Source organism: Pseudidiomarina aestuarii (genome assembly GCF_048263735.1).
Taxonomy (GTDB): domain Bacteria; phylum Pseudomonadota; class Gammaproteobacteria; order Enterobacterales; family Alteromonadaceae; genus Pseudidiomarina; species Pseudidiomarina aestuarii_B.
In genome coordinates, this window is sequence record NZ_JBLXDX010000003.1 from 344,450 (window position 1) to 401,699 (window position 57,250).

Sequence of the window (57,250 nt, forward strand, 5' to 3'; positions counted from 1 at the left end):
GTTAGCTGACTTGGCCTTGTATGCAGGCAAAGTGCATGGCCGTAATCAGGCTTGGGGGGTCATGGAGTTAAACATTCCGTTTGAAGAAGCCAAGCCAACGCTAGAGCGTGACCTGCCTGGCGCCATTGCGCGCAACATTATCTCGGTTACCACAATAGAAGGCCCTGAAGCTCCAGCGAGCTAACAGGGCCAGCCGATATCTTTACTGAATGTTGAAATCCAGTTGTACGGTTTGACCGATTGCTGCAACCGGTTGACCGTTTTCAAATTTCGGTGCGTAGCGCCAGTTCTCAACAGCTTCAATTGAGCTTCTAACAAACTCTGGCGGAGTATCTTCCGAATGAATAGGTTGCGCATTTGTCACAAATCCGGACTCATCAATGTCGAACTGCACGGTCACACTGCCTGATAACTTCTTCGTTGCATAACTAATTGGATAAACTGGGTTTACACGGAACAAAGGTTCAGGCCCACTATCCTCAGACCATGGTTGCGCGGCGCCAATCGCAACACAATGTGCTGTAGCTTGGTCACTCTCCCCATTTCGCTCATAGAGCTCTACCAGTGCAGCGTGAGATAACAGTTCCAGTCTTCTTCCGGCTGGATCCTCAACGTTGGCATCTGCAATAATGGACTCATACAATTCGATAGCTGAGTTACGACGATTTTTTGAGAAGTGGTTGTGTGCTAAATACAGCTGCAGCGTTAGCACATTGAGATCACTGGCGGGTAAATCCTTGTCAAATTGCTCGAGAGCTGGCTCAAGAATAGGTGCTAAACGAATATCTTCGCGATACCAATATTTAGCTCCATCGACTAAAGTCGCTGCATAAAGCTGCGGATTGGTCGCTTGCAAAGGCGCTATCAATGCCAAATACCCTTCACGCAATTGCTGCTTTCGATAATCTGAATAAGGTATCGACATGGTTGCGTCATAGGCATCTAGCCAACGCGCGTCGGTCTTGCTCAACTCCGCTTCATAGACGCTTAAAATAAGGTCGCCCATGGACTTCAATATCTCGTCATCCTTTCCGGCTGAATATGATGACTTTAAAAAGTTAATAGCCAAGTTGGCAGAATTTATTGAATCATCGCCAAAGTAATTTCGACCCGTTTGGTAGGCTTCGAAAGCAGCTTCCGATAATTCACTACGGGGTGTTTCCTGCACTTCTAACATGGCTTGGTAATCAGCGTAGGCTTGCTCAAATGCTTGCTTTGCATCTTGGGCCCAGACTCCAGAACTCAACAACAAACCGACACTGAGTGCCATTGACCCAGCTAATATCTTTCCTTTCATAACGAGGTTTTCGCTTATTTTTCTCAAATGTGATACATGAACTTAACATCTTAACGAGTCGGTTAGCAATAAAAAAGCCGCGCTTTTTAGGGCGCGGCTCTCATTTAAAACGAGCTAGTTTTACTGTTTCGGTAGCTCTTTAAAGCCCATGTTCCAGAGCGTAAAGCCATAGATGTCAGCATACTGCTCAATGGTCTTCGATACTGGCGTACCCGCACCGTGACCGGCATTGGTCTCAATACGAATCAGTTGTGGATTCTTGCCGCCATCCTTCGCTTGCAGCTCGGCTGCAAACTTAAAGGAATGTGCAGGAACTACACGGTCATCATGATCGCCTGTGGTGATTAACGTGGCAGGATAGTTCACGCCTTCCTTAACGTTATGCACAGGTGAGTAGCCTAGCAGATACTCGAACATCTCTGGGCTGTCCTCAGCGGTACCGTAGTCATACGCCCAACCTGCACCGGCAGTGAAGGTGTGGTAACGCAACATATCGAGTACACCAACCGCTGGTAACGCCACTTGAGCTAGCTCAGGACGCTGTGTCATGACTGCACCGACCAATAAACCGCCGTTAGAGCCACCATTAATAGCCAAACGCTCACTAGAGGTATACTTTTCCGCAATCAAATATTCACCTGCTGCGATAAAGTCATCAAATACATTCTGTTTCTGCATTTGCGTACCAGCAATGTGCCACTCTTTACCGTACTCGCCGCCGCCACGTAAGTTGGCAACTGCGTAGACACCACCCAGCTCAAGCCACATGGCTCGAATCATGCTGAACGAAGGCGTCAGGCTGATGTTGAAGCCACCATAACCATACAAAATAGTTGGGTTGGAGCCATCGAGCTCGAGACCTTTCTTATGCGTGATAATCATCGGTACTCGTGTGCCATCTTTCGACATATAGAACACTTGCTTCGACTCGTATGCTGAGCTATCAAAATCTGCTTTTGACGCTTCGTATACAGACGACTCACCGCTGTCTGGATCGTACGCATAAATTGTACTTGGTGTGTTGTAGTTGGCGAAGGTGTAGTAAATAGTTTCAGCTTCTTCTTTACCACTAAAGCCGCCGATGCTGCCTACACCCGGCAATTCAACATCGCGAATCTTGTCACCGTCGTAGTTGTACTGCTCAATACGAGCAATCGCATCAACCATATACTCGGCATAGATGTACCCGGCACCAGTTGACGGACTCAGCACATTCTCGGTCTCCGCAATAAAGTCGACCCAGTTTTCCGGTTGCGGAGCGCTTGCATCAACGGTCACAACACGACGATTTGGTGCGTCGAGGTCGGTCACCATGTACAGCTTGGAACCCACGTTATCCAGTACATAAGTATCTGAATTCGTGTCACCTAACACAGTCACCAATTCACTGTCTGGCTCACTCAAATCTTTCATGAACAACTTGTTGCCCGACGTCGATACTGCTGCCGAGATGAACAGGTACTGGTCATCCTCACTCACAGAACCACCAACATAGCGATGCTTCTGCTCGTCGGTACCGCCAAAGATAACCGCATCGTCAGCTTGCGCAGTGCCGAGCTTATGATAGTAGAGTTTGTGCTGGTCAGTTTTCGCTGAAAGCTCACTACCCTCAGGCTTGTCATAGCTTGAATAAAAGAAGCCATCATTGCCCCACCATGAAATACCACTGAATTTCACATCAATGAGTTCTGGCTCGAGTTGTTCTTTGGTCTCAGCGTCAATGATGATGATTTTACGCCAATCACTACCACCTTCTGAGATGGCGTAGGCTGCCAATGACCCATCGCGAGAGAAGCTCAACGTGGCCAATGACGTAGTACCGTCTTCACTGAAGGTGTTCGGGTCAAGGAACACCTCGGTGTTGCCGTCGGCATCGGTCCGATACACAACCGATTGGTTTTGTAAGCCATCATTTTTATAGAAGTAGGTGTAATCACCTTCTTTGAATGGCGCACTTACCTTCTCATAGTTCCACAGCTCGCTCAGGCGGTCTTCAATAGCCTGGCGATAAGGTATCTGCTCAAAGTAACCAAACGTCACTTCGTTTTGTGCTTTTACCCAAGCTTCAGTTTCAGTACTGCGGTCGTCCTCTAACCACCGATAGGGGTCTGGTACTTGCGTACCGAAGTAGGTATCCACAACATCACCTTGATAGGTGGTTGGGTACGTGATGGCGTGGCCGTCTGACTGCTTCACAGTGGCTTCGTCCTCTGGTTGTGGTGAGCACGCGGCCAATACGGCCACGGCGAGAACACCGATTACTCTCTTCATAATATTCCCTCTGGTTTGGTCAAGTGACCGGTGAACAGTAAACAGTGAACACAAAGTCCACCCTGCCCCTAGTCACTATTTTTTATTGTTGTATTCACTGTTCACTATTTACTGTTCACTAGCTCTCAGCTCAGTGCTGGGTGCGTGTTGGCGAACCACGCATGCCCATCTATTGCGGCTAAAAACTGTTGCAGCCGCGGATACTGCTGAATATCGATACGCTTTCGAAATACTGCCCAACTCAAATAACACGCAAGTCGTAATTGACCATCCGTGTAGGGACCTGAATCAGGCAAGTCATAACTCTCAAGCTCAGCCAGCACCGTCTCGACACGGCTCTCTTGACGCTTTAAGTAGCTGCTTTGCTCACCAGTGAGGTCGTCGAGTTCGAGCAAAAATAAATTTACGGTCGTATCTAACGCCGTATTCACTAAGCAAAACAAATCAAAGTCTAAGCTGTCGGCACAAAAAGGTTGTTCCGCTCGTTCCCGAAGATATCGCAAGATGGCAGCAGAATCGTGTAGTTTCACGTCGTCATGCTGAAAAAATGGGACACGCTGCGTGGGTGACCCTGTTGCTGCGCCTGCTCGGTCGGTCGGAATAAATTCAAACTCCTGCTGATTTAGCGCCAGCACAATGCGACAATGACGAACGAACGGTGATGTATAACTTCCGTAAAGCTTCATACCTACTCCCAAAACACGTTAAGCTAAGGCATTTGTTGCCAAAGAGATTAGCACAATGAAAAACGCCATACAGTACTTACTAAAGGGTCTTGCGATCTTATTGCCGATTGTCGTAACAATTGCGGTGGTTCACTGGCTGCTCGTTACCATCGAGACTTGGTTGCGACCACTCTGGGTGGCAATTTTGGGAGATCAATTTTACTTTCCTGGTCTCGCCTTTGTCAGCTTTCTTGTTATAGCTGCAATCATTGGTTTTAGTGCTCGTTGGACTTTTATCAATCAGTTCTGGATGTTGCCCGGCAAAATTATGGAACAAATGCCATTGCTGCGCAGTTTATACGGCACTATCACGGATATTTTTGATTTGATGGGTGGCGAGCACTTTGCGGAAGAATCCGTTGTGCTCGTGACGTTACCGGGCAGCGAACTGCGCTTGTTGGGTATAGTAACGAAAAAATCTGGCGACAAAGATGATCGACTTTCTAGTTTACTGAAAGAAGAAGAGATTGCCGTATTTCTGCCAATGGCATATAACGTCGGCGGTTACATGATTATGGTTCCGACCAGTTCTGTTGAACCTGTCGATATGTCACCAGCCGACGCAATGCAGCTAACAATCAGTGCAGGTATCGGAAAAAGTCGAAACTTCCCCAATTCAGACAAAAAAGAGAAGTAGTTATGTCTTATTTGCCTTGCGTAGAAATTGAACCGTCTAGTGGCGCTGCAAATCGCAGCGTGATTTGGCTGCATGGACTCGGAGCCGACGGCAATGATTTTGCGCCACTAGTGCCACATCTTCAGTTGCCCAGCCATGCTCATGTGCGATTTGTCTTTCCTCACGCACCGCAGCTACCAGTCACCATAAACGGTGGTATGCGCATGCCCGCATGGTACGACATCCTGGAAATGTCGATTGATCGACGCGTAGACGAGACACAGTTACGCCAGTCAGCTGCTGAAGTTATCAAATTGATCGAGCGTGAAATTGAGCGTGGTATTAAACCAGAACATATATTGCTGGCTGGTTTCTCTCAGGGTGGCGCGGTTGCCTATGAAGCTGCTTTGACTTATCCACAAAAGCTCTGCGGCTTACTGGCATTATCAACCTATCTGGCGACTCTGGCGTCAATTGAGACTTCTCCAGCGAACGCCGATCTGCCGATACTGATTCAGCATGGTTCGCAAGATCCAGTGGTGCCGGAATCCTTAGGCCAGCAAGCGCGGGACTGGTTGCAACAACGTGGTTATTCGGTGACTTATCAGACCTTTGCCATGCAGCACCAAGTTTGTGGCGAACAAGTTTTAGCCATCAACGCTTGGTTAGCTCAGCACCTGTAGTTTCTCTGCCCACAAACCGACCCAGTGTAAGGCTGTGTCACGATTCGCTGTGCGAATATTGACATGGCCCACTTTACGCCCCGGTCGCGGATCTTTGTTGTACCAATGACATTGCGTATCGGCATGATGCCAAAGGCCCGCCGGAATTCGTTCGGCACCGATGACGTTGATCATCAACGTGGGTTCAACACGTAGCTGTGGCAATGGCATACCGGTTAAAGCACGAATGTGGAGATCAAACTGACTGCAGTTGGCGCCAGTCATGGTCCAATGGCCCGAGTTGTGCACTCGTGGAGCAATTTCATTGACTAATAATTCGGCCTCATCACCCTCACCGACCACAAAAAACTCGATGGCAAGAACACCGACATAATTGAGTGCGTTAGTAATGCTTCGGAAAGCCTCTTCCGCGCGACTTTGCCAACTCGCGGGGACCACATCAATAGCACCTAAGCTATAGCTTAAAATGCCACGGTCATGAACGTTGGTAATGAGGGGGAAGCAGCACAAACTACCGTCTTTAGCTCGAGCACCGACCAGCGATACCTCCTTACTAAACGGAATCATGGCTTCCACGATGCCCGGTTGTTGTCCTGCTTCTTGTGCAACACTTGCAGGATTGTCGGTCAATTTGAAACGCCACTGACCTTTGCCATCATAGCCTCCTCGCGCCGCCTTAATTACTTGTGGCTGATCGGCGTCCGCTAGGTACTTCTCGAGTTCATCGGCGGTATTAAAACTGCGCCATGGTGACGTTGCGACGCGGCAATCATCAAATAACTTTTTCTCGGTGCGACGGTCGGTTAGCGCTTTGATGCGCGCCGGATCCATCAGGAACTTATCGTTCGCGGCAGCAATCACATCAGCGGGGATATCTTCATGTTCCCAACTTACCACGTCAGCCCAGTCAATTGCTTCCGCTAAAGTTCGACTGAGTTCAATTTGGGCACTCAATGGCTTCACTTTCTCGCTGCGTGTGCTGTACAGCAGGCACTCGTGCCCATGACTAATAGCGCTGCCACCTAACATCTGGCCGAGTTGGCCGTCACCGATAAAGAGTATTTTCATGCTTCTGGAAGTTCGAGATCTGGGCCATTCATGACTTTGTCGCGCTGAGCTTGGCGGAACGCTTGCACGCGCTCACGCACTCCAGCATCTTGATTGGCGACAATTTGAGCCGCCAACAAACCTGCGTTGGCTGCACCAGCAGATCCAATAGCTAGCGTTCCTACGGCAACACCCTTCGGCATTTGCACAATAGAGAGCAGGCTATCTAGTCCTTTCAGTTGTTTGCTAGGAACCGGCACACCCAACACAGGAATAGCGGTAAAAGCCGCGAGCATACCAGGTAAATGCGCAGCACCACCGGCACCGGCAATCACGACTGGAACGCCGTCTGCTTCCGCTTGAGTCATGGTGGTTTGTAGTAAATCAGGAGTGCGATGCGCAGAGACAACTTGCGCGCGCCACTCTACACCCAGGTCTTTTAGCATTTGGGCGGCGTGTTGCATTACGGGCCAGTCGGATTGCGAGCCCATCAAAATCAGTACGGGGGCCATCATCTGCTCCTTTTTGAAAGGTGCGAATTGTAAACAGGTGCAGGAAAAGGTGCAAATTTATCGCACAACTTTCATCCGATTACGACCACCGCTTTTCGCCTTATCCATGGCAGAATCGGCTTGCTCAAGCCATTGTCCCCAGCTTTGTCCAGCTTGCCACTGCGCTACACCTGCACTGGCAGTAATAGTCATCATCAGGGACTTAATGGCAAACGGTTCGTTGCGCATGACATCCAACATGTTGCTGGTTAATTCTGCTGCGAGCTTTAATGGTGTGTTGGGGAAAATGACCATCAAGGCCGCACCATTGCTGCGGACTAATATATCTTGCGGTCGCGCAATACGCTTGACGCGCTGAGCGGTTTCTTGCAGCACTTGGTCACCGACCATATAGCCGTATTTGTCATTCACACTTTTGAACGAATCTAAGTCCAAAATAACTAAACTCAGCGGTTGCTTTTGTTTTTGTGCAACCGCTATTTGTTGCTGCAAAATATCCGTCACTTGATCGCGTTTGTAGAAACCTGTCAAAGCATCGGTTGCTGAAATCCGCGACAAGTTCTTCTGCATTCGTGCCATAAGCACAAGGAATGTCGCACCAACGCCAATCAATACCAACATGGATATAGCAATACGCCACGCATATTCAAACGGCAGAAACTTGTAGGTAACAAAAGCGAAGGCGGCATAAATCAGCATGATCACAAGCACAAATATTGCTTTGTCGAACATGAAAAAGACCATAGCCAACACTGGGTACATCCAATACACACCCAAAATGCCACTCGATTTCATGGAAATACTGACTAAGGTGCCAAGCGCACAAATGAACAGAAAGTTAATCCACTGTGGTGCCAATTCATGCCGGTAGACCACGCCAACTAATAAGAAGGCTGCACCAACCAAAGCAAGTGCGCCACTGTTCAACCAAGCACTTTGCAGAATAGAAAAGACCGAAAAAGCGATTAAGACTAAGCCAACACCGATATAGATGATCCGCATCGCCAGCAATCGAAAGTGCTGCCAAAGGTTTAATTGCGCTGCCGATTGCGGCAGATTCGAGGCGTTGGCCCAATCCATAACGTGTCTCCGTCAGAAACAGAATGATTACACTTTAACCTGAATAATGTGCAAAAGCATAGCTCGCTTTATGCAAGATTATGCGTTGCGTCGCAGTATTGAGCTTTGCTACTGTTTCCATCATCAAATTTATTCAAAGTAGGCTTGACCATGCTCCTTCAGCTCGATCAAAGTGCCGTTGTTATTATAGACGTTCAAGAGAAACTCGCTCCGGTAATTCATCAGCGCGACCAAATTATTGCCCGTATTCGTTGGCTTGGTGAAATTGCCAATGAATTGAGTGTTCCGATTGTTGTTTCTGAGCAATATCCCAAAGGCTTGGGCATTAGCGTAGATGACTTGGCAAAAGTTATCGAGAATGCGCGGGTGGTCGAGAAAATGCATTTTAGTGCCTGGCAGGAACCTCATTTTGTGGAAGCCATCAACGACATTGAGCGCAAACAAATCTTGTTAGTAGGTATGGAAGCGCACGTCTGCGTATTGCAAACAGCTATGGATATGACCGAGCAAGGATTTGACGTTTTTGTGGTTGAAGATGCGGTAGGCTCGCGGCGTGACAGTGATAAGCAAACAGCGCTGCGGCGTTTACAGCAAGCCGGCGTGACTGTGATCACATCGGAAATGGCTGCTTATGAATGGTTGCACCGATCAGGTACGGATACGTTCCGGCATATCACGAAGAATTGGATTCGTGGCTAAGTTGTCATCAACCGTTAATTATTCTTTATTTGACAGTGCCTAAGATAAGCGTATACTTGCTCCCGCTAAATAAATTCGGCTGTCTCATTGTGGCCTGTTACGAAGTCTACTGAATGTACCTCGTTTTGTAAGACCCCAGTTATGCACGATTTTTTAGCATTACCCTAGGTTTTAACATGCACTACGAGGATTTTCAGCATGGCAACAGTTACTGGTAAAGTTAAGTTCTTCAACGAAGCTAAAGGCTTTGGTTTCATCGAGCAAGAACAAGGCGCAGACGTATTCGTACATTTCAGCGCGATTCAATCTGACGGTTTCAAAACTTTGGCTGAAGGCCAAACCGTTCAGTTCACTATCGCTCAAGGTCCTAAAGGTCCTCAAGCTGAAAACGTTGTTCCTATGTAAGGAATAGCCGAAATCGCCTCGCGATTTTAGCCAACGAATTCAAATAGAAAGGCCGCTCATTGAGCGGCCTTTTTGTTATTTCTGATCTGGTTGTCTGCGCCGCTTAGCGGCTTCCTTCTCAGCATGAATGAAATCCACATCATCCATCTCAACCTCTGGAATCTCATCGCAGACATTCCCACCCAGTTGATTTACTGCTTGGCATAAATCGGCAACTTTCTGATCCAACACGTGCACATGGTCGAGCATTCGCCCTATTGCTGTGGCTACTGGGTCTGGGTTATCGGCCGAAATAGCGTAGGCATCAAAACCATACTCTTTCGCAATTTCCTCACGACGTTTCACGACTTCTTTGTCTTCTGGCGAACTCGCAACGCGAGCAGGAATTCCCATAACCGTGGTATCCGCTGGAACGTTCTTCACTACCACCGCATTGGAGCCAATACGAGCATTCTGTCCAACTTCAATCGGTCCAAGCACTTTTGCACCCGCACCAATTACCACACCGTTTTTAAGAGTTGGGTGACGTTTACCACGGGCCCAACTGGTGCCGCCTAGCGTTACGCCATGATAAATAGTGACATCATCGCCAATCTCAGCCGTCTCACCAATCACCACGCCCATGCCATGATCGATAAAGAACCGACGCCCAATGCGCGCCCCCGGATGAATCTCAATACCCGTGAACCAGCGTGATAAATGGGAAATCATTCGCGCTAACCAATACCAACGCCAGCGCCACAAGCGATGACTTAAACGGTGCCACCAAATGGCATGCAAGCCCGGGTACGTTGTCAGTACCTCAAAGCTATTGCGAGCGGCTGGGTCGCGTTTGAAAACGCTTTGAATATCTTCGCGCATACGTGCAAACATTGATTGGCTTCGTCCGTCATCTAACTGCGTCTGTAGCGTCATAGTATATCAAGTTCAACGGCTGTGCGTTAATCAACCTGCTAGCTGGGTACTTGGTCGCAGTTGTTATTGACCGTGCCGGTAACTGGAGACTATCTTGGGAGACACCCTAAACCTCGTTTTAAGGACCTTTTATGCGTAAGTATTTAGCGTTAGCCATTGTCGCTGCATGCAGCCAGACAGCATTGGCAGACACCCTAGTGTATGCCGGCACTCTGATTGACGGCACTCAGGCAGAACCAAAATCAAATATGACTGTGGTTATTGATGCCGGAAAAATTACGGCTATTGAAAGTGGATTCCGCCGCGCTGCTGACGGCGATGTGGTAATTGATCGCCGCAATGGCACAGTCATGCCCGGCTTTATTGATATGCATACGCATTTAACGTCGCAAAGCAGCCCTAGTAGTTATATCCAAAGATTCACGAAATCCGCTCCTGACGTGACGATTGATGCTGTGAGATACGCAAACACAACGCTCATGGCAGGGTTCACAACAGTTCGCGATCTCGGCGACTCCTTCAACGCCAGTATTGCGCTACGTAACGCAGTTAATGCAGGAAAAGTGGCCGGCCCACGTATTTATACAGCAGGTAAATCTATCGCTACCACGGGTGGTCATGCCGACCCAACTAATGGTGCGAGAAAGGGATTATACGAATCACCTACACCTGCAGACGGCGTTGCGAACGGACCGTATGAAGCTCGTGAAGCGGTGCGCGCACGGTATCAAGATGGTTCAGACTTGATCAAGCTTACCGTTACCGGTGGCGTATTGAGTGTGGCTAAGAGCGGCCGTAATCCACAGTTTATGGCAGATGAGTTAGAAGCCGTAGTCGCCACAGCCAAAGACTATGACATGAAAGTTACCGTGCATGCTCACGGCAAAGAAGGCATGTTGCGCGCTATTGAGGCTGGCGTTGCGTCAATCGAACACGGCACCTACATGGACGAAGAAGTCATGGACGCAATGAAAGAGAAAGGCGTCTATTACGTACCGACCATTACTGCAGGCCGGTCTGTCGCTGATCGCGCTAAGATTGATGGCTACTTTCCCGAGGTAGTGCGTCCGAAAGCAGCTGAAATTGGCCCGTTGATTCAAGGCACCTTTGCTGAGGCCTATAAAGCTGGTGTGAAAATCGCTTTTGGTACCGATGCAGGTGTGTTTGACCATGGTGAAAACTATCGTGAGTTTGTGTACATGGTTGAAGCTGGTATGCCAGCTCTGGAGGCTATCCGCAGTGCAACTTACGAAGCAGCGCAATTACTCGGTGTCGATGATATCGGTACGATTGAAGTTGGCAAACGTGCTGACGTAGTAGCAGTGAACGGTGACCCACTAGCGGATATTAGCATCCTTGCTGATATCAACTTAGTGGTGAAAGACGGTGTTGTTTATAAGCAATAACAACACTGTCTCTTAAGCAAAATCTCTCAACAGCTGGCGGACGTCTTGAAGAATGACCTCCGCCAGTTCTTTTTCGTAACCTTCGCGTTCTTTATCTAGTTTCTTAATTTCCGTCTTCGGGTATTGCTTGCGCGCTTCGTGAGTTGGCATGTGCTTAATACGCTCGTACATATCATGCAAAGCTGGATACTTAGCAGCATAATCAAGCTTTTCTTGATCCACTCGGTGGTCCAGCAGCACAACAATTCGCAGAGAACCCTCAGACAACGGGCATTGGTCTTGCTCCATAGCTTTTGCAATGGTCACAATACTCTCGTGCAAACGCTCATTACGTTTTGCTATTAACTCTTGCTGACGCGTGTTCTGCCTGCGCAACTGACCCAGCATTCGGCCTGCGTAGAAAGCGAGCACCGCAATAATCACGATACCAACTAGGGCTAAAATCCAAGCCCACATAGGTAGATTAATCTCGCTCATCCTCATCTAACTCCCAGTCATCTTCGTCGTCTGCAAACTCGTCATCAAAGTCGTCTTCGTCTTCATCATCAATCTCGATGCCAAGCTGCTCTGCCAGTTGGTTGAACCTGTCGGTACGTAAATCAACGTACTCAAGTTCACTTGGCGTCAGCTCTTGGTCCGCTTCTAACTTTGCCAACAGCTTTTGTAAACGTGCATCGCTTTGTAATGCATTCAATTCTGCCAACGCAGCAGCCCGGTCAAATAATTTCTGCCGAGCTGGTGTTGGAGCGACTTGGTTCGGATCAACAAGTTGAATCGGCTTCTTACTGCCATGCCGAGGGTCAGCTGAAGACTTTACAGAACTAGTGGTATTGGGCTTCGCGGCCGCGACATTAAACCGACTACCTGGTTTATGCCCTTTATGTGGGCCTGTACGCGTTGCTGGTGCTTTTTTTGATTTCGGCTCAAGTGGCTTTTTACTGGGTGCCAAAGGTCCCGTTGTGCGCGTTTTTTTGCGACGAGTCATAAACTTTCCATGCTGAATAAACGACCAAAGATAATGTTGTTAGTTTAACCGATTTGGAGAATTTCTTCAGAAATAAACGTGGAATGAAAAATTGAGTTCGATATTTCGGTGGGGAAATAAAAAAGGCGATGAAAATCATCGCCTAATTTATTCTCTAATTGTCACACAGCGCACGTGCGATCTTCGAGAACGGTTGTCAACGCCTTCCATGTTATTAATTATACCGTCCATGAGCTTTTTTATTATTATTGTTATTCGTTAAGCGCATTAACCGAGCATTTTATTATTGTTTTTCGCTTGGTTAAAAGTGGCCTCCTGGCCGAGTCATTATTCCCTGGATTATTATTATTATTTGCTTCGGTAGTGCGCCATCCCAGCGTTCTACCTGATTTGCAATGGCATTCAGACTACTGAATCGAGAATTATAATCAATGATTTTTATGATCTAAGAGAATGCTTTTTTATTACTTTTTCTTTTATACGTTGGTTTTACATGGTTTTTTTTGTGTAAAGACCGGCCTCTAGAGACAAAAAAAGCAGCTCGAAAGCTGCTTTTTGTCGCGGTTTAGCGCGATTTTAGTACAATCCAGCGAGGTAGTTCGCCAAAATTTCGATATCTTGGTCGGTCAATTTAGCCGCTACATCACGCATCATTCCGTTCGGATCATTCGCGCGCTCACCGCTGCGGAACATTTCCAGTTGCTGTTGAACGTAAGCTGCATGGTTACCTGATATATCAGGAAACTTCGCTAAGCCCATACCATCGCCACGTGGACCATGACACGCTGCGCAAGCAGTCAAACCACGCGATTCGTCACCAGAGCGATACAGTTTCTGACCTGCTGCAACGACATCTTCAGGTGTTTCGCCTAGCTCGGCGTCCTGTGCGGCGAAGTAAGCCGACAAATCTGCGATATCTTCATCACTCAAGTTCATCGCCTGACCTTGCATGATGGCATTGGCACGACCTTGCTCGCCGTTAGTTTCTGCGGCTAAGCGATAATCCATCAGCTGTTTGGCTAAGTACTCGGCATGCTGACCTGCAATTTTAGGGTACATATCAGAAGGCGAGTTGCCGTTTGGTCCGTGACAAGCTGCGCAGACACCTGCTTTTTCTTGACCCGCTTCGACACTACCTTGCTGAGCCATAGCAAAGCCTGTAAGTCCTACATATAGCCCAACGAACAATGCGATTTTTTTCATGATCGATATCTCTGCTCTGGAATCTTTAACAGACGCTATTTTACACAAAACTACTAAGGATTAAATGCCTAATCATGTTACTATGCGCTTTCTTGAACGGTAACGAAAAATCATGAACGAACGCATCAACTTCCAACCGACATCTTTTCTTATCAGCGCAGCCGATATTCGCCAACTTCCAGCCGACACGGGAGTCGAAATCGCGTTTGCGGGACGTTCGAATGCCGGAAAATCTAGTGCTCTTAATACGCTGACTCGCCAGAAAAGTTTAGCGCGCACTTCAAAAACTCCCGGTCGCACGCAATTGATCAATGTCTTTGAAGTGTCTCCAGAGCGTCGTCTCATTGACTTACCGGGCTATGGTTACGCCAAAGTGCCGATTGCGGTAAAAGAAAAATGGCAGATGGCTCTGAGTGAGTACCTGCAGCGCCGCGAATCTTTGCGTGGCTTAGTGTTACTCATGGATATTCGTCATCCTTACCGCGATGTCGACCAAGAACTACTCTACTGGGCTGCCGAGTCTGGTATTCCGGTACTGATACTCCTTACCAAAGCCGACAAACTCAAGCCAGGTATCCGCAAATCAACGCTCTTAAAAGCGCGTGAAGCGGCTATGGTGTTTGGTGGCGAGGTGACCGTTGAAGTGTTCTCATCGCTGACCAAAATTGGTCTCGCTGAACTCGAAGACCACTTAACTCAATGGTTCACTCAACCGATTGCTGAGCCCGAAGTGGGCGAGCCGGAAGGCGATGACCACGAGTAACGATGCGCCGCCACTGCGTGCATGGTTGTTACTGGGTTTATTAGCCCTGATTTGGGGTGCTTCGTTTTTACTGATCAAGAAAGGGTTGCTAGCCTTTCGTCCTGACCAACTTGCGGCGATTCGAATTGCATCAGCGGGCTTTGTACTTCTTCCTTTTATTCTGCGCCGATTTCGTACAGTACAACGACAACACTGGCCGAAGCTGATTACAGTCGGCATGGTTGGTAGTTTTATCCCAGCCTTCTTGTTTGCATTCGCACAAACCCAAATCGCTAGCGGTGTTACCGGTGTACTCAACACCTTTACACCGCTGGCAACACTGATTATCGGCGTTCTGTTATTCAAACAAACATCACGACTGCAGCAATGGCTGGGAATTGTTATTGGTATGGCGGGAACTATTTTATTGGTGACTGCTTCAGCTTCTGGTGAGCTTGCTTTTAATGCATATGGTCTACTGATACTGGTCGCAACGGTCTGCTATGGACTCAACCTCAATCTCATCAAACACAAGATTTCTGACCTAGGTGCCCTCACAATAACAGGTGTCTCACTGTTTTTGGTGGCGCCGCCCGCGGCTATCTACTTGTTTTTTGGCACACCATTTCTCGATCAGACAACTGACCCACAATTCACATTCGCTTTGATTGCGGTATTAGCGCTTGGAGTTATTGGTACTGCTGGGGCGTTAATTATCTTTAATACCGTTGTCAAAATGTCCGATACGACATTCACAAGTTCCGTGACCTATCTGATACCAGTAGTTGCTTTAATACTTGGGGTTGCCGATGGTGAGCCATTCTTCTTGCAACATGCACTTGGCATGGCAGCCATACTCAGCGGTGTCTGGATTGCGAATCGGAAAAGAAAAAGCCCGGCATAAGCCGGGCGAAAATACATCTTACAATCCAGGGAGAGAGAACATCTCTTCGAAAGGTTAAACGGACAAAACACTCGTTTAATGCGCCTTTCATAAATTCAGACTGGCGCTCTTTACAAAAGTTCAGAAATCCCTGTTCTTTTTTTCGCCAACCTCATATCCCACTGATTTAATTAATTATTTAATGTGCTTCGTCCCAATTATTTCCAACGCCAGCCTCGGCAATCAGAGGAACTTTCAAGGTTACCGCCTGCTCCATGACCTCAACCAGTTTGGCTTGGAATGATTCTAAAACATCTTCACGGACTTCAAACACCAGTTCATCGTGAACCTGCATGATCATGTATACCTCACCGTCATTTGCAGCGCTCGCCAAGTAATCCGCGACGTCGATCATGGCACGCTTAATGATGTCAGCTGCGGAGCCCTGCATCGGCGCATTAATAGCGGCACGTTCAGCTGCTTTGCGGCGAGCACCGTTCTGCGCTCGAATTTCTGGCAAGTGCAGGCGGCGACCAAAAATCGTTTCGACAAAACCGTCGCGTTTCGCTTGCTGGCGAGTCTTCTCCATATACTCCAGAACCCCGGGGAAACGTTCGAAGTACTTATCCATATACTGCTGCGCTTCATGGCGTGGAATATCGAGTTGTCGCGATAAACCAAATGCGCTCATTCCGTAAATCAGACCAAAGTTGACGGCTTTCGCACGCCGCCGCTGCTCGGTCGTGACTTGCTCTAACTGAACACCAAATACCTCAGCTGCCGTAGCGGCGTGAATATCGCGACCTTTGCTGAAAGCATCGACTAACTGTGGATCGGACGACAGGTGCGCCATGATTCGCAGCTCAATTTGACTGTAATCGATGGCCATAATTTTGTATCCCTGCGGCGCCGTGAAGGCCTGCCGAACGCGGCGTCCTTCGGCGGTCCGAATCGGAATATTCTGCAAGTTCGGATCACTTGATGACAAACGCCCCGTTGCCGTTACAGCTTGATGATAAGAGGTATGCACACGATGTGTTTCCGAATTCATCATTTTGGGAAGTTTGTCGGTATAGGTGGACTTAAGCTTGCTCAAACCTCGATGCTGCATGATGACATCTGGCAATGGATAGTCGTGCGCGAGCTCTTGCAATACTTCTTCAGCGGTTGAAGGGGCTCCTTTCGGGGTCTTCTTTATAATCGGCAACTGCAATTCTTCAAATAGAATTTCTTGTAATTGCTTCGGCGAGCCCAAATTGAATTCTCGTCCGGCAATCGTAAACGCTTTGTCTTCCAATTCTTTTAGCTTTGCGGCTATTTCTTTGCTTTGTGCAGCCAATAAATTGGCATCAATTTGCACGCCATGCTGTTCCATGTCGATCAAAATGGGGACGAGTGGTAATTCAATGTAGGTAAGCACGCGCTTGAGGCTGGGTACCGCTGACACCTCTTCCCATAGCCTCTCATGCAACTGCAGCGTAACATCGGCATCTTCTGCTGCATACGGTGCCGCTTCTTCTAAAGCGATCTGATTAAAGGTGATTTGCTTTGCACCTTTACCGGCAATATCTTCGAATTTGATTGGATTATGTCCGAGGTATTGCAGACTTAACGTATCCATATCGTGGCGCGAACCCACGCTATTAAATACATACGACGCCAACATGGTGTCATTTGCAATACCCGCTAAACGGATTCCGTAGCGGCGCAAAATATGGCCATCGTATTTGAGATTCTGACCAATTTTGCCGGGTTTGTCGGACTCGAGTAGTGGTTTCAGTTGTTCGAGTACATAGTCGCGTGACAATTGGTCAGGCGCACCTGGGTAATCATGGGCAACCGGCACATAAGCCGCTTTGCCTGCTTCAATCGCAAAAGAAACACCAACCAACTCGGCTTCCATGTAATTCAAACTGGTGGTTTCGGTATCAAATGCAAATGCGTCGGCTTGTTGCAGCTGCTTAATCCACTCAGAAAACGTTTCTTTGTCATAGATAGTCACATAATCATCGTGCTTGATTGGCTGCTCAAGCAAGGAGCCTTGGCTCGGCTGACTGCTACTGGAATTCGATGACCTTGCAGTCACTGGTCCTTGCTCTGCCAACTCAGCTAGCCAACGGCGGAATTCGCATTGGGTATAAAGCTCTTGGAGTTGATCCGCATTCGGCTCTTGAATAATCAGTGCGGCAGGCTTTAGATCGAGCGGTACATCCAACTTAATGGTGGCAAGTTCCTTCGACATGCTCAAAATATCTGCATGCTCTTTGAGCTTCTCTGGCATGGTTTTTGCGCCGCGAAAGTTCAGCTCGGCAATCTTTTCCGGATTTGCCAGCATCGCATCAATAGAGCCCATACCCTGTAGCATCGCTAGCGCGGTCTTTTCACCTACTTTGGGAAGCCCGGGAATATTGTCGGAGCTGTCACCCATCAGCGACAACAGATCAATCATTTGTTCTGGCTTGATACCGTATTTATCGACAACACCATCGGCATCTAGCAACGTATCTGTCATGGTGTTAATGAGCATGACATGGTCGTTCACAAGCTGAGCCATGTCCTTATCACCCGTGCTAATAAGCGTGAACCGCCCTTCATCACCGGCTTGCTGCGCTAAGGTTCCAATTACGTCATCAGCCTCGACCCCTTCGATGCACAGTAACGGCAGGCCGAGTGCTTTCACTATCGCATGCAGAGGCTTGATCTGACTGCGCAGATCATCCGGCATAGGCGGACGATTGCCCTTGTAATCGGAGTAGATTTCATTTCGGAACGTCGGACCTTTGGCGTCAAAAACGACTGCCATGTGTGTCGGGTTGTACTTTTTAATCAGGCTCCGCAGCATATTTACGACACCGTAAATAGCTCCAGTCGGTTCGCCGGCTGAATTCGTCAGATGCGGAGGCGCGTAAAATGCGCGGAATAAATAGGACGACCCATCGACCAAAATAAATGGATTTTCGGGCACTTGTGCGACCATAAGATTCTCTTGCTACTCGTTGCTATTCGCGGGTTTAAAGTACGTGGCGCTAGCATGCCATAGGGACGAGTTTGGTGCTAGTCAGGGATTGGTTAGAAATGTGGGTAACATGTGGATAAGTCTGTGCATGAACGACTTATTGCATCAGCGAAAGATCAAAGATCTCTGATGTGAAATGCTTTAAATTGTGTTGAAAAACAAGGGGTTGCGAGTCTTTACGATAACCCCAAACAGCTTTATTTTTCTTATGTTTCAGTTGTGGAAACTGATTTACTGCACCTGACTCGGAAAGTGTACTTGCTAACAGCGAAGACTGTTCGAGTCGGTTAATAAGACTATCACAACGTGAGCTGAAAGCTAGCCCGTTTAGCAGATTTTTTAGAACAATTATTGCGCAAATATCCGATTCGATAGACGCAAAAGGAATCAACAATTGTGGTAAGTTGCTATATACTGCTTGTCATATCTATCTGGTAAAAGCGGTAATATAACCTACGCTGAAAGCAGAGAGCGGTTTACACCTATGGAATTGACGGTCATGAAGCTGACGAAAGAAGAGCTACAACAACTTGAGGATTACGAGCGACGTCGTATTGCGTTGAATCAATCCGAATGGTGGGAGCGTCTATCCATGGACCAGAAGTTTGGTGTCTATCAGCTCCAAAAGTTCGGTTATGACCTCGCCTTTATCCGTAACAATGCCGAAGTTGGCCCTATTGCTGTTGTCCGTCGTGGCCACGAATTTGCGACAGTGAATAGCGAAGGCGATGTGGATCTAAGCCCGGATATTGTCATCCGCGACTAACTATTCAGTAACTCGGCTCGCACACGTCTTAATACCTCATCGGTGTCAGGCAACTGCCCCGCATGCCAGAGTGCAAACGATAGTGCCGCTTGCTCCACCAACATACCCAATCCGTCTGCGCATGCTGTTGCGCCTGCTTTCGAAGCCTGCTGAATAAACTGTGTAGGCGTTTTCGCATACATCATGTCGTAACAGAGCCGACTCTTGCTCAGCAACCCGTTCGATAAGGGTAAAGTGACTTTTTGTAGCGATGCCGAAGTTGCATTGATGACAATATAATCGTGTGCCGACAGCCCATCGAGGTCCTGCCAACTCGCATAAGCAAGTGGCAAATCAGCATTCGATCGCACAAGTTCTTGCGCTTTTGGTAGCGTCCGATTCGCAATGACCACACGTTCTATACCGGCCTCGCATAGAGGTGCTAGCACGCCGCGAGCGGCCCCTCCAGCACCGAGAATTACCGCATGTAAGCCCGTCAAAGATGACAGTTCCAACTGACGCTTGAGATCAGCGACCAAACCGTAGCCATCCGTGTTATCACCCAAAATTTGACCATGACCGAGAGGTATCAAAGTATTGACGGCGCCAGCCCGGGCTGCACGTTCGGTTTGATGCGTGACCAACTGCGCCGCAGCTGTTTTAAAAGGGACCGTTACATTCGCACCTGCTCCACCGCAGCGAAAAAATTCGGCGACCGCAGCAGCAAACTGAGCCGGCGATGTTAAACTACACGTGTACTCTAAATCCTTCACTTGGAGCTGTTGTGCAAACAAGCCATGAATGAATGGAGATAGACTGTGTTGAACGGGATTTCCAAAAACGGTAAAGCGAGCCATGTTGTCATTTCTCAAAAAGTCGAGCGCACCGCAAGGGCCGCGTAGTTTGTACGATCAGTTGGGAGGCGAACCAGCCGTCCGAGCTATCGCTGAACGTTTCTACGATATCATGGAAACTGATCCGCGCGCGGCAGATTTACTGGCTCTACATCCCCAACCGCTCAACACGATTCGGCAAAAGTTCTTTGAATTCTTGAGCGGCTGGTTTGGCGGTCCTGCATTATTTGAGGAAAAATATGGCCACCCGCGGCTGCGCGCTCGCCACTTACCATTTCAAATTGATATCGCCATGCGTGATCAATGGTTATTGTGCATGTACCAAGTGCTTGATGAACAAGTCACCGACTCTCTATTAAAAATGCAATTGCGGCAGCAATTTACCGCATTAGCGCACCACATGATCAATAGCGACTAGCCTACAACTCGTTCAGCCAGTCGCGCGCATGCAGATAATCTGAATAAAGTTTTGCTTCCCGCGTTCCGGGCTCAGGTTGATAGCCATATTCCCAGCGCGCTAATGGTGGCATCGACATTAAAATCGATTCTGTGCGACCGCCGGTCTGAAGACCAAACAAAGTTCCGCGGTCCCAAACCAAATTGAACTCAACATAACGCCCGCGACGATAGAGTTGGAATTCTCGTTCGCGCTCGCCATACGGACTGTCCTTACGCCGTTCGATAATCGGCAGATAGGCTTCCAAATAAGCATCGCCAACCGCACGAGTGATAGCGAAGCATTCTTCAAAACTACGATCATTGAGGTCATCAAAGAAGAGCCCGCCAACACCTCTCGTTTCGCCACGATGCTTGAGATAGAAATACTCATCGCACCAAGTTTTATAGGCTGGATAAAGCTCTGGACCAAACGGATCGAGTGCTGCTTTTGCCACTTGGTGCCAGTGCTTAATATCCTCATCATTCGGATAAAATGGCGTCAGGTCGAAACCGCCACCAAACCACCACACCGGCTCTGCGCCCTCTTTCTCAGCAATAAAAAAGCGAACATTGGCATGACTGGTAGGAATATATGGATTGCGAGGATGTTGCACTAATGACACACCACAGGCGTTAAAATTACGTCCAGCGAGTTCAGGCCGGTGAGCTGTTGCAGATGCCGGCATTTGTTCACCAAATACATGCGAATAGCCAACGCCACCTTGCTCAAGCACAGCGCCATTGCGAAGTACCCGCGAGCGGCCACCGCCGCCGCCAGGACGCTGCCAACTCTCTTCGGCAAAATCTGCGCCGCCATCGGCAGCGGCTAAACCTGCACAGATACGATCTTGCAGATCCATCAGATACGCGTTTACTTGAGTGAGCATCTCGTTTTGCATGGTGGTTGGGGTTCCTCTTTCAATCGGTACAACTAGAAATTTTAGCGGAAAACGTAATCAATCCCGAATAACGGTGCCTGTTATGGGATCAACAATCTTCGATGGCTTGGTTGCGCCACCCAGCGGCGCATCCATCACCCACGCTACCCCATCACCAAACTGATCACGAATGGCTTGAGCGGACGTTAACGTCGGTTGGCCGGTAATGTTGGCACTGGTGGAGACTATTGCGCTACCGAGTGCTTTGCAGAGCTGCCGAGCCGGTTCAAACGCGGTAACTCGCACCGCAATTTGCTGATATTGACCACGCAACCATTCTGGCACGTTAGCAGCAGCAGGGAGTAATAAGGTTATGGGGCCAGGCCAGTGCGAAAAGACACTAAAGCGTTTGTCTTGAGGGATGGCTCTGTCGTCAACAAAGGCAACGGCTTGACTATAGTCAGCCGCAAGTATGATGAGACCTTTGTCTTGTGGGCGTTGCTTCAATGCTAACAACTTCTCTACTGCGGCTTGATTACGCGGATCACAACCCAGTCCGTACACCGCTTCCGTTGGATAAGCTAATATTTCACCTGCACGAAAGGCCTCGCGCGCAGCTTCCCAATTGGTATCCACAGCTCGATACTCCCTGAACTCACTTATGGAATTCGCTTATTGAATAGACGATTTATATGAGCACGATTCACTCGCACAAACCAATCGCTCGCCGGCTGCCGTTCGCTTCTTTAAAAGCAACGCAAAACCGCAATCGGGACAGGATTGTGCCACAGGCGGAAGATTAACCGAAAATTTGCAGAGTGGGTACTGATCACAGGCATAAAATGAATTACCGAAGCGGCTCGTTTTCTGTACGAGTTTGCCGTCTTCACACACAGGACAATGCACGTCCGTGCCCGGATCAAAGTCCGCGGCAGTCATGTAATCACAGTTAGGATAGCCGCTACAGCCCACAAATAGGCCGTAGCGCCCCTTTTTGAGTTGCAGTTCTTTTTGACACCGGGGGCAAGGAACGCCCAGTGGTTGTGGTTCGAAGTGTGTGTCGGTGGTCATTTAATGCAGTAGACCTTCCGGCTCCTCAAACAACAATCCCTCCATTTGATCGTAAGCATCTTCATGGCCTGGTACATTAAACAAGACCATCAAAATAACCCACTTCAAATCATCCAGAGAAAATTGCGGGGTATCTAGTTCCATAACACGGTCGACGACCATTTCACGCGTGGTGAAATCGAGGACTCCCAAATTCTCTAGATACAAGAGAAAACCGCGACTCTGTACATCCAGTCGCGCCACTTCTTCGGTCGTGTACACACGTGTAGCACTATTCGGCGAACGATTCAGATAAGGTTTCGTCTCGCTTTCTTGTAAGTCTGCAAGACGTTCTAACCACGCCAAAGCTTTATGGATCTCTTGCCGATGGAAACCGGCGCGAGTTAACTCATCCGTTAGCTCGTCGTGATTAACAACCACTTCCATATCCGAGTGAATATAGTTCTCGAACAGGTACATGAGGATATCAAACATCGTTAGCGCCTCCCCATTTTCATATAACCACCAGAAACTGAAGTCACCCACCCTTCTAATTCTAATAACACCAACTGCTCGGTAACAATTGCAGCCGGTAGTCCACTGCGAGCTACGATGGTGTCGATTGGTGTGACCTCATTTCCCACATTAGCCAACAATTCTAGGTTTGCCAAGCTACCCGTCGAGTTATTTTCGCCCATATTCAACAATGTGGGGACGCTGCGTTGGATATTCAACTCGCTCAAAATATCGTCGACGGAGGTCACCAGTGCTGCACCCTCTTGAATTACCTTAAGATTACCGCTGCAGCTCGCGTCCCAAATGGATCCTGGCAACGCCATTACACTACGATTTTGCTCTAAGCCTTGGCGTGCAGTAATTAAGGTCCCGCTGCGTAATTTCGCTTCAATAACCAGCACGCCACGACTTAATCCACTTAGTATACGGTTGCGCCGCGGAAAATGATTGCTGCGGATTTTCACTCCGGGAGCGAACTCCGACACTAATAGCCCTTGTTGAGCGATTCGCTGCTGTAATTGTCGATGCTTGGGTGGGTAGACAATATCCGGTCCACAGCCGAGTACTGCCAGAGTATTGCCGTACTCCAACGCTGACTTATGTGCGGCGCCGTCAATGCCACCAGCCAAACCACTGGAAACCAGAATGCCATTACGGGTTAGATCGGCTGCAAATAACGTCGCCGCCTGCAAGCCAGCCTCACTAGCCATGCGGCTTCCGATTACAGCGACTTGCGGTTGCTCCAGGAGCTCACAGTCACCATGCAAATACAGAACCAAAGGTGGATCGGGGATATTACGGAGTGATTCAGGATAGTTTGGTTGCCACCAGTGTAATAAATGATGGTCTTCGTGCGCCAGCCATCGCTGTGCGTGCCGTTGATAAGCTGGTGGGGGTGGCTCAACCTCGCGAACTGCGGCTTCAACCGCGGCGAGAGTACTGAGTAAGCGAAGTCTTTTTTGAAGTGCTTTCTTACTGACACTGACAGTCATCAGCAACGCTAATAAAGCTGCATCCATGCAATTTTCCGTTTCAAAGTTGGCCTCTACGGCTGGGCTGACGTCCTGTCGGCCCGACTCAATTCACTGACGTTCTTATAACTGCATCGGCAACACTTCAGCGCCAATGCTCAACCATTCATTCGAGCGCAGCACAATCGCAAAGCTCGTAGTTGCTTGGGTATTGATAATCATGAGTTCTGATGTGGTGTGTGCAGGCAATTGCATGGTGGCACGCCAGTAGCGTGACAACGCATCACTGGCTTTGGTTTCCCGAACCGCTTCTGGAGCATCGCCATCCATGAAGATTTCGGTGCCTGGGCGAATCGCTCGATACATTTGCCCAGCCTCAACGCCATCTCGCTCGCCAAAGTTCAGTACGACAATATCCCACTTGCCTTGCTGCTGCCGCTCATTAAGTGAGGCAACGATGGCACCGGTTGCTTGTCCGGATGCAGGTACTAGCATTTCCGGCATCTCGAACTGCTGCGCTTCAACCACCCGATCACCGCGACGAATCTCACGTTGAGGACGGATAATTTCCATCTCAGTCATATCGCGCTGTTGCATCAGAACACGAGCATCACCAATGTGACGGAGTAATACAACATCATCTAATCGTTTCACTGGCGTCAAAATTTGATACTTCACATCGGGTAATTGACCCGTCACGAATACTGGCATCATGCCATTGACTCGTGGTGCTGAGCGATTATCGCCTAATACTTGAGGCGCTTGTTCATATTGCGACTCACTGAAAACGCTGTGGGCAGTAATGAACGGTTCGATGAGCTCGCTTGGGAACATGCGTAGTGCATTCCCTTTCGGCTCAATAACACCTTCAGGTAAAACGGTTTTCGTTACTTTGCGAGAGAGTGTCGGACGGCCATCAACCCAACTGAGATAAAGTTTGTCACCTGGATATATGAGGTGTGGATTATCGACCGACTCATTCACGCGCCATAATTCGGTCCATAACCATGGGTCATCAAGATAAAAACCTGCGATATCCCACAATGTATCGCCTTTCTTCACCACATACTCAGCAGGCGCGTCTTCTTTCAGACGCAAGATGTCACCGCTGCTTGTCGACTGGGCGTAGGCTGACATTGCCGAGCCTGCGCTAGCAAGCAGCAAAAAACCGATAACCGCAATCGTGGATAATCGCCAACTGGCCATGATGACCTCCGTTGTAAACCCGTGTGTTCATCCTCAAATTACGTTAAAATTAGCAAAGATGAAACTAGCGAATGAAAGGTTATGCATAAATTAACAATTTTAAAATATCCTGACGAGCGGTTGCGTACCGTAGCAGAGCCCGTAACTGAAGTTGACGATGCCATGCGCAAGCAAATCGATGACATGCTGGAAACCATGTATGAGTCGAACGGCGTTGGCCTAGCGGCAACCCAAGTGAATTTTCACAAGCGCTTGTTTGTTGCTGACTGCAGTGAAGATCAGAATGAACCTCTGGTGTTTATCAATCCAGAGATTACAGAGAAAGAAGGCCTTTTCACTAATGAGGAAGGTTGCCTATCTTTCCCAGGCGTCTACGCCAAGGTAGAACGCGCTGGTACGGTTACCGTAAAAGCGTTAGATCGCAACGGTGCTGAGTTCACTCTGACCACTGATGGCCTGCTGGCAATCTGCATTCAACACGAACTCGACCATTTGAATGGCAAGCTTTTTGTCGACTATTTGTCACCGCTGAAGCGTGACCGCATTCGTAAAAAGCTTGAGAAAGAAGCACGATTAGCGGCAGCTAACTAAGATGCGGATATTGTTTGCGGGTACTCCAGAGTTTGCCGCAGAACATCTGCAAGCGCTGCTCGACGTGCCCGAGTTCGAGGTGGTTGGTGTTTACACGCAGCCGGATCGCCCTGCTGGTCGCGGCAATAAGCTGCACGCCAGCGCGGTAAAGCAACTCGCGTTGAAACACGGATTGGTGGTAGAGCAACCAGCGTCGCTGCGTAATGAAGAAGCGCAGGCACAGGTAGCTCGTTATCAAGCCGATATCATGGTAGTTGTGGCTTACGGGCTGATACTCCCGCAAGCAGTGCTAGACATTCCGCGCTGTGGCTGCATTAACGTGCATGGCTCTTTGTTACCCAAGTGGCGTGGAGCTGCGCCTATTCAACGTGCTATTTGGGCTGGTGATGCTGAATCAGGCGTCGCGGTCATGCAAATGGCTGCAGGTCTGGATACTGGTCCAGTGCTTTACGCAGTATCGACCCCAATTCAAATAGATGAAACATCCGCCACGCTTTATCAACGGTTGGCTGAATTAGGTCCACCGGCGCTTATTCACACGCTTCAGAATCTCGATTCACTTCAGGCAAGCGCGGTTCCGCAGCAAGACTCCGCGGCAAATTATGCACACAAGTTAACCAAAGAAGAAGCTCAGTTGAATTGGCAGCTCCCAGCGGTAGAGTTAGAGCGTTGGGTACGCGCATTTAATCCATGGCCGATAGCGTGGCTGACTACCGCAGCGGGTGAAGTGGTTAAAATATGGGCGTCCCACGTACTCGATGAGCAGACGAACCAAACACCTGGCACAGTCGTTCGTGCGGATAAACAAGGAATCGCGATTCAGACGAAACAGGGAATGCTGGTGCTCGAAACCTTGCAGCCAGCCGGTAAAAAGCCGATGGCAGCAGCGGACTTCCTCAATGGTCGCAGTGATTGGTTCACTGTAGGTTCCGTATTACCGCCGAGCGCAACGCATGAGTCATAAGGAAGGCGAAGGCGCAGCCAGCCGCGCCGCAGCCGCACTGGCCATCCAACAAGTTCTTGAACAAGGGCGTTCGCTCAATCAAGCACTGCCGCAAGTAACCCGCAACCTAGCACCACGTGATAAAGCCCTCTGCCAACAACTCTGCTTTGGCGTGTTGCGGCAACTTCCTGAATTGAACTTTTTAGTCAGCCAGCTGCTCGACAAACCGCTGAAGAACAAAACCAGCATCATTCAGTGGCTCATGTTAGTGGGTACTTACCAACTGGTATCGATGCGAGTGGCCGAGCATGGCGCTGTATCCGCAACCGTTGAAGCCGCCAAATTATTAAAGCACAAGTCACTAGCAGGATTAGTGAATGGCGTATTGCGTAACTTGCTACGCCGCCGCGATGAATTATTAGCCCAACTTGCGCAACGTGAAGACCTCAAGCATAACCACCCGCGTTGGTTAGCGGATGCCATCAGCCAAGCGTATCCAGATCAAGCGTCGAGCATCATGGCCGCTAACAATAACCAAGCTCCGCTATGGTTGCGCGTAAATGAAAACCAAACTACGGGTGACAGTTATCGGCAACAGCTTGATAGCGCGGCTATTCCTTATGCACCTGAGAGCCCCTTACCCACGGCAATCCAGCTCGACCAAGCGCAAGATGTCACCACACTTCCAGACTTTGCCGCTGGCGCCGTATCGGTACAAGATATTGCCGCCCAGCATGCTGCATGGCTGCTGGATGCGCAGCCTGGTGAATCCATTCTTGATTGTTGTGCCGCTCCGGGTGGCAAAACAGCACATATACTGGAACGCACCTCATCAGCACGAGTGCTGGCTATTGATAGCGATGCCCAACGTCTAACCCGTGTTCATGAGAACCTGCAGCGCCTACAATTAGCTAAACTCGATGTTCGCGTGCAACAAGGCGATGCGAGTCAGCCATCAACGTGGGCACCGGCAGAACCCTTTGATCGGATTTTGCTCGATGCACCCTGTTCAGCGACCGGTGTTATTCGTCGTCATCCGGATATCAAATGGTTACGTCGAGCGAGCGACATTGCCGAACTGGCACAGTTACAAAGTCAGATTCTTGATGCGCTATGGCCACATTTACGTGGCGGCGGCACTCTTTTATACGCGACCTGTTCTATACTGCCGCAAGAAAACGCGGAACAAATCAAAGCTTTCTGTGCGCGTCATCCCGATGCAGTTCGACTTGCGACCCATCCCGATGGCAGCGTAGACTGGCAATGGTTGCCCGGTGAGCATGCCGGCGATGGCTTCTATTACGCAAAATTGGAAAAGCGTGCATGAAAATAATCATTCTCGGTGGTGGTCAGGTTGGTGCAACACTCGCAGAAAATCTTTCGGGTGAAGACAACGACATTACCGTAGTAGATAACGACCCTGATCGTATCGACTATATTTCCGATCGCAATGACGTCCGCACTATTCTCGGACATGCTTCCCACCCTCGTATTCTGCGCGACGCTGGTTGCGAAAATGCCGATATGTTGATTGCGGTTACGCCGAGCGATGAAACCAATATGTTGGCCTGTCAGATTGCATACACATTGTTTCGTACGCCCAAGCGAATTGCCCGAATTCGCTCGGAAGAGTACACCAGTTATGGCGACAAACTGTTCCATAAAGATGATATGCCGGTCGACCACGTTATCTCTCCAGAACAACAAGTCACTGACTACATAGCGCGATTAGTACGTTATCCCGGCGCGCTGCAGGTGATGGAATTTGCGGGCGGTCGTGCCAGTTTGGTCGCTGTAAAAGCATACTACGGTGGTAAATTGGTCGGGCATGCTATCTCGACCCTGAAAGATCATATGCCGAATGTTGATACGCGGGTTGCTGCCATATTCCGACAAGGCCAAGCAATTAAGCCAATGGGCACAACTATTATCGAAGCCGGCGACGAAGTGTTTTTTATTGCCGATACTCGCTATGTCAGTATGGTCATGGAAGAGATGCAGAAGCTTGAGCATCATTATCGCCGCGTGATGATTGCAGGTGGCGGTAACATCGGTGCTGGCTTAGCCCGAATTCTTGAAGAGAATCATCGTGTGAAGCTCATAGAGCGTAATCGGAAGCGCGCTGAAGAACTCAATGCCTCTATTCGTCATGCGACCATTCTCGAGGGCGACGCGTCCGAGCAAAATTTGCTAATTGAAGAGCATATTGAAGATGTGGATTTGTTCATTGCGGTCACCAATGACGATGAAGCCAATATCATGTCTGCCATGCTGGCGAAGAAGCTTGGCGCAAAAAAGACCATGGTATTGATTCAGCGCCAAGCCTATGTCGATTTGGTGCAAGATGGGCCGATCGATATTGCGATTTCGCCACAACGGGCTACCGTATCAGCACTACTCTCTTTGATTCGACGCGGCGACATTGTCAATGCGTACTCGCTGCGCAAAGGTGCGGCAGAAGCTATCGAAGCAGTTGCTCACGGCGACGAGAAAACCTCCAAAGTTATTGGCAAAGCCATTAACGAGATCAAACTTCCACCTGGCACTACTATTGGTGCTATTGTTCGCGGACATGAAGTCTTGATCGCGCACGATGACACCATTATCAACGCAGATGACCACGTGATCTTGTTTTTAGTCGACAAGAAATACATTAGAGAAGTAGAACGGATGTTCCAACCTTCGGCGTTGTTCTTCTAAGAACGCCAGAAGGTTGGGGTTAACAGAACCAGAATGGTGAACACTTCCAGACGCCCAAACAGCATGGCAATAATGAGTAGCCATTTAGCGGTATCTGGGATTGACTCATAGTTCGCTGCAACTTCACCTAGTCCTGGACCTAAGTTATTCAAGCACGCAGCGGTAGCGGAAAACGCAGTGATATCGTCTAAGCCTGTGGCTAACAATCCCAGCATGATCACCACAAACACTAAAGCGTAAGCGGCAAAGAAGCCCCAAACGGCCTCGACAATTCGCGGTGGCAACACACGGTCACCGAGCTTCACGGAAAACACGCCTGCTGGATGCACCAGTCGATGTAATTCACGCATCCCCTGCCGATACAACAACACTACGCGTACAACTTTCAGACCACCCGCGGTTGAACTTGCACAACCACCAATAAAGCTGGCAAAAATAAGCAAAATAGGCAGGAATAGTGGCCATGAAGCAAAATCAGTGGTCGCAAAGCCACCGGTTGTGCTGATAGACACTGACTGGAATAAGGCTTGGTTGAATGCAGTGCCCGTGTCTGCAAAAATCTTGTGCGTCAGTACGGTAGCAAATACCAAGAATAGTAATGCCAATTGAATAAGCAAGAACGCACGAACTTCAGGATCGACAAAGTAACTACGTAAAGTTCGCCCGGTAATCGCCGCATAATGCACCGCAAAATTTAACGAGGACAACAGCAGGAACACCACGCAGATGATGTTGATGGTGGAGCTACCAAAATAGCCCATGCTGGCATCGTAGGTACTAAAACCACCCACTGCTATTGTCGAAAAAGAATGGCTGACCGCATCAAACCAATTCATGCCGGCTATTTTATAGGCAATGGCACAGGCCACTGTTAACGCCACATAGATGTACCACAGATGCTTTGCGGTATCGGCAATACGTGGGGTCATCTTGGCGTCTTTTAACGGCCCTGGAATTTCAGCACGATACAACTGCATACCACCAATGCCGAGCATCGGTAGAATGGCGACAGCCAGCACGATAATACCCATACCACCTAACCATTGGAGTTGCTGGCGATAATACAGAACGCTGTGCGGTAAATGCTCAATACCTGTAAGGATCGTCGCGCCGGTGGTAGTTAGTCCTGAGAAAGACTCAAAGGCTGCATCGGTAATAGAGAGTGGGACTTCTTCGGTAAACAGAAAGGGTAAAACACCAACAGCACCGAGAACCGTCCAAAAGAGAACTGTCAGCAAGAAACCGTCACGAGCTTTTAGGTCCGAGCGTTCGCTACGATTCGGATACCAAACAATAAAGCCAATAAATATGGACACGGCAAAGGCGAGCATAAAGGCTACACCACCGCCATCTTCATAGATAAGCGCAATAGCTGCTGGGGGCAATAAGGTGATACTGAACAAACAAATCAGTAGCCCTAATATGCGAAGAATGCCGCGAAAATGCACCGCGTGTCCTCTTTATTTTTGTTGTTGGCTCTGCAGGATGACTCGCCCCTGCGTCGCATTTTTGAGTTCACTTGCCAAAGTATGTTGGGTTTCCGCGATAACCTCAAGCGAAAGCCTGATCCGTTCACCAAATTGTTGCTCATCAACCGTTACATCGAAGCGTTCGAGTAAATGCTGAACCGCTTTTTGATCTGCATAAGCGTAGTCGATAATAGCTTGATTGCGAATCAATTTTTCTGCTTTTGGTAAAATGTCGAGCGTCTCTACCAAGCCTTGCGTATACGCTCGCTGTAATCCACCTGTACCCAGCTTCACGCCACCAAAATAGCGCGCCACAATAGCGGACACATTCCCCAGCTCGCTGGCTAACAAGACATTCAACATGGGCCGACCAGCGGTGCCGCTCGGTTCGCCGTCATCACTCATGGCATAAGTTTGACTGGCATCAGGCGCCCCATAAATAGCCGCACTGCAATAATGATTGGCACCCGGCCACCGCGCCTGACAGTCGAGAAGATGTTGCTTACAGTCTGCCGCCGACTGAACAGGAGCGACTGACGTAATGAAGCGGCTATTCTTTACAATCAATTCCGATTCAGCCGCTTGCGCTGGAACCCAATACCTCTGCATTAATCGCGACCTGCGCCCGCTTTGCTGATTTGCATAACAGCAACTTGAGGGAAAATAGCCTCGTCATTGTCTTGCCGCAGGGTTCGGTAGATTTGTTGATACACCAACACATTCTTCACGTAGTCGCGAGTTTCCTTGAATGGAATTGTCTCTATCCAACGGTCGGCATCGATAGGATCATCTGGAAGCCATTCAAACACCCGATAAATACCGGCATTGTAGGCTGCTGTGCCAAGCATCCAGTTGTTGCCGAGGCGACCTTTTAGCTCCGCAAGGTATTGCGTACCCAATCGCACATTAGTTGGCGCATGATGGAGCTCAGCAACCGACAATGATTTACGCTCGAGGTAACGCGCGGTACTCGGCAATATTTGCATCAGTCCGTGCGCGCCAGCACCGGACGCAGCATCATGCCTGAACGCACTCTCGCGACGCGAAATCGCGAGTGCCCAATTGGTATCAATGCCCACCCTGTCGGCGTAGTTTTGATGGATATCCAAGTAAGCTTCCGGGAAACGAAGTTCCACCGCATCAAATTCACCCAATTGACCTAAGGTGTAGATAGCTTGGTCATGCCAACCCCACTGATCGGCTAACACCGCCATCGCAATTTGTTCGCGCCCAGACAAGTGCCCGAGCAAGCTGAACCATTCGCGGCGAGCGTCAATGTAACGCTGCATCTGTAAGAACTCATAAGCACGCTGAACAGCGGGTAGTTGTCGTACGGAAGCAATTTCTTCGGCGGTCAGGTCAACTGGCTGTGCGGCAAGTGAAAATGGGGTATTGAGCCTCGCAGCTGCCATAAAGCCATAATAATTACGTTGTTCCGCAAGCTGTTGGTAGCGCGCTTGTGCTTGGTCTTGCTGCCCGAGCTCTGCAGCTGCTCGTGCTGCCCAATACTGCCATTCTGGTTGTTCTGCAGTGAGCGGTGCTGATTGGGTGAAGTCCCAAACTTCCTGCCACTGCCCTTCACGCACCCAATCGCCCAGTTGCCATTGTAATGTTTGTTCGGTGTGCTCATTGGCATCAAGACGTGCCAACCAAGCGCCAGCATATTGATGGTCTTTCGAACTCAATGCCACAGCAAATCTTTGCTCAAGGAAGGTCCATTGCTCTTCTGACAAGGTGACATGTTTGGGTAACTGGTCGATGAACCTGAGCGCTCGGTCCGGGTCACGCCAAATCAAGCGACTGAACCCATAAGTCACAATTTGTGCCTCATGGCCTGGATGTTTTCCAGTTAAATAATCGAATCTGGTGACTTGTGACGGGTCGCGACGGACGCGATGGTAATGATCAGCCAAATAGCCCATGTCTTTGGGCAAGAGCTTGCCCAAATAAGGGACTAATGTGTGCTTGCCGTCTTCAGCAGCGAGCTGCAATCGCGCCCAGACTTTATCGTTAGAGCGCTGCCCGGCATCAGCCCATTGTTTCAGTAATGCGTCACAGGCCTTGGGCAGTGATGAGCCGGTTAACCACAGTTGGTCGACAGCGCGATATAAAGCGTCGGTGGGGATGAGCTTGAGATCATGTTGATAGCGTAGATAGCGACATTGATTTTCGGTCGAACCTGGCGCTTTGAAGTCTCGCACAAAACGCTGCTTCTCGCCTTTGCGAGCCAAATAATCGAGCCAGGGTTGACGTAACTGCCAATCCATTGGGCTGTCTCGATAGGCTTCGAGGAAGGTCAATACGCGCTCTTCATTGGCGAGGTAACCAACTTGCTGTAATCGGGTCAGTTCCAAATAAGGAACCAATGGGTAGTCATCGAGCTGGTCGAGGAGTTGTTGATATTCAGCCAGCCGCCCGCGCTTCGCCGCATACTCGGCTTGCACGAACCATTCCCGCTGCTGTTCACGCTGGGGAAATTCAGCTCGCATTGGATCTTTAATTCTAGGCTCCGCTACCGCAATTGAACTAACTAGACTCAAAGCCGTACTAACAAGCGATACCATGAGGAGCGTACAACCGAATACAACTGGATGCTTCTGCATAACTTTCAAACGCTCGTTTAAAAAATCATTGAAAAATTGACCTATTCGGGCCAAACTCTGTCAAACCTTTAGAACAGCATAGCCGAAAGCAATCTGAGAATCAGTAGGAGAACAATATGATTTATCAGGGTGATAGCATTCGGGTCGACTTTATCGAAGACGGCATTGCAGATTTACAATTTGCTGCAGCCGGTTCGGTTAATAAGTTTGACCAGAAAACCTTGGAAGAATTCAGTGCCGCGCTCAAAGCACTTGCGGGCACCAAAGATCTGCGCGGTGTTATTGTCACCAGCAGTAAGCCAACCTTTATTGTTGGCGCCGATATTACCGAATTTTTGACGCTATTTGCCGACCTTGAGCAAACCAAGAAATGGGTTGCCATGGCTTCGCGCGTTTTCGACCAACTCGAAGATCTACCAGTACCTACTGTTGCTGCCGTAACCGGTTTCGCGTTAGGTGGCGGTTGCGAAGCGACCCTCGCCTGTGACTACCGGGTTGCCGACACCACGGCAACCATTGGCTTGCCAGAAGTGAAGTTAGGTTTGATTCCAGGGTTTGGCGGCACCATGCGCCTACCGCGGATTATCGGTCCTGACAATGCTCTTGAGTGCATCACCACGGGTAAAAATAACCGTGCCGATGAAGCATTGAAGTTAGGCCTAGTCGATTCCGTAGTAGCACCAGAGAAACTGCGTGACGCAGCTTTCGCCATTGCTAAACAAGCAGCCGATGGCGACTTGAATTGGCAGGCGAAGCGCCAGCCAAAACTGGAGCCGTTAAAAGCTAATGACACTGAATTAACGATGACGTTTGTGACCGCTAAAGCCATGGTCGCAGCCAAAGCCGGTAAACATTACCCTGCTCCACACGCAGCAATTAAGGCCATTGAGCAAGGCGCACGTCATCACCGTGAAGAAGCATTGAATGCTGAGAACGAAGCTTTTGTTGGCTTGACGCAGACCGATGCATGCCGCGCACAAGTCGGCATCTTCATGGCTGACCAAATGGTTAAAGGTAAAGCGAAGAAAGCTGCCAAAGTTGCCACCAAGGAAATTAAACGCGCTGCTGTTCTGGGTGCGGGTATCATGGGTGGCGGTATTGCTTACCAGTCAGCCTATAAAGGCGTGCCGGTTGTCATGAAAGACATTCGCCAAGATGCGCTTGATTTAGGTATGAATGAAGCGAGCAAAATTCTTGGAAAATTGGTGCAACGCGGCAAAATTGATCACAAGAAAATGGCACAAGTGCTGTCTTCAATTACCCCAACTCTGTTGGATGAAGGCGTGAAGGGTGTTGATATTGTGGTTGAAGCGGTTGTTGAAAATCCAGATGTGAAAGGCAAAGTTCTAGCACAAATGGAAAGCGTTGTTGATGCCGATACTATTATTGTGTCGAACACCTCCACTATCTCCATTGACCGTCTTGCCAAGAATTTGAAAGACCCATCACGCTTCTGCGGTATGCACTTCTTTAACCCAGTGCACAAAATGCCGTTGGTTGAAGTGATTCGCGGCGAAAAGACTTCTGATGAGACCGTTGCAGCTGTGGTTGCATATGCGTCGCGCATGGGTAAAACCGCCATTGTTGTCAATGACTGCCCAGGCTTCTTGGTGAACCGCGTCTTGTTCCCATATCTTGCTGGTTTTGCCGGCATGGTAGACGAAGGTGTCGACTTTGGTGGTATCGATAAAGTCATGGAACGTCAATACGGTTGGCCAATGGGTCCAGCGTATTTGTCAGACGTCGTCGGTATTGATACCGCAGACCATTGTACTGTGGTTATGGCGGATGGCTTCCCATCACGCATGCCGCGTGGCGAAGATAGTGCTATTGCGAAACTGGCGGGCGCTAAGCGTTTCGGTCAGAAGAATGGCAAAGGCTTCTACAATTATGGTGTCGACAAAAAGGGTCGCCCCACCAAAGAAAAAGCCCCTGAAGTCTACGAAATGCTCGGCATTAGTGGCAAAGAGCTTAGCGCAGACGACATTATCGCGCGCTGCATGGTTCCTATGGTGAACGAATGTGTCCGTTGCCTTGAAGAAGGTATTGTTGCCTCTGCTGCCGAATGCGACATGTCGTTACTGTACGGTCTCGGCTTCCCACCATTCCGCGGTGGTCCGTTCCGTTACCTCGAAACCATGGGCTTAGCCAAGTTCGTTGAGTTAGCCGATAGCTACGCGCACTTAGGTGAAATGTATCAAGTGACCGATGGCTTACGCGAGATGGCGAAGTCAGGTAAATCGTACCTTGCGGGCTAACACAGGCTTACGGAGTTAATTATGAAAGACGTAGTGATTGTCGATTGTATCCGGACGCCCATGGGGCGTTCGAAAGGCGGTGTATTCCGCAATGTGCGTGCAGAAGATCTTTCTGCACACCTCATGAAAGGCTTGTTGGAACGGAACCCACAAGTCGATGTAAACGAACTTGAAGACATCTACTGGGGCTGCGTACAGCAGACCTTAGAGCAAGGCTTCAACGTTGCGCGTAACGCCGCGCTGATTGCTGGTATTCCCCATTCTGTGGCTGCGGTCACCGTGAACCGTCTGTGTGGCTCGTCCATGCAAGCTATTCACGATGCAACCCGCGCCATTATGGCGGGTGACGGCGAAATCTTCATTGCAGGTGGTGTTGAACACATGGGTCACGTACCTATGGACCACGGCATCGATTTCCATCCAGGCATGAACAAATCTGTGGCTCGCGCTGCAGGTATGATGGGCATGACTGCAGAATTGCTCGCACGCAAATTTGAGATTGACCGTACAGCCCAAGACGCATTCGGTGCTCGTTCGCATCAACGCGCTCACGCGGCGACAGTTGAAGGTCGTTTTGCAAATGAAATTTTGCCGATTGAAGGCCACGATGCCGACGGCATTTTGCGCATGATCAAGAACGATGAAGTGATTCGTCCCGAAACCACCGCGGAAAGCTTAGCCGCGTTACGCCCGGTATTTGATCCGGTCAATGGTACCGTGACTGCAGGTACTTCATCAGCCTTGTCTGACGGTGCTGCCGCAGTATTGATTATGTCTGCCGACAAAGCGAAAGCGCTGGGCTTAACGCCACGCGTAAAAATTCGTTCAATGGCAGTAGCAGGCTGCGATCCATCGATCATGGGTTACGGTCCAGTCCCAGCGACGCAAAAAGCATTGAAGCGTGCTGGTCTCTCCATCAAAGATATCGATTTATTCGAGCTGAACGAAGCCTTTGCTGCGCAGTCACTACCAGTGCTGAAGGGCCTCGGTATCCTCGATATCATGGAAGACCAAGTGAACCTCAATGGCGGTGCCATTGCCCTTGGCCACCCACTCGGTTGCTCGGGCGCGCGGATTTCCACCACGCTCATTAACCTGATGGAAGACAAAGATGCAACACTAGGTCTCGCGACCATGTGTATTGGTCTAGGCCAAGGCATAGCCACAGTCTACGAGCGGGTCTAAACCACTGGTGAACAGTGAATGGTGAACGGGTAATAGAAAAGCAAACCGGCTAGTCTGTTATCTATTCACCGTTCACTTTTCACTGGACTGGCAGCCAGTACCGAGGTTTTGTCGACCAACGAAGAGCGCAGCGGACGAACAACGACCAACGCTCTTCGTTTAGGCATAAATATTCCTTCCTATTCCTGAATATTCCTGTTTTTATGTCTCTAAGAATAGCCAAGACTAAACTGGAATAATCAACCAGAAGGAATGGAATCAATGACCCTTGGTGAACTCCTCAAAGAAAAACGTGTAGAACTTGACCGCAGTCAGGCAGAACTGGCTGAGCAGATGGGAATTGAGCAATCGTATCTATCCAAGCTCGAGAGTGACCGCTCGCTACCCTCAACCGAAATACTCAATGCCTGGCTTGGCGCTCTGGATATTACGCTAGAGTTTGTTATCGCCCAGTTTGACCCCAGTTACGTGCAAGGTCGCCTACGCCAAATACCCATCGTAGACGCCTATCTGCGTGAGCAAACCTCATCACATCATCGTCACCGTCGCTCATGGCTAGTGACCTGTAGCCTACTGGTCGCGCTCTCCGTGCCCCTTTTCTATCTCGGCTACACGAAGCTCCTCTTTCCAGAGCAAGCCTACCAGTACATCTCCCCAGGTATTCTATTGCCAGGTGAGAATCCCAATTACTTTGATAATTGGCACAATATGTACGTAAATGACTCAGCAGACGAACGCATGGAGATGCGGAAAAGAATGGCAGAACGTGAGAATCCACACACACTTATTTTGCCCGAGAACCGTGGCCGGCAATTCACAATACCCGCACAGGAAGCTACTGATCCTGACTTTCTACGGACCTATTACATCTCCGGAAATGTCGAGCAGGTCAGACCGATCAATGGCATTCTGCAGGCTCTCGGACTATTTCTATTTGTCGGCGGAATTATAGGCATCGCAATCGAACGCCGCTTCTTCGCAAAGTAGCTACGAGCTAGAACATTAAAAGCGTAACTGGCTACTAGCTATTAGTTACTAGAAAAGACAGATCGGGTTTTGCGAGTAAGCAGTAGCCAATAGCCAATAGCGAGGTTTTGTCGACCAACGAAGAGCGCAGCGGACGAACAACGACCAACGCCCTTCGCAGCCAATCATTGCTTGCGGATTAGGTAGCGATAAGGCGTAGCAGATGTTTCTGCGGCTAGCAGCTCGTGGTCCATAAAGCGGCAGAAGCTTGGAATATCACGCGTGGTGGCTGGATCGTCGGCGATAACTTCCAGCACATCACCCACCTGCAGCTTACGTATGGCAACACGCACTAGCATCACCGGCTCTGGGCAACGCAGTCCCAGCGTATCCAGCGACGAAGCTATATTTGGATCAGGTGCAATGTCACTCATCTCGTCTCTTTCTAACTAAAAACCCGCTACTAGTTACTAGCTACTAGCAAAACCCGATCTGTCTTTTCTAGTAACTAATAGCCAGTAGCCAGTCACGATGTTGTGTCGAACAACGAACAGCGCAGCGGACGAACAACGAAAAACGCTTTTCGTGTGTTACAGGTATTTCTGCCAGAATTCGGCTTTACCCATCGAGGCTTCGAGCTGATAGGGTTTGAAGCCGAATTTTTCGTAGGCCAGTTTTGCTGGTTCGTTGCCTTGTAGCACTTCGAGTGTCAGTTTCACGCAGCCGCGGAACTCTGCCAGAGTGGCTACTTCATTGAGTAAGCGTTTGGCGATACCTTTGCCACGGTGCGATTCGGTGACAGCAATGTCATGAATATTCATGACTGGCTTGGCTGCAAATGTTGAGAAGCCCTCAACGCAGTTGGCTATGCCAACGGGCTCGCCGTCGTCAAATGCCAGAATTGAGAACACGTAGTCGCGCTTCGCCATTTCATCCACCAAGTTTTCTTTCGTGGCTTCCGGTAGCGCTTCGCCGCCACCCATAGGGTCACGTGCGTAGTCGTCCAGCATGACAACGACGGCTTGGCGATGCTTGGGATTCTGGTAATCAGCTAAAGTAATTTCTAACATAAGCAATGTTTCGAGTTCTCGTTAGTTGTACGAATGAAGGCCTTCTCATAATGAGAAATCACGCATTTCCTGACATACAGGCTCGTAGCAATGACAGTCGACACGATGATCGTTCACCATCCCCACAGCCTGCATAAATGCGTAACAAATAGTCGTGCCGACAAAATTAAAGCCCGCTTTTTTTAACGCTTTCGCCATGCTATCAGAAACCGCATCTGATGTCGGTATGTCATGGCCCTGCCGAGCGAAAATACGCGGCGTTCCGTCGCTAAATTGCCATAAGAACTCAGCAAAATCCTGCCCTTTCTCCTGCATAGCAAGATACGCTCGAGCATTGCGGAAGATCGATTCTATTTTCAGACGATTGCGGACGATACCTGCATTTTCCATTAATTCTAGCTTGTAGGACTCGGGTAGCTCGACAATTCGCTCGGGAACAAAGTCCGCAAAAGCGCGTTGATAGTTCGCTTGTTTCTTTAAGATCGTGATCCAGCTCAAACCAGCTTGCTGACCATCAAGACAGAGCTTTTCAAAGAGTTCGCGAGAGTCGGCAACCGGCCGCCCCCACACCTCATCGTGATAAGCCACATACTGCGGATCAGAGCCGCACCAGCTGCAGCGGGTCTTGTTATCGTGGTCGTTGGGTTTTGTCATTTGCATGGTATCCTGTAACCGAGCGTCAACACAGGGTATAATTTACGCCACTTTACTAGAAAAAACAGCGCGAGATCACCGCATGGCCAGCTACGATGTAAAAACCTTTCAAGGGCTCATCCTAGCGCTCCAAGATTATTGGGCGCAACAAGGATGTGCAGTAGTACAACCCCTCGATATGGAAGTGGGTGCCGGTACCTTTCATCCGATGACTTTTTTGCGTGCCGTTGGCCCAGAGCCAGCGAGTTTTGCCTATGTGCAGCCATGCCGCCGCCCGACTGATGGTCGCTACGGTGAAAACCCCAATCGGCTCCAGCACTATTATCAGTTTCAGGTCATTTTGAAGCCATCTCCGAGCAATATTCAAGACTTGTACCTTGGGTCATTGAAGCTATTGGGCTTCGATCCACTGGTGCATGACATCCGGTTTGTTGAAGACAACTGGGAATCACCAACGTTAGGTGCTTGGGGACTGGGCTGGGAAGTCTGGCTCAATGGTATGGAGGTGACGCAGTTCACCTACTTCCAGCAGGTCGGTGGCCTAGAATGTAAGCCAGTGGCAGGTGAAATCACCTACGGTTTAGAGCGTTTAGCCATGTACATTCAGGGCGTCGACAGTATTTACGACCTTGTATGGACTGACGGCCCACGTGGCAAAATAACCTACGGCGACGTGTTCCATCAGAATGAAGTAGAACAATCCACCTACAACTTTGAGTTCGCAGATACGAAAGTATTGTTCGACCGTTTTGATGCAGCCGAGGCTGAATGCCAGTTGCTGCTCGAGAACAATCTGCCATTACCAGCCTACGAGCAAGTTATGCGAGCGTCACACGCGTTCAACCTATTAGACGCCCGCCATGCTATTTCGGTTACCGAGCGGCAGCGCTACATCTTGCGTGTGCGCACTATGGCAAAAGGCTGTGCCGAAGCTTACTACGCAGCGCGCGAAGCGCTTGGATTTCCTCTTGTTGAGCAAGGAGCTTAACCCGTGCAACATGACACTCTTCTTGTAGAAATTGGAACTGAAGAACTGCCACCGAAAGCACTGAAAGGGCTAAGCGAAGCTTTTACTTCTGGACTCACGGAATTACTGAAGACCAATGACTTTGCGTTTGCTGATGTGCACTCGTTTGCATCAGCACGTCGCTTGGCGGTGCAGATCAAAGATGTCGCCGCGCAGCAGCCTGATAAAGTTGTTGAGAAGCGTGGACCTGCTGTTGAAATGGCGTTTGGCGCCGATGGTCAACCGACCAAAGCAGCGCAAGGTTGGGCACGTGGTAATGGTATCGATGTGAAGGACGCCGAGCGCCTTGTCACTGATAAGGGTGAGTGGTTGCTCTATAAAGCCGAACAAAAAGGCCAAAGCTTAGCGGCGGTATTGCCTGGTCTAGTCGCACAAGCTTTAAAGCAGCTTCCTATTCCAAAGCCGATGCGCTGGGGTAATAGTGACGCGCAATTCATTCGCCCAGTACACACACTCACTATGCTTTACGGCGACTCTCTGATTGCCGGTGAAGTTCTGGAAATTCAGTCGGGTACGCAATTGCAGGGGCATCGTTTCCATTGTCCTGAAGGCACCTCTATCCGCCATGCTGATGACTACGAAGCGGTGTTGGAAAAGGCTTGGGTTATTGCAGACTTCGCGAAGCGCCGTGCACTCGTCAGTTCAAAAATTGAAGCCTTAGCGGCGGAGCTTGGCGGTCATGTTATCGCTGATGAAGATTTGGTCGATGAAGTCACTGCCTTAGTTGAGTGGCCCGTGGCCCTGTCGGCCTCATTCAATGAGTCATTTTTGGCAGTACCAAAAGAGCCATTGATCGTCACCATGAAAGACGATCAGCGCTACTTCCCGCTGCATGATGCAGACGGTAACTTGCTGTCGAAATTTATTTTCATCACTAATATTGAGAGCAAAGACCCGCAACAGATCATCTCAGGTAATGAGAAGGTCGTTCGTCCTCGCCTTGCCGATGCCCAGTTTTTCTTCGAAACCGATAAGAAGGTGACGTTAGAGAGTCGACTGTCAGCCCTTGATAATGTGCTGTTCCAGAAAGACCTTGGGTCGATTAAAGCTAAAAGCGACCGTATTGCTCATGTTGCCGCTGCCATTGCTGAGCGTTTGAACGGTAAGAGTGACGTCGCGCAGCGCGCAGGTTTGCTGTGTAAGGCTGACCTTGGCTCACAAATGGTTCTGGAATTCCCTGAAACGCAGGGTGTTATGGGTATGCATTACGCTCGCAATGACGGCGAGCCTGCCGGCGTTGCTGAAGCTATTTATGAGCATTATCTGCCACGGTTTGCCGGTGATGCACTGCCTGAATCTGTAGAGGGCGCAGCAGTAGCACTCGCTGATAAACTCGATACTTTGGTTGGTATCTTTGGTATCGGTATGATTCCTAAGGGTGATCGCGACCCGTTTGCTTTGCGTCGTGCTGCCATTGGTCTATTGCGAATCATTGTTGAGAACAAGCTGTCACTCGATTTAGCTGAGTTAGTTGGTATTGCTAAAGCTAGTTTTGGTCATTTGCTGACTTCTGACTCAGTCGAGACTGATGTGGTTGATTTCTTGCTGGGACGATTCCGTTCTTGGTATCAAGAACAAGGTATTAGCGTCGATGTGATTCAGGCGGTACTTGCACGCCGTCCAACTCGTCCGCTCGACTTTGACCGTCGAGTGCATGCTGTGACTGAATTCCGTAAGCTTCCCGCAGCAGATGCTCTAGCTGCAGCGAATAAGCGCGTTGGAAACATTCTCGCCAAGGTCGACGGTTCCATCCCGTCGGTCGTTGATAAGGCGTTATTAACAGAAGCTGCAGAGCTGGAGCTATTTGATGCGCTGACAAGCGCGTCAGCGCAAGCACAGGCTTCGCTAGCAGAGAATGACTACACTGCAGCATTAACTGCTTTGGCAGCATTACAGAAGCCTGTAGATACATTCTTTGATAACGTGATGGTCAACGCTGATGATGCGTCGGTTCGTGCGAATCGCCAAGCCCTACTCGCGCAGTTACGAGAGCAGTTCCTGCAAATCGCAGATATCTCGCTCCTCAATGGCTGAGTGAAAGTGAACGGTAAATAGTGAACAGTTAACGGAAAAAGCCACAGACAAAAAAGCCCTCAAGAGAGGGCTTTTTTATGTTTACTGTTCACTATTACCTATTCACTGTTCACTAGCTCTTAGACGTCTAAGTTCGCTACCTTCAGTGCGTTGGTCTCGATGAAGTTACGACGTGGTTCTACGTCGTCACCCATGAGCGTCGTGAACAACTGATCAGCTGCAATAGCATCTTCAATAGTGACTCGAAGCATACGACGTGTTGCTGGATCCATAGTCGTTTCCCACAACTGGTCTGGATTCATTTCACCCAAACCTTTGTAGCGCTGAACATAGATACCGCGCTTCGATTCGTTGATGAGCCATTCAACGGCCTCAACGAAATCATCCACTGGTTTCTCTTTCTCGCCACGACGGACAAAGCCACCCGCCTCAACAAGGCCATCAATCTTTTCACCAATGGAAACGAGTTGGTCGTAGTCACGACCCATCAAGAACTCGTAGTTCATTGGATAATCGGTATCAACACCATGCTGACGAACCACCACAACCGGCAAATACAGGTTGCGCTCGGCGTCATGTTCAATCCGCAATGTGTAGGTTGCTGAATTGATTTCACGGGTGGTCAGGTCGCCTTGCAAAGTCTCTGCCCAAGAGTTCATAGATGATTGATTTTTAAGCATTTCTTCGGTTAATCGTGGTGCATAGACAAGACGTTGCAAGAATGTCTCTGGCATCCGCCGCGAGAGTCTCAATTTGATGCTGTTTTGCGCCAATTGATAGTCGGTAACCAAAGTTTCGAGGTGTGCACCACTAATTCCTGGAGCGTCGGCATTCACATGCAACGATGCGCCGTCTAAAGCCAAGCTAGTTAAATACTGAATTAAGCCAGCTTCGTCTTTAATGTATTGCTCTTGCTTGCCCTTCTTCACTTTATAAAGTGGTGGTTGAGCGATGTACATGTATCCACGTTCAATAAGTTCCGGCATCTGACGATAGAAGAAGGTCAACAGCAAGGTTCGAATGTGCGAGCCGTCGACGTCAGCATCGGTCATGATAATGATGCGGTGATAACGTGTTTTGTCCGGGTTGTATTCGTCGCGCCCGATACCACAGCCTAAGGCAGTGATTAATGTCGCGACTTCTTGCGAGCCCAGCATCTTATCGAAACGTGCTTTTTCGACGTTAAGGATCTTACCTTTCAACGGCAGAATCGCTTGGAACTTACGATTGCGCCCCTGCTTCGCAGAGCCACCCGCAGAGTCACCCTCCACTATGTACAGTTCAGATAACGCCGGATCTTTTTCTTGGCAGTCTGCTAGCTTTCCTGGCAAACCAGCAAGATCTAATGCACCTTTACGGCGAGTCATATCTCGAGCTTTGCGAGCCGCTTCACGCGCGCGTGCAGCATCGATGATCTTTCCGACAATAATCTTCGCTTCGTTCGGATGCTCGAGCAGGTAGTCAGCTAACTTCTCATTCATTGACTGTTCTACTGCACTCTTCACTTCTGAAGAAACCAGCTTGTCTTTAGTCTGTGAAGAGAACTTAGGGTCTGGAACTTTCACAGAAATAACGGCGGTTAAACCTTCACGCGCATCATCACCCGTTGCGTTGGTCTTATACTTTTTATTCAGACCTTCCTTTTCCATGTACGAGTTTAGTGTACGGGTTAAGGCTGCTCGGAATCCGGCTAAGTGAGTACCACCATCTCGCTGAGGAATGTTATTCGTATAACAGAAAATATTTTCGTTAAACGAATCATTCCATTGCATAGAAACTTCAACAGTAATGCCATCCTCACGCTCTTGCGCAAAGTGGAATACTTGCTGATGAATTGGAGTCTTGTTCTTATTTAAATACTCGATGAAAGCGCCAATACCACCTTCATACTTAAAATGGTCAGAACGATCTGAACGCTCATCACGTAGGATAATCGAAACGCCAGAGTTCAAGAATGATAGCTCGCGAAGACGTTTTGCGAGGATATCGTAGTGATACTCTACGTCAGCGAAAATCTTTGAACTTGGCCAAAAGCGAATTTCGGTACCGGTTTTGTCGGTATCGCCAATTTGCTTTAATGGGGTATCAGGGTCACCTAAGCTATAGAACTGTTCATAAACATGGCCTTGACGACGTATTGTCAGTTGAAGCTTTTCGGATAATGCGTTGACTACAGATACACCAACACCATGCAAGCCGCCCGATACTTTATAAGAGTTATCGTCGAACTTACCACCAGCATGCAGAACGGTCATGATGACCTGAGCAGCGGAAACGCCCTCTTCTTCGTGCATATCAACTGGAATGCCTCGGCCATCGTCGCGAACCGATACCGAACCATCGGAATGTATGGTGACGAGTATATCTTTGCAGTGTCCTGCTAACGCTTCATCGATCGAGTTATCGACAACCTCGAATACCATATGGTGTAAACCAGTACCGTCATCGGTGTCACCGATGTACATGCCTGGGCGTTTGCGAACTGCATCGAGTCCTTTAAGGACTTTGATACTGGACGAATCGTAAGTGTTTTCTGCCATAAAAAGCTTCTCTATTGTTCCTTGACGGTTCCATGTTCCACGTGGAACATTTTGATATCTGCGTTAGAAAACAGTTCTGCCAAAATTCCGACATCTATCGCTGATACAAAAACCTGTGAATTGGATGCCATTAACGCATCACAAAATTTCTTCTGACTATGCTCATCTAACTCAGCTGCAATATCGTCAACGAGGTAGATACATTGTACGCCAGTTTGCCTCTGTAAGTATTCACCCTGAACAAGTTTCAGTGCTGCAACTAACAGCTTCAACTGTCCTCTCGACAGTATGTTTTTCACATCATCGCCGTTTGCTTGAATTCGCAACTCGGCTTTATGTGGACCCACCGTAGTGTGCCCATAACGTAAATCTTGTTCTTGATGTTTATTCAAAGCATCAAGCAACGTTCCTGAGCGATCCCAACCCGCCTTCAACACAACCATAAAATCGTATTGTGGCAAAAATGCTTTCAACCGCTCGGACAGATATTCACTTAAACCGTTGATGTAGGATTCACGATAGTCTGCAATCCTTTCACCATGACTTGCGAACTGTTCATCCCAATACGCATGTTCATTTTGAAACCGTCTCATTTTTAGCAGACTATTTCGTTGTTTAAGTATCTTACTGAAGTTCACCCAGTCGCTATAAAAGGAATGTTCCACGTGGAACACACCCCAATCGATAAACTGACGACGCTGCTTTGGACCACCTAATACCAACTCCGTGCTCTCTGGAGTCATCAATTGCACAGGTACCATTCGTGCCAGCGCTGCGAACTTCTTTTCCTTTTCACTATCGATACGAAGTTGCACTTCACCAACTTCATCGCGTTGATAACCAACTGTGTGCTTCTGACCTGATTGCTCTATCACTCGAGCAAAAACCGTAAACTTATTTTGGTCGTGCTGAATGAGTTGACGATAGCTTCCAGGACGAAACGACCTGCCAAAACCTAAACAATAAATCGACTCAAGTAGACTTGTCTTACCGCTACCATTGTCACCAGTAATCAGGTTTATGGTTTGCCCGGGCTCTATTTTCGCCTGCGCGAAATTTCTAAATTGTGTGAGCGCCAGGGCTTCTAAGTACATCTAGATTCCGAATAATCAAGCTTACAAACGCATCGGCATAACGACATACAACGCAGAGTCATCTTCATTGTCTTCAACGAGGCCGCTCGCATCTGGATTGCTCAACGTTAACTTTACCTGTGAGCCTTGTACGGTATTCAAAACGTCAATCAAGTAGCTCACGTTGAATCCAATCTCTAGGCTGTCACCTTGATAATCGACCTCGATAACTTCCTCAGCAGATTCTTGTTCTGGGTTGTTCGCCGTTAAACACATTTCACCGGAACTCAAATTAACCCGTACACCACGATATTTTTCGTTCGATAAAATCGACGCACGCATACAGGCTTGTTTAAGAATATCGCGATCAGCAACGACAACTTTGTCGCCACCCTGTGGCAATACTCGACGATAATCGGGGAAGCGACCATCGACCAATTTACTGGTAAAGCAAATACCGCGAGTTTCGACACGGATATGATTGTTACCGATAGCAACCTTCACTTCACTGTCGTCATCTTCAAGCAATCGCAGCAATTCCATCACACCTTTGCGTGGGACAATCACTTGGCGACCGGTCAGATTCGGTTGCGCAATTTCGCAGCTGCTCATCGCTAGGCGATGACCATCGGTAGCGACCGTCCGCAGAATATTGGTATCCGTCTCAAACAACATACCGTTCAAGTAGTAGCGAACGTCTTGATTTGCCATCGAAAAATGGGTGCGGTCCATTAAGTCTTTGAGAATCGACTGACTGGTAACGAGTTGAATATCACTATCCCAATCGTCAATGTTCGGGAAATCTTCAGCCGGCAGTGTTGCCAATGTGAACTTGCTTCGACTCGACTTAATCGTTGCTTTGTCAGCCGAGGCGCTAAATTCAACCATGGCACCATCAGGCAGGCTTCGAACAATGTCCACCAGCTTCTTAGCGGGAACCGTGACTTCACCTTCGTCGCCGGTAGCAATATCACAGGTCGACACCAACTCAACTTCTAAGTCGGTTCCTGTTAATCGCGCGTGTCCATCGCGTACCTGAATCAGTACATTCGATAGAATCGGAATAGTATGACGGCGCTCTACGGCTCCGCTTACAACTTGAAGTGGCTTTAAAAAAGCATCACGGCTGATGGTAAATTTCATCCCCACATTCCCCTGTTGGTCGATTCGTTGCTCTCTTTGGAGTCGTTCTAATCTTATTGAATGCTATTCAGCTCATTCAGTCAGCTTATGCTGATAGCGTCCGAATTAAATTCCGATAGTCTTCTTTTATATCATGTTGCGCGTCTTTCAACTCTTGTATTTTTCGACACGCATGTAAAACCGTCGTATGGTCGCGACCGCCAAACGCATCACCAATTTCCGGCAAGCTATGGTTCGTCAATTCTTTTGACAGTGCCATGGCCAACTGACGCGGCCGCGCGACAGAACGACTGCGGCGTTTCGACAGTAAGTCCGCCATTTTAATATTGTAATATTCAGCAACTGTTTTCTGAATGTTCTCTATGGTGACTAACTTTTCTTGCGCCGCAATCAAATCTCGCAACGCCTCACGCACAAAGTCGATCGTGATTTGACGACCGGTCAAGTTGACGTTAGCGGCTAAGCGGTTTAGTGCGCCTTCCAATTCACGAACATTCGAGCGCAAACGCTTCGCAATAAAAAATGCGACTTCATGAGGTAACGTGATGCCGCGTTCCTGCGCTTTACGAATCAAAATCGCTACCCGTGTTTCTAACTCAGGCGGCTCAATCGCAATGGTCAAACCCCAGCCAAATCGCGACCGTAACCGATCTTCTACCCCTTCAATTTCTTTTGGGTATAAGTCGCTGGTCATAATAATTTGCTGGTTACCTTCGAGTAACGCATTGAAAGTATGGAAGAATTCCTCTTGAGAACCCTTTTTATTCGCAAAAAAGTGGATGTCATCTATCAATAACGCATCAACAGACCGATAGTACCGTTTGAATTCGTTAATGGAGTTGTTTTTGATCGCATTTACCATGTCTTGCACAAATCGTTCAGCACGCATGTAAAAAACCTTAGCGTCCTTTTTGTGCGTCATGATGGCATTGCCAACTGCATGCAATAAGTGAGTTTTACCTAAACCGGTACCACCGTACACAAATAGCGGGTTGTAAACTCCACCTGGATTCTCAGCAACCTGCAATGCGGCAGCGCGCGCGAGTTGATTCGACTTACCTTCAACGAAGTTATCAAAGGTATATTCAGGATGAATATTGCACTCGAATGCCGGAGCCGGCGAATCCTCTTGATCCCATGGTTGGCGACGTGAGGGGATAGGCGATGAACCCACCGTCGATGAACGCCGAATAGGAGTTGGCTTCGCATTGTTATTGCTGTTGCCTTCAACGCCACCCACTGAGAACGCTACATTGGGTGTACGTCCGCCTTTGTCTTTGACGAGGTCACTCAAGTAATCGTTGATCAAATTGAGATACTTATCTTTCACCCAATCAACAACGTACATATTAGGAGCAAATAGCGTAAGCGTGTCATCCTTGAGGTCCGCCTGCAAAGGACGGATCCAGGTATTGAAATGCTGTGTCGACAATTCGCCTTGCAGCCGATCGGCGCACTGTTGCCAAAGCGATTTATTCACACCTGTCTCCCTGCTTTAATCGTTATCATTATCTGCTTGGTGTTAGGTCTCTAAACGCCCACTGAAAGTGAGTAACAACAACGTCTAGATCCATTGTTTTAGTTCTCTCGATTCTACTGAAAATGGCACGCGATCGCTAGCGTTCGGGCAAAAATATGCGACAGTCTGCTGACTATTTATCCACACTACGAATCATTCTCAACCACAAAATGTGGATAGCTTTTTGCGTTGACTTTAGTCCCAACAACCGATAGAATTCGCGCTCTTAATTTTAGGCAACCCGATTACGGATTAACGTCATGAAAAGAACATTTCAACCAAGCGTATTAAAGCGCAAGCGCACTCACGGTTTCCGTGCTCGTATGGCAACTAAAAACGGCCGCCAAGTTTTGGCTCGTCGTCGTGCCAAGGGCCGTCACAGCCTGTCTGCTTAATAAAGCAGCTTGCATTGAAGCAGCTTGCATACGGACGGGAGTTACGACTGTTAACTCCCAGTCAGTTTCAGTACGTCTTCGAAAATCCCCCGGTGAAAGCCGTCACGGCCGAACTCACCATGCTTGCAAAACCCAATTCATATGGCCATCCTCGGCTAGGCGTCACTGTTTCTAAAAAACGTGCGAAACGAGCAGTTGATAGAAATCGACTGAAACGTAAGATTCGCGAGAATTTTCGACTGAAACAGCATAAAATACCTGCGTTCGACATCATCGTTATTGCGAAAAGCGGTATCACCGATATCGACAACGACATTCTGCAACAGCGTTTGGATTATTTATGGCGAACCTTAGCAAAGCGTTGCGCGCAATACCTATCGGCTGCATCCGACTCTACCAGCTCGTCATCAGTCCGCTGATTGGCCCGCGTTGTCGGTTTTCGCCAACCTGTTCGCAGTACGCCATAGAAGCTATCCAAAAGCATGGTATGATGCGAGGCTTCTGGCTTGCCAGTAAACGGATAGCAAAGTGCCACCCGGGTCATCCCGGCGGTTTCGACCCGGTTCCAGGTACCGAACCTGTATCGGACAAAAACAAGACGAAGTAAAACAGAGACGAAGGACTTATGAATTCGCCACGTTCCATTTTGTTTATTGCATTTTTGGTAGTGAGCTTTTTCCTCTACCAAAGCTGGTTAGTTGAAACGGCACCAGCCGGAATTCAGCAACCACAGCAAATCCAGCAGCAAACGTCTTCGGATACTCCTGCAGCAACATCATCAGATGCAGCAGTTCCAGAAGCGATGACCGATGATTCGGTTCCAGCGGCAAATGCCAGCACTGCAACTCCCGAAACTGCTGAAGTGAGCTCACGCCAAGTACGTGTTGTGACTGACGTTCTCGATGTGATGATTGACACCCGCGGTGGTGACATCGTCAGTGCCGAATTGACCCAATTTGCACGCACTCAAGATTCTGCGGCACGTTTTCAATTATTACATGCTAATCCCGCTGAGCTTTATGTCGCACAATCTGGGTTAGTAGGAACTAATGGTACCGATTCAGCTGACGGTCGCCCGGTGTTCTACGTGGAACAAGATCAATACGAATCGAATGGCGGTACGCTTGAAGTTCCAATGACCTACACTGCTGATAACGGGACCGTCTTTGAGAAAGTGTTCACCTTTACCCCAGGTTCTTATGCTGTCGACGTGTCATACCGTATCCAAAACAATACGGATGCACACCAGCAAATGCAGTTTTATGCTCAGCTGAAGCAAGTGATCATTGAAGGTTCAGGCAACATGATGATGCCAACCTATCGCGGTGGTGCTTACTCGTGGGACGAAGACCGTTATGAAAAATATGCTTTTGACGATATGCAAGATCAGCGCCTTAATCGTGCCACTGACACGGGCTGGGTTGCGATGTTGGAGCACTATTTTGTATCCGCTTGGGTGCCTCGCTCTGAAGGCACTAAGCAACTGTTCTCGCGGGTTATTGGCGGTAACCAAGCCATTATGGGCATGTTGTATCCAACCACTATGGTTGCGCCTGGTGCGACGGCTGAGATCACTTCAACACTCTTTATTGGTCCAAAAGACCAAGATGCGATGGCACTGGTGGCTGAAGACCTCGACCTAACGGTCGACTACGGTTTCTTGTGGTGGTTAGCGCAACCAATCTTCAAATTACTACAGTTGGTTCAAAGCTTAGTGATCAACTGGGGTCTAGCAATTATTGTTGTGACCGTCATCATAAAGGCGCTGTTATATCCGTTAACCAAAGCACAGTACGTGTCGATGGCGAAAATGCGGATGATCCAGCCGAAAATGACGGCTCTGCGTGAGCGTCATGGCGACGACCGTCAGAAGATGTCACAAGCCATGATGAAGCTCTACAAAGAGGAAAAAGTGAATCCTCTTGGGGGTTGTTTACCCATGTTGCTGCAATTACCTATTTTCTTAGCGCTTTACTGGGTACTGCTAGAAAGTGTGGAATTGCGTCATGCGCCACTATTCCTCTGGATTGAGGATTTATCGGCGAAAGACCCGTACTACATCCTGCCAATTCTGATGGGTGTATCGATGTTCTTCATGCAGCGCCTGCAACCAACGCCTGCAACGGATCCAATGCAGCAGAAATTGCTGCAATATATGCCGGTTATCTTTACTTTCTTCTTCCTGTGGTTCCCATCCGGTCTAGTATTGTACTGGTTGGCGAGCAACCTGATCACCATTGCGCAAATGCAGTGGATTTACTCAGGATTGGAAAAGAAAGGCATGATGGAACGCCGTAAGAAGTAAACTATGGACGACGCCTTTAGCAACAACGACACTATTGTTGCCCAAGCCACGCCTCCCGGGCGTGGTGGCGTCGGCATTGTTCGTGTTAGCGGTCCTGCGGCACGACAAGTGGCTGAACAGCTACTCGGACATTGTCCGCCAGCCCGCAAAGCCGAATACATTCCGTTTCGTAATTTAGATGGTGAGCTGCTTGATGAGGGCATCGCCCTCTTCTTCCAAGCTCCCAACTCGTTTACCGGTGAAGATGTCCTAGAACTGCAGGGCCACGGTGGGCCTGTGCTCATCGACATGATCATCAAAGCTATTCTTGATTTCCCCGATATTCGCCCTGCGCGCCCAGGTGAATTCAGTGAACGCGCCTTCCTGAACGACAAGCTTGATTTAACGCAAGCTGAAGCGATTGCTGACCTAATTGATACCACGTCAGAACAAGCCGCTAAAGCTGCCCTACAGAGCTTGCAGGGTGGCTTCTCGTACGAGATTGATCAGCTCGTGGATGCGGTGATTCATTTACGTATGTATGTTGAAGCGGCCATCGACTTTCCCGACGAAGAAGTCGACTTCCTGAGCGACGGCAAAGTAGCGAGTGATCTTGAAGCCATTATTGACCGCACCCATGAAGTGATGCGTCAAGCCAAGCAAGGTTCATTGTTGCGGGAAGGGATGAAAGTGGTCATTGCGGGTCGTCCCAATGCCGGTAAATCGAGTCTTTTGAATGCCTTGGCAGGCCGCGAGTCTGCGATTGTTACTGCTATTGCTGGCACCACGCGCGATGTCTTACGCGAACACATTCAAATTGACGGCATGCCGCTGCATATCATTGACACCGCAGGACTGAGGGAAAGTCCCGACGAGGTGGAACAAATTGGTATTCAGCGGGCGTGGGACGAAATACGTCAAGCGGATCGCGTGCTGTTTATGGTGGATGCCACCGAAACTGAAGCCATTCACCCAGCTGACATTTGGCCCGAGTTCTTTGAACAACTCCCGGACGACCTGCCCTACACCGTCATTCGCAATAAGGTCGATTTGAACGCGGAGCCTGTGGCACTCGAAGATATCAGTGGCATACCCGTATTACATTTGTCCGCCAAAACCGGCCACGGCATCGAACTACTACGCGAGCACCTCAAACATTGCGTCGGTTACCAAGCCACCAGTGAAGGCAGCTTTATGGCGCGCCGCCGCCATCTAGATGCACTCCAACGTGCCTTACAACACTTGTTGACCGGTCAAGAGCATCTAGAGCTTTCACTCGCCGGCGAACTGCTCGCTGAAGAGCTGCGGCTCACCCAGCAGCACCTCAACGAAATCACAGGCGAATTCACTTCCGACGACCTGCTCGGCAAAATCTTCGGCAGCTTCTGTATCGGAAAATAAGTTAGCGCACTGACCAGCTGGATTCGGCAGCGCTCAGCACGCCACGCTGTTCGGCCTCGCCGATTTCCACGATGACCTTGTGGTCCTTAATGACACTGAAGAAGTCGTTCACACGCACTTCATTCAGTGTCGCCAGTGGGCAGCTACCATGGCCATATATGCGCACGGATTCTTGGCCTGCGTAAACTTCACGGGTAGCGTACACCACCGGCAACACTTCTACTGGGCACTCCGCATTGAACTGCAGAGCACTCGATATTAAATCCACAAATTCTGACGGCTGTGCTTCGAGAGCATCCAGCGGCAACAGCTCGCCGTCGTCGTTTACTAAAAACGGTGCTAGGGCAGCTAGGTCATGTTCGACAATGCGCCAGCTCCAGTCGAATTCTTGCGGATGATCCTCACCACTTTCAATTTGCACAAAACTCGTGCTGAAGCGGTGTGCTTCCGCGCTTGCAGCAAACATAATACAGCAGGCAATCAACAGTAATTTCTTCATGGTTGGAGTTCCTCAGCAGCAGCCAGAAGCTGGCGATCGAAAGGTTCGCGGGCAACCGCGATATTAAGTTCTGCCCAATGCAATGCTTGCTCTGCATTGGGTTCAACATGGGTAAAGAAGTAAGCTAAATCAGAGGTATGCAAGGCGTCGGCACGTAACACACGCAACTCAATGCGCTCGGCCGTAACATCGCGCCAGCACGATTGAGAGCCTACTAAATTTTCTGCATGGGCAATGCGAACCAGCAGACTATCAACGGGGATGGCATTGATTTCAGGGCATTGGCCGACCATCTCGAGTACTTCAGCAGTACGATCAGTAGCAATCAGTACATCAATAATTTGTTTCTGCGCTACAACTGGCTGTTCAGCGTAGTTCGGGTAACCCAACCAACGCAAAGCATCACTATAAAGCCCTAATAATTGGGCCTGCTCTGCCAGAATTTGCCGACGCCAGCGCGTTAAGGCTGAAGTTGGATCTTGATTGCGTTCTTCTAAGCGCACGAGAGCTGGGTAGCTCATCGTCAAATCACCAGACCGCCCTTTCACTTCCAATAAACAGGTTGCCACCACATCCATCGGTGAGTATTGGCTGAGCGCTTGGCACGACCGTTCAGCAACATCCAGTTCATTTCGCGTTAAGGCAATTCGTGCTTGCATTAAATAGGCGTTCTCTTGCTCATAGCCAAGAGCTAAGACCGTCTCGATGGCATCAAGAGCTGCATCAAAACGATGTTCAAATTGAAGTAAGTCAGCTCGGGCTAGCCACCAACGGGCCTGCTCACGAGTCGATAATGTGGTGAGTTCCGGTTGAATGTCATGCCACAAAACTGTAGCACGGTCATGGAGCTCATGCTGTGATTCGTCCTTGCCTGCTATTACATATGCAGCGTAGCGTTCAGCACCAGAAAAGGGGGTTGCGGCAACGCCGCAACCCCAAGGGGCCAACACCAAAAGGACGAGGAGCCTTAAGGTGTTTTTAGTCATTGCCAGATACCTCTCCGGCAGCGACTAAATCGTCAAACTCAGCTGTATCCATGACGTCTTGATCGTATTCACGACCATTGACGCCTAACGGTGCAGACTGAGCATCTTGCGCATAGGCTTCGCGTACAGCGCTGCGAAACGATACTTGCAAGACTTCAACCGTAATACTAATGGTACCTTCGGCACTTAAGTCACCGTCCGAGACAGAGAAACTAAAACTGTCATCGCCGGTGTACTCAGCTGCTGGTGTATAAGTAAACGCACCAGTCGAACTGACCGTCACAGTACCGTTCATCGGTTCATCGCCAAGACTAAATGTCAAAGCATCACCATCGCGATCCGAGGCGGTTAACTGACCCATCACAGGAGTATCCGTGGTGGTCGTAACACTCTCAGAAACAGCACGCGGCGTGCTATTTGGCATTGGTTCGTCATCACTCGATCCACCGCAGGCACTCAGTACCAGAAGCGAACTCATGATCACGGCTATACGAGTTTTACTGATATTCATGGGTATCACTCCTTACTGTGGTGAGCCGGCTAATGGAGCTACCAAGTATGGGAACCCTGTATCAACAAAGCTCGAATCCAATGGTGCGCCATCAGTAAATGGGGCGAAACCTACATTTGCATCAGCAGGCGTACAGAAGCCTAAGTTAGTTGGTTGACCATTCACAGGAATGTCATGACACAACGCACCCATCACTACCCGCAATGCTATATCGACCACGTCATCACCAGGGCGACGACCATTCGGGAAGCCTGCCAAGTCATTACCCGCCACACCGAAGTTAGACTGCAAATCAGCTGGTGTTGCTGGAATGGCTGTATTCAAACGCAACATTTCTGATGGCGTAACTGTGGCTTGTTGGTTGACCCCAGCAAAACCGGTCAAGAATGCAGCGACCAAATCGGTACGTGGGTAATTGGTTGGTGCAATCGTTTCGAAGCTCGTATTCAAGGTTGCATTGACTGCATCTTTGAACAGCAAATCTAAAATGATTGGTAATGTTGGATTCGTCACATAAGTCGCAAACTGACCATCTTCTGACGGATGCGCTGATGAGAACCGATCTTTGTCATCAATACCAATCACCAGCTCGTTCACCAACGGTGAACCTAACCGTGATACTTGTACCAACGCACCACCGTTCACTTCCGGTTTGTCGAAGGTGGCATTTGGATTCAAGATGCGTGCTTGCGGTAAGCTCGCCGTCGTCCATGCACCAATAACGCCGTTACCATCACCTGTAAGACATGACTTCGGTACTTCTAAAGCAATGGTATTGACGTTTTTATCATTCAAGTCGTCATTTGTAGTCGACTGAGTAATACCACCTGGGAATCCAGCACCATCGCCAGCACCAGGAACGCTGTCGCCTTCAACCGGAACGTAATTCACTAAGTCGAATGTCTCGCCTAGGTTTACGGTGAATGGGTCTTTGCGTTGACCGACAAAAACACGACCGGGCGCACTACAATTTGGAATCGAGACGTCATAGACATACTGGTCTGCATAGGCCGCATAATCAGCAGTTGAACCGAAGGTCTTCTCACCAACATAAGCGTATGGTTTTACGAATTCACTTTCACCATTCGCGCCCATGACGTCACTGCTAGTACCCGAATCTTGCGGACCAGAGACGACGTCAATCGTGTAAGTTTCACTGAAGTTTAACGCGCCGTTACTGCCAGCTGCGATAGGACCTACATGTTTCAACGGTACACTGACTTCAACGCCATCAGGACCAACCGGAAGCTTAACGCCGCCTACTTGATTGTTGAAACGAAATTCAAAAGTCACATCCTCAACAGCGTCGCCATCTGAATCAATGTGTAACGCGTACACTGCGGCAGGATCCATCGCAAAATAGTTTGGACCGCCGTAGCTGTCTTGCAGAGGAATATAGTTCGCGATAATCGTGACATAGTCTTCACGACCCGGCTCATAACTATTGAAGATATAGAAGTCCGTCGAATCGACGGTTGGGAAACGCGCAACGTTTGGCGCTTCACGGTGACTCGATGCGAACGCTGTGGTCGCACTGGCTAAAGCTGCAAAAACAGCTGTCGCAATAACAGTTTTCTTGTTCATCTGAATGCCCTCTTAATCGTTTTCGGTTATTGGTCAAAACCCGACAATTTCAGGCGGGTCTGACCGAGTAACGATCAAGAAGGCATATTGGATGCAAAAATTTTACATTCTTATCAGATCAGTAGTATAGAGCACCGGTCCAGTAGGTACTGGTTCTGGTGAACCCCCAAGTGGCTCGCGGCTTACAGCCAATGCGGCTACTTGCGCTAAATCAATCCGTGTACCTAAATCTAAGATAGCATCGCCTTGTTGTGGCAATAAACCGAGTGAAATAGGTGGCGTACCATCAACCGGCAGCATCCACAATTGATAATCTTCATTCGGCAACCGCTCTATAGCGCCAACAGCTGCAACTTCGAGTCGTTGTTCTCGTTGTTCAATGAGCCATAACGTTCGCGCTTCACTGCTTTGAATCACTGCCACTCGCTCAATAGACGGCGCAATAATTGGATCAGCTGGAATCAACATAACCAGATTCACAATCAGCAATAAGCTCGCAAATGCGCCGAAGAACCATGGCCACTTCGATGTGGTTTCAGTTTTTGATTGAATCCATCCTAGACGCGATTGAATACGTTGCCACACGCGCTCACTAGGTTGTTGAATGGGAATCGTATTGGTGAGTTCATGCAGGTGCTCTTCCCAAAATGCAACTTCGTCACGAAGTTTCGG

General features: G+C 49.0%; 57 protein-coding genes (2 of these 57 cut by a window edge). 24 read left to right on the top strand and 33 right to left on the bottom strand.

The features are described from left to right. On the top strand, positions 1-184 hold the end of the coding sequence (locus tag ACN0S4_RS08735; protein ID WP_417657305.1) for a diguanylate cyclase domain-containing protein. Its footprint begins 1,910 nt before the window's first position; only the last 184 of its 2,094 coding nucleotides appear in the window; the start codon falls outside the window, past its left edge; its stop codon occupies positions 182-184. A gap of 18 nt (positions 185-202) precedes the next feature. Here ACN0S4_RS08735 and ACN0S4_RS08740 read toward each other — a convergent pair whose 3' ends face one another. The 3 genes from ACN0S4_RS08740 to ACN0S4_RS08750 all read right to left on the bottom strand — a co-directional run bounded on the left by ACN0S4_RS08740 (position 203) and on the right by ACN0S4_RS08750 (position 4,254). Beyond that, the gene (locus ACN0S4_RS08740) at positions 203-1,297 is read right to left on the bottom strand and encodes an energy transducer TonB (RefSeq protein ID WP_417657306.1); all 1,095 of its coding nucleotides are present in this window, start codon (positions 1,295-1,297) and stop codon (positions 203-205) included. A 120-nt stretch (positions 1,298-1,417) separates the two neighbouring features. Beyond that, complete coding sequence (locus tag ACN0S4_RS08745) at positions 1,418-3,568, bottom strand: prolyl oligopeptidase family serine peptidase (RefSeq protein ID WP_417657307.1); 2,151 nt, start codon at positions 3,566-3,568, stop codon at positions 1,418-1,420. A gap of 125 nt (positions 3,569-3,693) precedes the next feature. After that, positions 3,694-4,254: a glutathione S-transferase family protein gene (locus ACN0S4_RS08750; protein ID WP_417657308.1), complete on the bottom strand. Its 561-nt coding sequence runs from the start codon at positions 4,252-4,254 to the stop codon at positions 3,694-3,696. Between the two features lie 55 nt (positions 4,255-4,309). Here ACN0S4_RS08750 and ACN0S4_RS08755 point away from each other — a divergent pair, with 55 nt between their 5' ends. Continuing rightward, a complete protein-coding gene (locus tag ACN0S4_RS08755) occupies positions 4,310-4,930 on the top strand; it encodes a DUF502 domain-containing protein (RefSeq protein ID WP_417657309.1) in 621 nt (206 codons plus the stop codon). 2 nt (positions 4,931-4,932) lie between these two features. Then, positions 4,933-5,592, top strand: coding sequence for an alpha/beta hydrolase (locus tag ACN0S4_RS08760; protein ID WP_417657310.1), 660 nt, complete (start codon positions 4,933-4,935; stop codon positions 5,590-5,592). On the opposite strand, the gene ACN0S4_RS08765 is transcribed toward ACN0S4_RS08760, so the two are convergent. Genes ACN0S4_RS08765 through ACN0S4_RS08775 form a run of 3 tightly spaced genes read right to left on the bottom strand, consistent with a single transcriptional unit; the run spans position 5,575 to position 8,231 of the window. After that, positions 5,575-6,660 (bottom strand): ATP-grasp domain-containing protein, encoded by a 1,086-nt coding sequence (locus ACN0S4_RS08765; protein ID WP_417657311.1) that lies wholly within the window; start codon positions 6,658-6,660, stop codon positions 5,575-5,577. The genes ACN0S4_RS08760 and ACN0S4_RS08765 overlap by 18 nt on opposite strands. Then, entirely contained in the window at positions 6,657-7,151 is a 495-nt protein-coding gene (gene purE, locus ACN0S4_RS08770) for a 5-(carboxyamino)imidazole ribonucleotide mutase (protein WP_169931071.1), read from the bottom strand. The genes ACN0S4_RS08765 and purE overlap by 4 nt, the downstream gene beginning before the upstream one ends. Positions 7,152-7,208: 57 nt before the next feature. After that, the gene (locus ACN0S4_RS08775; RefSeq protein ID WP_417657312.1) at positions 7,209-8,231 is read right to left on the bottom strand and encodes a GGDEF domain-containing protein; all 1,023 of its coding nucleotides are present in this window, start codon (positions 8,229-8,231) and stop codon (positions 7,209-7,211) included. A 150-nt stretch (positions 8,232-8,381) separates the two neighbouring features. Here ACN0S4_RS08775 and ACN0S4_RS08780 point away from each other — a divergent pair, with 150 nt between their 5' ends. Further along, positions 8,382-8,930: a hydrolase gene (locus ACN0S4_RS08780; protein ID WP_417657313.1), complete on the top strand. Its 549-nt coding sequence runs from the start codon at positions 8,382-8,384 to the stop codon at positions 8,928-8,930. 198 nt (positions 8,931-9,128) lie between these two features. Next, positions 9,129-9,335: a cold-shock protein gene (locus tag ACN0S4_RS08785; RefSeq protein ID WP_169930803.1), complete on the top strand. Its 207-nt coding sequence runs from the start codon at positions 9,129-9,131 to the stop codon at positions 9,333-9,335. Between the two features lie 75 nt (positions 9,336-9,410). Here the strand turns inward: ACN0S4_RS08785 and cysE are convergent, their stop codons facing one another. Beyond that, entirely contained in the window at positions 9,411-10,208 is a 798-nt protein-coding gene (cysE, locus tag ACN0S4_RS08790; protein ID WP_417657314.1) for a serine O-acetyltransferase, read from the bottom strand. A 173-nt stretch (positions 10,209-10,381) separates the two neighbouring features. Between cysE and ACN0S4_RS08795 the strand changes: the two genes are divergently transcribed. Then, positions 10,382-11,656: an amidohydrolase family protein gene (locus ACN0S4_RS08795; protein ID WP_417657315.1), complete on the top strand. Its 1,275-nt coding sequence runs from the start codon at positions 10,382-10,384 to the stop codon at positions 11,654-11,656. A gap of 12 nt (positions 11,657-11,668) precedes the next feature. Here the strand turns inward: ACN0S4_RS08795 and ACN0S4_RS08800 are convergent, their stop codons facing one another. From ACN0S4_RS08800 to ACN0S4_RS08810, 3 genes are all read right to left on the bottom strand, one after another. After that, complete coding sequence (locus tag ACN0S4_RS08800) at positions 11,669-12,133, bottom strand: DUF2489 domain-containing protein (protein WP_417657316.1); 465 nt, start codon at positions 12,131-12,133, stop codon at positions 11,669-11,671. Beyond that, complete coding sequence (gene yihI / locus ACN0S4_RS08805; protein WP_417657317.1) at positions 12,120-12,641, bottom strand: Der GTPase-activating protein YihI; 522 nt, start codon at positions 12,639-12,641, stop codon at positions 12,120-12,122. The genes ACN0S4_RS08800 and yihI overlap by 14 nt, the downstream gene beginning before the upstream one ends. 576 nt (positions 12,642-13,217) lie before the next feature. After that, complete coding sequence (locus ACN0S4_RS08810) at positions 13,218-13,844, bottom strand: c-type cytochrome (protein ID WP_417657318.1); 627 nt, start codon at positions 13,842-13,844, stop codon at positions 13,218-13,220. Positions 13,845-13,953: 109 nt separating this feature from the next. Between ACN0S4_RS08810 and yihA the strand changes: the two genes are divergently transcribed. Both yihA and ACN0S4_RS08820 read left to right on the top strand, forming a co-directional pair. Next, positions 13,954-14,607 carry a ribosome biogenesis GTP-binding protein YihA/YsxC gene (gene yihA, locus ACN0S4_RS08815; RefSeq protein WP_417657466.1) on the top strand — a complete coding sequence of 218 codons (654 nt, stop codon included), beginning with the start codon at positions 13,954-13,956 and terminating at the stop codon, positions 14,605-14,607. Continuing rightward, positions 14,594-15,490, top strand: a complete 897-nt coding sequence (locus tag ACN0S4_RS08820) for a DMT family transporter (RefSeq protein WP_417657319.1) — start codon at positions 14,594-14,596, stop codon at positions 15,488-15,490. Before yihA ends, ACN0S4_RS08820 begins: the two co-directional genes overlap by 14 nt. Before the next feature lie 178 nt (positions 15,491-15,668). On the opposite strand, the gene polA is transcribed toward ACN0S4_RS08820, so the two are convergent. Continuing rightward, entirely contained in the window at positions 15,669-18,446 is a 2,778-nt protein-coding gene (polA, locus tag ACN0S4_RS08825) for a DNA polymerase I (RefSeq protein WP_417657320.1), read from the bottom strand. Positions 18,447-18,984: 538 nt separating this feature from the next. On the opposite strand from polA, the gene ACN0S4_RS08830 reads away from it, so the two are divergent. Then, the gene (locus ACN0S4_RS08830) at positions 18,985-19,251 is read left to right on the top strand and encodes a hypothetical protein (RefSeq protein ID WP_417657321.1); all 267 of its coding nucleotides are present in this window, start codon (positions 18,985-18,987) and stop codon (positions 19,249-19,251) included. Here ACN0S4_RS08830 and aroE read toward each other — a convergent pair. Beyond that, positions 19,248-20,087, bottom strand: a complete 840-nt coding sequence (gene aroE / locus ACN0S4_RS08835; protein ID WP_417657322.1) for a shikimate dehydrogenase — start codon at positions 20,085-20,087, stop codon at positions 19,248-19,250. The two genes, ACN0S4_RS08830 and aroE, sit on opposite strands and share 4 nt — an antisense overlap. Between aroE and ACN0S4_RS08840 the strand changes: the two genes are divergently transcribed. Then, positions 20,086-20,502 (top strand): group II truncated hemoglobin, encoded by a 417-nt coding sequence (locus tag ACN0S4_RS08840; protein WP_417657323.1) that lies wholly within the window; start codon positions 20,086-20,088, stop codon positions 20,500-20,502. The two genes, aroE and ACN0S4_RS08840, sit on opposite strands and share 2 nt — an antisense overlap. Before the next feature lies 1 nt (position 20,503). Here the strand turns inward: ACN0S4_RS08840 and hemF are convergent, their stop codons facing one another. The 6 genes from hemF to ACN0S4_RS08870 all read right to left on the bottom strand — a co-directional run bounded on the left by hemF (position 20,504) and on the right by ACN0S4_RS08870 (position 25,143). Further along, positions 20,504-21,421: an oxygen-dependent coproporphyrinogen oxidase gene (gene hemF / locus ACN0S4_RS08845; RefSeq protein WP_417657324.1), complete on the bottom strand. Its 918-nt coding sequence runs from the start codon at positions 21,419-21,421 to the stop codon at positions 20,504-20,506. A gap of 57 nt (positions 21,422-21,478) precedes the next feature. After that, positions 21,479-22,036, bottom strand: coding sequence for an L-threonylcarbamoyladenylate synthase (locus ACN0S4_RS08850; RefSeq protein WP_417657325.1), 558 nt, complete (start codon positions 22,034-22,036; stop codon positions 21,479-21,481). A gap of 36 nt (positions 22,037-22,072) precedes the next feature. Further along, complete coding sequence (locus ACN0S4_RS08855; protein WP_169930814.1) at positions 22,073-22,471, bottom strand: type I DNA topoisomerase; 399 nt, start codon at positions 22,469-22,471, stop codon at positions 22,073-22,075. Beyond that, positions 22,472-22,945 (bottom strand): DUF494 family protein, encoded by a 474-nt coding sequence (locus tag ACN0S4_RS08860; protein ID WP_169930815.1) that lies wholly within the window; start codon positions 22,943-22,945, stop codon positions 22,472-22,474. 2 nt (positions 22,946-22,947) lie between these two features. Continuing rightward, positions 22,948-23,985, bottom strand: coding sequence for a DNA-processing protein DprA (dprA, locus tag ACN0S4_RS08865; RefSeq protein ID WP_417657326.1), 1,038 nt, complete (start codon positions 23,983-23,985; stop codon positions 22,948-22,950). 75 nt (positions 23,986-24,060) lie between these two features. Beyond that, positions 24,061-25,143 carry a LysM peptidoglycan-binding domain-containing protein gene (locus ACN0S4_RS08870; protein ID WP_417657327.1) on the bottom strand — a complete coding sequence of 361 codons (1,083 nt, stop codon included), beginning with the start codon at positions 25,141-25,143 and terminating at the stop codon, positions 24,061-24,063. Between the two features lie 81 nt (positions 25,144-25,224). Between ACN0S4_RS08870 and def the strand changes: the two genes are divergently transcribed. The 4 genes from def to trkA are packed head-to-tail and all read left to right on the top strand — an operon-like array spanning position 25,225 to position 29,377. Next, a complete protein-coding gene (gene def / locus ACN0S4_RS08875) occupies positions 25,225-25,734 on the top strand; it encodes a peptide deformylase (protein WP_417657328.1) in 510 nt (169 codons plus the stop codon). Position 25,735: 1 nt separating this feature from the next. Continuing rightward, the gene (gene fmt, locus ACN0S4_RS08880; RefSeq protein ID WP_417657329.1) at positions 25,736-26,698 is read left to right on the top strand and encodes a methionyl-tRNA formyltransferase; all 963 of its coding nucleotides are present in this window, start codon (positions 25,736-25,738) and stop codon (positions 26,696-26,698) included. Continuing rightward, positions 26,688-28,004, top strand: a complete 1,317-nt coding sequence (gene rsmB / locus ACN0S4_RS08885; RefSeq protein ID WP_417657330.1) for a 16S rRNA (cytosine(967)-C(5))-methyltransferase RsmB — start codon at positions 26,688-26,690, stop codon at positions 28,002-28,004. Before fmt ends, rsmB begins: the two co-directional genes overlap by 11 nt. Continuing rightward, positions 28,001-29,377, top strand: coding sequence for a Trk system potassium transporter TrkA (gene trkA, locus ACN0S4_RS08890; protein WP_417657331.1), 1,377 nt, complete (start codon positions 28,001-28,003; stop codon positions 29,375-29,377). The genes rsmB and trkA overlap by 4 nt, the downstream gene beginning before the upstream one ends. Here the strand turns inward: trkA and ACN0S4_RS08895 are convergent. From ACN0S4_RS08895 to ACN0S4_RS08905, 3 genes are read right to left on the bottom strand one after another with little or no spacing between them, the layout of a single operon-like run. Then, the gene (locus tag ACN0S4_RS08895; RefSeq protein WP_417657332.1) at positions 29,374-30,825 is read right to left on the bottom strand and encodes a TrkH family potassium uptake protein; all 1,452 of its coding nucleotides are present in this window, start codon (positions 30,823-30,825) and stop codon (positions 29,374-29,376) included. The two genes, trkA and ACN0S4_RS08895, sit on opposite strands and share 4 nt — an antisense overlap. Positions 30,826-30,837: 12 nt before the next feature. Then, entirely contained in the window at positions 30,838-31,455 is a 618-nt protein-coding gene (locus tag ACN0S4_RS08900) for a YigZ family protein (protein WP_417657333.1), read from the bottom strand. Further along, on the bottom strand, positions 31,455-33,449 hold the full coding sequence (locus tag ACN0S4_RS08905) for a transglycosylase SLT domain-containing protein (RefSeq protein WP_417657334.1): 1,995 nt from the start codon (positions 33,447-33,449) through the stop codon (positions 31,455-31,457). The genes ACN0S4_RS08900 and ACN0S4_RS08905 overlap by 1 nt, the downstream gene beginning before the upstream one ends. Before the next feature lie 116 nt (positions 33,450-33,565). On the opposite strand from ACN0S4_RS08905, the gene fadB reads away from it, so the two are divergent. The 3 genes from fadB (at position 33,566) to ACN0S4_RS08920 (ending at position 37,879) form a co-directional block, all read left to right on the top strand. Next, positions 33,566-35,707, top strand: coding sequence for a fatty acid oxidation complex subunit alpha FadB (fadB, locus tag ACN0S4_RS08910; RefSeq protein ID WP_417657335.1), 2,142 nt, complete (start codon positions 33,566-33,568; stop codon positions 35,705-35,707). A gap of 21 nt (positions 35,708-35,728) precedes the next feature. Further along, positions 35,729-36,892, top strand: a complete 1,164-nt coding sequence (gene fadA, locus ACN0S4_RS08915; RefSeq protein ID WP_417657336.1) for an acetyl-CoA C-acyltransferase FadA — start codon at positions 35,729-35,731, stop codon at positions 36,890-36,892. Positions 36,893-37,153: 261 nt separating this feature from the next. Further along, positions 37,154-37,879, top strand: a complete 726-nt coding sequence (locus ACN0S4_RS08920; protein ID WP_417657337.1) for a helix-turn-helix domain-containing protein — start codon at positions 37,154-37,156, stop codon at positions 37,877-37,879. Between the two features lie 164 nt (positions 37,880-38,043). Here the strand turns inward: ACN0S4_RS08920 and tusA are convergent, their stop codons facing one another. From tusA to ACN0S4_RS08935, 3 genes are all read right to left on the bottom strand, one after another. Then, entirely contained in the window at positions 38,044-38,292 is a 249-nt protein-coding gene (gene tusA, locus ACN0S4_RS08925) for a sulfurtransferase TusA (RefSeq protein ID WP_417657338.1), read from the bottom strand. Positions 38,293-38,448: 156 nt separating this feature from the next. Then, the gene (locus tag ACN0S4_RS08930) at positions 38,449-38,928 is read right to left on the bottom strand and encodes a GNAT family N-acetyltransferase (protein WP_417657339.1); all 480 of its coding nucleotides are present in this window, start codon (positions 38,926-38,928) and stop codon (positions 38,449-38,451) included. Between the two features lie 45 nt (positions 38,929-38,973). Further along, entirely contained in the window at positions 38,974-39,582 is a 609-nt protein-coding gene (locus ACN0S4_RS08935) for a DNA-3-methyladenine glycosylase I (protein WP_417657340.1), read from the bottom strand. Between the two features lie 82 nt (positions 39,583-39,664). Here ACN0S4_RS08935 and glyQ point away from each other — a divergent pair, with 82 nt between their 5' ends. Both glyQ and glyS read left to right on the top strand, forming a co-directional pair. Continuing rightward, entirely contained in the window at positions 39,665-40,570 is a 906-nt protein-coding gene (gene glyQ / locus ACN0S4_RS08940) for a glycine--tRNA ligase subunit alpha (protein WP_417657341.1), read from the top strand. Between the two features lie 3 nt (positions 40,571-40,573). Further along, positions 40,574-42,643 (top strand): glycine--tRNA ligase subunit beta, encoded by a 2,070-nt coding sequence (gene glyS, locus ACN0S4_RS08945; protein ID WP_417657342.1) that lies wholly within the window; start codon positions 40,574-40,576, stop codon positions 42,641-42,643. 119 nt (positions 42,644-42,762) lie between these two features. On the opposite strand, the gene gyrB is transcribed toward glyS, so the two are convergent. The 4 genes from gyrB to dnaA form a co-directional block, all read right to left on the bottom strand. Continuing rightward, positions 42,763-45,183 (bottom strand): DNA topoisomerase (ATP-hydrolyzing) subunit B, encoded by a 2,421-nt coding sequence (gene gyrB, locus ACN0S4_RS08950; protein WP_417657343.1) that lies wholly within the window; start codon positions 45,181-45,183, stop codon positions 42,763-42,765. An 11-nt stretch (positions 45,184-45,194) separates the two neighbouring features. Next, positions 45,195-46,277: a DNA replication/repair protein RecF gene (recF, locus tag ACN0S4_RS08955; RefSeq protein ID WP_417657344.1), complete on the bottom strand. Its 1,083-nt coding sequence runs from the start codon at positions 46,275-46,277 to the stop codon at positions 45,195-45,197. A 21-nt stretch (positions 46,278-46,298) separates the two neighbouring features. Continuing rightward, a complete protein-coding gene (dnaN, locus tag ACN0S4_RS08960; RefSeq protein WP_169930835.1) occupies positions 46,299-47,399 on the bottom strand; it encodes a DNA polymerase III subunit beta in 1,101 nt (366 codons plus the stop codon). 85 nt (positions 47,400-47,484) lie between these two features. Beyond that, positions 47,485-48,879, bottom strand: coding sequence for a chromosomal replication initiator protein DnaA (gene dnaA / locus ACN0S4_RS08965; RefSeq protein ID WP_417657345.1), 1,395 nt, complete (start codon positions 48,877-48,879; stop codon positions 47,485-47,487). A 299-nt stretch (positions 48,880-49,178) separates the two neighbouring features. On the opposite strand from dnaA, the gene rpmH reads away from it, so the two are divergent. From rpmH to mnmE, 5 genes are read left to right on the top strand one after another with little or no spacing between them, the layout of a single operon-like run. After that, entirely contained in the window at positions 49,179-49,313 is a 135-nt protein-coding gene (rpmH, locus tag ACN0S4_RS08970) for a 50S ribosomal protein L34 (protein ID WP_169930837.1), read from the top strand. Between the two features lie 14 nt (positions 49,314-49,327). After that, entirely contained in the window at positions 49,328-49,732 is a 405-nt protein-coding gene (rnpA, locus tag ACN0S4_RS08975) for a ribonuclease P protein component (RefSeq protein ID WP_417657346.1), read from the top strand. Continuing rightward, positions 49,654-49,920: a membrane protein insertion efficiency factor YidD gene (gene yidD / locus ACN0S4_RS08980; RefSeq protein ID WP_417657347.1), complete on the top strand. Its 267-nt coding sequence runs from the start codon at positions 49,654-49,656 to the stop codon at positions 49,918-49,920. Before rnpA ends, yidD begins: the two co-directional genes overlap by 79 nt. Positions 49,921-49,938: 18 nt before the next feature. Continuing rightward, positions 49,939-51,618, top strand: a complete 1,680-nt coding sequence (gene yidC / locus ACN0S4_RS08985) for a membrane protein insertase YidC (protein WP_417657348.1) — start codon at positions 49,939-49,941, stop codon at positions 51,616-51,618. A gap of 3 nt (positions 51,619-51,621) precedes the next feature. Then, positions 51,622-52,998: a tRNA uridine-5-carboxymethylaminomethyl(34) synthesis GTPase MnmE gene (mnmE, locus tag ACN0S4_RS08990; RefSeq protein ID WP_417657349.1), complete on the top strand. Its 1,377-nt coding sequence runs from the start codon at positions 51,622-51,624 to the stop codon at positions 52,996-52,998. A gap of 1 nt (position 52,999) precedes the next feature. Here mnmE and ACN0S4_RS08995 read toward each other — a convergent pair whose 3' ends face one another. From ACN0S4_RS08995 to ACN0S4_RS09015, 5 genes are all read right to left on the bottom strand, one after another. Continuing rightward, complete coding sequence (locus tag ACN0S4_RS08995; RefSeq protein ID WP_417657350.1) at positions 53,000-53,497, bottom strand: hypothetical protein; 498 nt, start codon at positions 53,495-53,497, stop codon at positions 53,000-53,002. Continuing rightward, complete coding sequence (locus ACN0S4_RS09000; RefSeq protein WP_417657351.1) at positions 53,494-54,483, bottom strand: tetratricopeptide repeat protein; 990 nt, start codon at positions 54,481-54,483, stop codon at positions 53,494-53,496. The genes ACN0S4_RS08995 and ACN0S4_RS09000 overlap by 4 nt, the downstream gene beginning before the upstream one ends. After that, positions 54,476-54,994, bottom strand: coding sequence for an Ig-like domain-containing protein (locus tag ACN0S4_RS09005; protein WP_417657352.1), 519 nt, complete (start codon positions 54,992-54,994; stop codon positions 54,476-54,478). Before ACN0S4_RS09005 ends, ACN0S4_RS09000 begins: the two co-directional genes overlap by 8 nt. A 12-nt stretch (positions 54,995-55,006) precedes the next feature. Continuing rightward, positions 55,007-56,578 carry a DUF4331 domain-containing protein gene (locus ACN0S4_RS09010; protein ID WP_417657353.1) on the bottom strand — a complete coding sequence of 524 codons (1,572 nt, stop codon included), beginning with the start codon at positions 56,576-56,578 and terminating at the stop codon, positions 55,007-55,009. A gap of 102 nt (positions 56,579-56,680) precedes the next feature. Beyond that, positions 56,681-57,250: the 3' portion of an anti-sigma factor domain-containing protein gene (locus ACN0S4_RS09015; RefSeq protein WP_417657354.1), read on the bottom strand. 108 nt of this gene lie beyond the right edge of the window; 570 of the gene's 678 nt are visible here — the last part of the coding sequence; its start codon lies beyond the right edge, outside the window — the gene reads right to left on this strand; the stop codon is at positions 56,681-56,683.

What these genes read in the sequence shown, in the direction of transcription:
- ACN0S4_RS08745 (WP_417657307.1), bottom strand. Translation starts at nt 3,568, where the DNA reads ATGAAGAGAGTAATCGGTGTTCTCGCCGTGGCCGTATTGGCCGCGTGC.
- ACN0S4_RS08810 (WP_417657318.1), bottom strand. Translation starts at nt 13,844, where the DNA reads ATGAAAAAAATCGCATTGTTCGTTGGGCTATATGTAGGACTTACAGGC.
- yidD (WP_417657347.1), top strand. Translation starts at nt 49,654, where the DNA reads ATGGCGAACCTTAGCAAAGCGTTGCGCGCAATACCTATCGGCTGCATC.
- ACN0S4_RS08840 (WP_417657323.1), top strand. Translation starts at nt 20,086, where the DNA reads ATGTTGTCATTTCTCAAAAAGTCGAGCGCACCGCAAGGGCCGCGTAGT.
- ACN0S4_RS08740 (WP_417657306.1), bottom strand. Translation starts at nt 1,297, where the DNA reads ATGAAAGGAAAGATATTAGCTGGGTCAATGGCACTCAGTGTCGGTTTG.
- ACN0S4_RS08930 (WP_417657339.1), bottom strand. Translation starts at nt 38,928, where the DNA reads ATGTTAGAAATTACTTTAGCTGATTACCAGAATCCCAAGCATCGCCAA.
- ACN0S4_RS08900 (WP_417657333.1), bottom strand. Translation starts at nt 31,455, where the DNA reads ATGCAGAGGTATTGGGTTCCAGCGCAAGCGGCTGAATCGGAATTGATT.
- ACN0S4_RS08785 (WP_169930803.1), top strand. Translation starts at nt 9,129, where the DNA reads ATGGCAACAGTTACTGGTAAAGTTAAGTTCTTCAACGAAGCTAAAGGC.
- purE (WP_169931071.1), bottom strand. Translation starts at nt 7,151, where the DNA reads ATGGCCCCCGTACTGATTTTGATGGGCTCGCAATCCGACTGGCCCGTA.
- ACN0S4_RS08780 (WP_417657313.1), top strand. Translation starts at nt 8,382, where the DNA reads ATGCTCCTTCAGCTCGATCAAAGTGCCGTTGTTATTATAGACGTTCAA.
- aroE (WP_417657322.1), bottom strand. Translation starts at nt 20,087, where the DNA reads ATGGCTCGCTTTACCGTTTTTGGAAATCCCGTTCAACACAGTCTATCT.
- mnmE (WP_417657349.1), top strand. Translation starts at nt 51,622, where the DNA reads ATGGACGACGCCTTTAGCAACAACGACACTATTGTTGCCCAAGCCACG.
- hemF (WP_417657324.1), bottom strand. Translation starts at nt 21,421, where the DNA reads ATGCAAAACGAGATGCTCACTCAAGTAAACGCGTATCTGATGGATCTG.
- cysE (WP_417657314.1), bottom strand. Translation starts at nt 10,208, where the DNA reads ATGTTTGCACGTATGCGCGAAGATATTCAAAGCGTTTTCAAACGCGAC.
- polA (WP_417657320.1), bottom strand. Translation starts at nt 18,446, where the DNA reads ATGGTCGCACAAGTGCCCGAAAATCCATTTATTTTGGTCGATGGGTCG.
- rpmH (WP_169930837.1), top strand. Translation starts at nt 49,179, where the DNA reads ATGAAAAGAACATTTCAACCAAGCGTATTAAAGCGCAAGCGCACTCAC.
- glyQ (WP_417657341.1), top strand. Translation starts at nt 39,665, where the DNA reads ATGGCCAGCTACGATGTAAAAACCTTTCAAGGGCTCATCCTAGCGCTC.
- ACN0S4_RS08855 (WP_169930814.1), bottom strand. Translation starts at nt 22,471, where the DNA reads ATGACCACCGACACACACTTCGAACCACAACCACTGGGCGTTCCTTGC.
- fmt (WP_417657329.1), top strand. Translation starts at nt 25,736, where the DNA reads ATGCGGATATTGTTTGCGGGTACTCCAGAGTTTGCCGCAGAACATCTG.
- ACN0S4_RS08765 (WP_417657311.1), bottom strand. Translation starts at nt 6,660, where the DNA reads ATGAAAATACTCTTTATCGGTGACGGCCAACTCGGCCAGATGTTAGGT.
- ACN0S4_RS08760 (WP_417657310.1), top strand. Translation starts at nt 4,933, where the DNA reads ATGTCTTATTTGCCTTGCGTAGAAATTGAACCGTCTAGTGGCGCTGCA.
- ACN0S4_RS09010 (WP_417657353.1), bottom strand. Translation starts at nt 56,578, where the DNA reads ATGAACAAGAAAACTGTTATTGCGACAGCTGTTTTTGCAGCTTTAGCC.
- yidC (WP_417657348.1), top strand. Translation starts at nt 49,939, where the DNA reads ATGAATTCGCCACGTTCCATTTTGTTTATTGCATTTTTGGTAGTGAGC.
- ACN0S4_RS08870 (WP_417657327.1), bottom strand. Translation starts at nt 25,143, where the DNA reads ATGGCCAGTTGGCGATTATCCACGATTGCGGTTATCGGTTTTTTGCTG.
- ACN0S4_RS08995 (WP_417657350.1), bottom strand. Translation starts at nt 53,497, where the DNA reads ATGAAGAAATTACTGTTGATTGCCTGCTGTATTATGTTTGCTGCAAGC.
- ACN0S4_RS09005 (WP_417657352.1), bottom strand. Translation starts at nt 54,994, where the DNA reads ATGAATATCAGTAAAACTCGTATAGCCGTGATCATGAGTTCGCTTCTG.
- yihI (WP_417657317.1), bottom strand. Translation starts at nt 12,641, where the DNA reads ATGACTCGTCGCAAAAAAACGCGCACAACGGGACCTTTGGCACCCAGT.
- ACN0S4_RS08905 (WP_417657334.1), bottom strand. Translation starts at nt 33,449, where the DNA reads ATGCAGAAGCATCCAGTTGTATTCGGTTGTACGCTCCTCATGGTATCG.
- ACN0S4_RS08820 (WP_417657319.1), top strand. Translation starts at nt 14,594, where the DNA reads ATGACCACGAGTAACGATGCGCCGCCACTGCGTGCATGGTTGTTACTG.
- dprA (WP_417657326.1), bottom strand. Translation starts at nt 23,985, where the DNA reads ATGGATGCAGCTTTATTAGCGTTGCTGATGACTGTCAGTGTCAGTAAG.
- ACN0S4_RS08750 (WP_417657308.1), bottom strand. Translation starts at nt 4,254, where the DNA reads ATGAAGCTTTACGGAAGTTATACATCACCGTTCGTTCGTCATTGTCGC.
- gyrB (WP_417657343.1), bottom strand. Translation starts at nt 45,183, where the DNA reads ATGGCAGAAAACACTTACGATTCGTCCAGTATCAAAGTCCTTAAAGGA.
- trkA (WP_417657331.1), top strand. Translation starts at nt 28,001, where the DNA reads ATGAAAATAATCATTCTCGGTGGTGGTCAGGTTGGTGCAACACTCGCA.
- dnaN (WP_169930835.1), bottom strand. Translation starts at nt 47,399, where the DNA reads ATGAAATTTACCATCAGCCGTGATGCTTTTTTAAAGCCACTTCAAGTT.
- recF (WP_417657344.1), bottom strand. Translation starts at nt 46,277, where the DNA reads ATGTACTTAGAAGCCCTGGCGCTCACACAATTTAGAAATTTCGCGCAG.
- rsmB (WP_417657330.1), top strand. Translation starts at nt 26,688, where the DNA reads ATGAGTCATAAGGAAGGCGAAGGCGCAGCCAGCCGCGCCGCAGCCGCA.
- ACN0S4_RS08800 (WP_417657316.1), bottom strand. Translation starts at nt 12,133, where the DNA reads ATGAGCGAGATTAATCTACCTATGTGGGCTTGGATTTTAGCCCTAGTT.
- ACN0S4_RS08935 (WP_417657340.1), bottom strand. Translation starts at nt 39,582, where the DNA reads ATGACAAAACCCAACGACCACGATAACAAGACCCGCTGCAGCTGGTGC.
- fadA (WP_417657336.1), top strand. Translation starts at nt 35,729, where the DNA reads ATGAAAGACGTAGTGATTGTCGATTGTATCCGGACGCCCATGGGGCGT.
- ACN0S4_RS08775 (WP_417657312.1), bottom strand. Translation starts at nt 8,231, where the DNA reads ATGGATTGGGCCAACGCCTCGAATCTGCCGCAATCGGCAGCGCAATTA.
- fadB (WP_417657335.1), top strand. Translation starts at nt 33,566, where the DNA reads ATGATTTATCAGGGTGATAGCATTCGGGTCGACTTTATCGAAGACGGC.
- def (WP_417657328.1), top strand. Translation starts at nt 25,225, where the DNA reads ATGCATAAATTAACAATTTTAAAATATCCTGACGAGCGGTTGCGTACC.
- ACN0S4_RS08920 (WP_417657337.1), top strand. Translation starts at nt 37,154, where the DNA reads ATGACCCTTGGTGAACTCCTCAAAGAAAAACGTGTAGAACTTGACCGC.
- ACN0S4_RS08795 (WP_417657315.1), top strand. Translation starts at nt 10,382, where the DNA reads ATGCGTAAGTATTTAGCGTTAGCCATTGTCGCTGCATGCAGCCAGACA.
- ACN0S4_RS09000 (WP_417657351.1), bottom strand. Translation starts at nt 54,483, where the DNA reads ATGACTAAAAACACCTTAAGGCTCCTCGTCCTTTTGGTGTTGGCCCCT.
- ACN0S4_RS08755 (WP_417657309.1), top strand. Translation starts at nt 4,310, where the DNA reads ATGAAAAACGCCATACAGTACTTACTAAAGGGTCTTGCGATCTTATTG.
- tusA (WP_417657338.1), bottom strand. Translation starts at nt 38,292, where the DNA reads ATGAGTGACATTGCACCTGATCCAAATATAGCTTCGTCGCTGGATACG.
- ACN0S4_RS08830 (WP_417657321.1), top strand. Translation starts at nt 18,985, where the DNA reads ATGAAGCTGACGAAAGAAGAGCTACAACAACTTGAGGATTACGAGCGA.
- ACN0S4_RS08860 (WP_169930815.1), bottom strand. Translation starts at nt 22,945, where the DNA reads ATGTTTGATATCCTCATGTACCTGTTCGAGAACTATATTCACTCGGAT.